Source organism: Albidovulum aestuarii, from assembly GCF_029961185.1.
Lineage (GTDB): Bacteria > Pseudomonadota > Alphaproteobacteria > Rhodobacterales > Rhodobacteraceae > Albidovulum > Albidovulum aestuarii.
In genome coordinates, this window is sequence record NZ_JASBQQ010000009.1 from 1 (window position 1) to 54,971 (window position 54,971).

The window sequence follows — 54,971 nt, forward strand, 5'->3', positions numbered from 1 at the left end:
GTCGGTCTGTTTCCGTTTCCCATAGAACACCTCCTGGTTCCTCAGTTGGTGCTCTCCACTTTTCTCGGGCAAGTCCAACTAGGCCAAGCGTAGCTGTGAAACTTAGCCTAGGTGTTCAGAGCGAAACCCAGCCGCATTTTTTATTCGTAGCGATTTTTGTGTCGTGGTGGTGGCAGGGGTCAGTTTTGTGTCCTGCACCAGAATTTTAGCAATGCTGACAAATCGAACCCATACCTCAGTTGGGTTCAGGCATCGCCTTGTTTCTCGGCATCGGCGCTCTGCTCGCCAGATTTGGCATCGGATCGGTCGTACAGGGTACCGCCCTGCCGCCCCGCCCAGAGCAAATCCAGTTTCCTTTTCGGGCGCTTCCCCCCTATAGAGAGCATGAGTAAAGACCGGGACGGGTGATGCCAGATCGCACGGAAAGCGAAAGCCGCAAGCTTCTTCGGCGTTTGCGCGACACCCTTGCCGAGGCCGGGGCCGGTCAGGAACGACTGGACCGCATCACCCATCTCATCGCCGATTCGATGCGGACCGAGGTCTGTTCGATCTATCTCTTTCGCGATGACGAGACGCTGGAACTCTGCGCAACAGAGGGTCTTAATCCCGAATCCGTCCACCAGACCCGGATGCGGCTGGGCGAGGGCCTTGTAGGCCGCGTCGCCAAGGCGTCGTCCCCGATCAACACCGCCAATGCACCTGCCGAAAAAGGCTTCCGCTACATGCCGGAAACCGGCGAGGAAATCTTTTCCTCCTTCCTCGGCGTGCCGATCCAGCGGCTGGGTGAAAAACTCGGCGTCCTCGTCGTCCAGTCGAAAGAGGCCCGCGCCTTTTCCGATGATGAGGTCTACGCTTTGGAGGTTGTGGCCATGGTCGTCGCCGAGATGACCGAGCTTGGCGCCTTCGTCGGCGAGGGCGAGGCGCTGGCGGCTTTGCACCAGCAACCGGTGATGTTCCGGGGCGGCACCGGGCAGGAGGGTGCGGCGGAGGGCCATGTCTGGCTGCACGAACCCCGCGTCGTCATCACCAACCTCGTGTCCGACGACCCGGCGGCGGAACTGGAGCGGCTGAAAGAGGCGGTCGACCGGCTGCGTATCTCGGTCGATGCGATGCTGACCATGACCGACGGGCAGGACAAGGAACAAAGCCAGGTTCTGGAAGCCTACCGGATGTTCGCCAATTCGCGCGGCTGGATGCGGCGGATGGAGGAAGACATCGCGGCGGGTCTTTCCGCCGAGGCGGCGGTGGAAAAGGAACAATCGGCCGCCCGCGCGCGGCTGGAAACGGTGCCCGACCCCTACCTGCGCGACCGGCTGCATGACCTCGACGACCTGTCGAACCGGCTCCTGCGCATCCTGACCGGACAAGGCGCCGATACGGGTGCCGAGATGCCCGAGGACCCGATCCTTGTCGCCCGGAATATCGGCCCGGCGGAACTCCTCGACTATGGCCGCCGCCTGAAGGGCATCGTGCTGGAGGAAGGGGCCGTCGGCTCGCATGCCGCCATCGTCGCCCGCGCGCTCGCCATTCCCCTTGTGATCCACGCCGAACGGATCATCACCGAGGCGCTGAACGGCGACCCGATCCTTGTCGACGGCGATCAGGGCGTCGTACACCTGCGCCCCGAGGAAACCGTCGCCGCCGCCTTTCGCGACAAGATCGCGATGCAGGCCAAGGCGCAGACGCGCTACGCCTCGCTTCGCGACAAGCCTGCGACCGCGAAATGCGGCACCACGATTTCGCTCCATATGAATGCGGGGCTCATGGCCGATCTGCCCTCGCTTGCGGGGTCGGGGGCCGAAGGCGTCGGTCTTTTCCGCACCGAATTGCAGTTCCTCATCCGCAATCATGTGCCCAAGCGCGCGGAGCTTGCGCAGATCTATTCCGGCGTCATGGATGCCGCCCACGGCAAGCGCGTCGTCTTCCGCACGCTCGATATCGGCTCGGACAAGGTGCTGCCCTATATGAAGCGGGTGGAGGAGCCGAACCCCGCGATGGGCTGGCGCGCGATCCGCGTGGCACTCGACAAGCCCGGCATCATGCGGATGCAGTTGCAGGCGCTGTTGCGCGCCGCGAACGGCCGGCCGATGTCGATCATGTTCCCCTTTGTCGCCGAGTACGAGGAGTTCCGCACCGCCCGCCAGATGCTGAAGGACGAGGTGGAGCGCGAGCGTCGGCTGGGACACAAGCTGCCCGGCGCACTGGAAATCGGCGCGATGCTGGAAACCCCGTCGCTCGCCTACGCGCCGAAAGAGTTTTTCGAGACGGCCGATTTCATCTCGGTCGGCGGCAATGACCTGAAACAGTTTTTCTTCGCCGCGGATCGCGAAAATGAAACCGTGCGGCGGCGCTATGACATGCTGAATGCAAGTTTCCTGCATTTCCTCTGCCATATCGTTGATCGCTGCGCCGAAACCCGCACCGAGCTGTCCTTCTGCGGCGAGGATGCGGGCCGCCCGATCGAGGCTCTGACCCTTGCCGCCATCGGTTTCCGCACGCTGTCCATGCGCCCCGCCTCCATCGGCCCGGTGAAGCACCTGATCCGTCGCGTGGACCTCAAGGAACTGCGCGCGGTGATCGAGGCGGAATGCGAGGCGGGCGTGACCAATGTCCGTTCGGGCGTGATCAACTGGCTTGCGAAACAAGATATCTGATACGCGTCCCGGACCGGCGGACGGACCCGGCCCGGGACGCGCTACCGGGTCCTGAACGGATCACGCCGCGCTGGGACCCGGTTCGGGCTTGTGCAGGCCGATCACTGCAACGACCGCCAGCCCGTTCAGCCAGTAAAACGCCGCGTCCAGCCCGGTGAAACCGAACAGGAACGGTGCGGCAAGGAAGGTCAGCCCGACCGCAAGGTCGACCGCCATATGCACCCGGTAGGGCAGCACCCGGATCAGTCCGGTCTGATGATCGGTGAAGATCGTCAGGATCAGCGCAGCGATGCCGGTCAAGATCGACAGCCAGAGTGCGGCGGGATTGCTCTCGCCGAGCCCCAGCACGACGGGCAGGATCATGAGCGCGGCCGCGACCGGATAGTCGAGCCAGGAATGAATGGTTTTGGTGACGAAGCCGAATGGCATGGGATGGTCCTTTCTGTTGCTGTCGGGCCGGCTGGCCGACGGATGCCAGAAATCTAGGTCTGGCGGGCCGGCGCCAGAATTCCCCGCCATCCGGGACGGTTTGCAGATCGTCCGAAATTTCACTGCTTGGCTGGTACAGAAAGGGCGATACCCGCCGCTCGGGAACCGCAATCACGCAGAGTCGCCTTGTATTTAATCAAACGATTGATTAAAATCAAAAACCGATCTAGCTTGGGAACCACATGACCAATCTGCCCAAAGCCCCCGAAGGCACTGCTGCGGACCTGATCGCCGCTGGACTGAAACTCTTCGGCCAAAAGGGTTTTGCCGCTACTTCAACCCGCGAGCTTGCGGCCGAGGCGCAGGCCAATATCGCCTCCATCGCCTATCATTTCGGCTCCAAGGACGGACTAAGACAGGCTTGCGGGGCAGAGGTCGCGCGGCGTATCGGCGCGGTGCTGAATGCCAGTGCCCTGCCCCAGCCCGACACACCTGAAACCGCCGAACTGCAGATGGAAATGATCCTGCGCGCCATGGCCCGTTTCGTCATCGCCTCGCGCGAGGCGGAACCGCTGATCCCCTTCATGCTGCGCGAGGTGGGCGAAGGCGGCCCCGTCCTCGACACGGTCTATGCCGCGATGATCGAACCGATGCACCGTCGCTTCTGCGCGCTTTGGGCCATCGCGACCGGTCAGGAGGCGGAAAGCGAGATCACCAAACTCACCGTCTTTTCGCTGATCGGCCAGGTGCTTTATTTCCGCATCGGCCGCCCCATCGTCGCGCGCCGCCTCGGCTGGAACGATCCGGGCGTGGCAGAGGCGTCCCAGATTGCCGATCTCCTTGCCGCAAACCTCAAATCCATACTTGAACGGGAGCGTCTGACATGAGCGCCGCCATCTGTGCCGTGCCGATCCTATCGGCCCTCTTCTCGGCCTGCTCGCCGCCCCCGCCTTTCGCTACCGGCTATGTGGAAGGCGAATATGTACTGATCGCGCCAGTCGCCACCGCCCAGATCGAAACCCTTTCCGTGGCGCGCGGCGACCGGGTGGAGGCGGGCGGCGTTCTGGTCGACATGGAACGCCGGGATGCCGAGATTGCACTTTCCGAAGCGACGGCGGCGCTTGCACAGGCCGAAAGCCAGCTCGCCAATCTGCGCGAAGGCCGCCGCCCGGAGGAAATCCGGGTGATCGAGGCCACGCTTGCCTCGGCCAGGGCGCAGGCTGATGAGGCCGACCGCGCCGCCGAACGGTTACAGAGCCTTGCAGAACGCGGGGCGACGACGGCAACGCAGGCCGAAGATGCTGCAACCGCCGCGATGGTTGCCCGTGCCAAGGTGGCCGAGGCAGAGGCGAACCTGACCGTCGCCCGCCTTCCCGCCCGCGCGCAGGAAATCGCCGCCGCCGAGGCCGGTGTCGAAGGCGCGCGGGCCGCGCGCGAACGCGCCGAATGGAATCTCGACAAACGCCGCCTGATCGCCCCCGCCCCCGGGCTGATCCACGATGTCATCCGCACACCGGGCGAACTGGCCGGGCCCTCTGCGCCGGTTCTGTCGCTTCTGCCCGATGGCGCGGTGAAACTCCGGCTCTACGTCCCCGAAACAGCCATTTCCGCCATTTCTCAGGGCACCGCCCTTTCCGTCCATTGCGATGGCTGCGGCGCGGGGCTGACCGCCACCGTCACCTATGTCGCCGACGCGCCGGAATACACGCCACCCGTCATTTATTCGCTCGAAAACCGGCAGAAGCTCGTCTACCTGATCGAAGCCCGGCCCGACAGCGAAGGTGGGCTGAAACCGGGCCAGATCGTCGATGTCGACCTGCCGGGGGATGCGGGATGAGTGCCGCGCCCGCCATCGAGGTCCGGGGCCTGACCAAACGTTATGGCGGTCGCGCGGTGGTGGACGACGTGACGCTGACCGTCCGCAAGGGCGAGATTGCCGGGTTTCTCGGCCCCAACGGTTCGGGCAAGACCACGACGATCCGGCTGATGTGCGGGCTCCTGACCCCCGATGCGGGCGAGGGCCGTGTCCTTGGCCACGACATCCGCCGCGCGGGCCGGGCGATCAAGCGTGAGGTCGGCTACATGACCCAGCGCTTTTCGTTCTACGAAGATCTGACGATCGAGGAGAACCTGAATTTCGTCGCCGGTCTCTATGGCCTTTCGCCCGCGCGAAAATACGTGGCCGACACGCTCGCCGATCTCGGCCTGACCGCGCGGCGGCATCAACTGGCCGGATCCCTGTCGGGCGGCTGGAAACAGCGCCTCGCGCTTGCCGCCTGCATCATGCATGCGCCGAAACTCCTGATGCTGGATGAACCCACCGCCGGGGTCGACCCCAAGGCGCGGCGGGAGTTCTGGGACGAGATCCACCGCCTTGCGGCGGACGGGCTGACCGTCCTTGTTTCCACCCACTATATGGACGAGGCCGAGCGCTGCCACCGGATCAACTACATTTCTTACGGCAAGCTCGTGGCAAAGGGCACCGTCGCCGAGGTGGTCCACAATGCCGGGCTGACGACCGTGGTTCTGGAGGGCGATGACCTGACCGGGGCCGCGCGGCGGCTGAAGGGCGCGGCAGGCGTGGATCAGATCGCCCCCTTCGGCGCGACGTTGCATGTCGTCGGCCGCGACGGAGCGGCGCTTTTGCAATCGGTGGAGCGGGTGGCGGCGGAGACGGGCACGCGGCTGCACCCGGCCGAGACCAGCCTTGAGGACGTCTTCATCCAACTCATGGGCGACGCAAAGGACAATATGGGATGAACCGCTTCTTCTCCATCCGCCGCCTCGCCGCGCTTCTCGCCAAGGAATTGATCCAGATGCGGCGCGACCGGATCACCTTCGCAATGATGCTGGGCATTCCGCTGATCCAGCTCATCCTCTTCGGCTTCGCGATCAATTCCGATCCCAAGGGCCTGCCCGCAGCCCTCGTAGCGCCCACGCAGGATCGCTACAGCCGCGCCATCGTCTCGGCTTTGGAACTGACCGGCTATTACCGCTTCACCCATCCCGCCGCCTCCGCGGCCGAGGCCGAACAGCTGATAACAAAGGGCGACGTCGCCTTCGTCGTCACCGTTCCTTCCGATTTCGGCCGCCGGGTCGAACGCGGCGATTATCCGCAGATCCTGATCGAAGCCGACGCGACCGACCCCGCTGTCGCCTCCGGCGCCATCTCCACCCTTGGCACGGTCGCGGCCGAGGCGCTGTTGCGCGAACGCGGAACCGAGGCCGAGGCGGCATCGGACGCCGCCCGCCAGCTTCAGGTGACGGTCCACAAGCGCTACAACCCCGAAGGCATCACCCAGTACAATATCGTGCCGGGCCTGCTGGGCGTCATCCTGCAGATGACCATGGTGATGATGACCTCCATGGCGCTGACGCGCGAGGTCGAACGCGGAACGATGGAGAACCTACTCTCCATGCCCGCGACACCCATCGAGATCATGCTGGGCAAGGTCCTGCCCTATCTCGGCGTCGGCGCGGTGCAGGTCGCGGTGGTTCTGATCGCCGCGAAACTGATCTTCGACGTGCCCTTCGTCGGCGCCCTGCCGCTCTTGCTCGCGGGCGTCTTCATCTTCGTCGCCTCGCTTGTGATCCTCGGCTACCTCATCTCGACCGCCTCGCGGACACAGATGCAGGCGATGCAGCTCACGTTCTTCTTCTTCCTGCCCTCGCTCCTTCTGTCGGGCTTCATGTTCCCCTATCGCGGCATGCCGCAATGGGCGCAGGTACTGGGTGAAATCTTCCCGCTGACGCATTTCCTGCGGCTGATCCGGGCGGTGATGCTGAAAGGTTCGGACCATGCGGGCGTCGCGCAGCCCATGGCGGCGTTGGTCGTTTTCGTAACGGTCTTTGCCACGCTCGCGCTCCTCCGGTTCCGCCGCACGCTGGACTGACGTGGTCTGATCCAGTTGAGCGCGCGTCGCGCGCAAGCCTTCTGGCACTTCGTGCGGTTTGCCTCCGGCGGAGGATCAGAGGCTGCCGCCGACGCCGACCTGAACCTGACCCGTGACCGTGACGCCGGTCTGGGCAGGCGGTGTGGGTTCGCCATCGGCCCCGCAGGCGGCAAGGGTGGCGGCGAGGATAAGGCTGAGGCTCAAACGGATCATCATGGGGTCACTGTCAGGCCGATACCGGCGATGGAGGTTGAAATCGACGGCGTCACCTTCACGCCGTCGGGCGTTGCACGGGCGCCGATATTGGCGCGCGGTTGCGTGCAGGCTGTGAGAAAGCCCAAAGCAACCATAACGCCGACCAGTACCCTCATGCCAGCCGCGACTTCCACTCGACGATGCGGGCACGGACCTGATCGGGGGCGGTGCCACCAAAGCTCTGGCGCGAGGCGACGGAGTTGTGGACGCCGAGGACAGAATAGACCTCGTCGGTGATCCCGGGATGGGCGGACTGCATCTCGGCAAGGCTCAGCTCGGGCAGGTCGCAGCCCTTCTTCTCGGCCATGGCGACAAGGCTGCCAGTGACGTGATGGGCGTCGCGGAACGGCAAGCCCAGCGCCCGCACCAGCCAGTCGGCAAGGTCGGTCGCGGTGGAAAAGCCCGACGACGCGGCGGCTTCCAGATTGGTGCGGTTGGCACTCATATCGCGCACCATGCCGTCCATCGCGGCGAGCGCCAGCATCAGATTGTCGGCGGCGTCGAAGACCTGTTCCTTGTCCTCCTGCATATCCTTGGAATAGGTCAGCGGCAGGCCCTTCATCACCATCATCAACCCGACATTCGCTCCCATGATCCGCCCGACCTTGGCACGGATCAGTTCGGCGGCGTCGGGGTTCTTCTTCTGCGGCATGATCGAGGAGCCGGTCGAGAAGCGGTCGGACAAGGCCACGAAGCGGAACTGGGCCGAGGACCAGATCACCAGTTCCTCGGCAAAGCGCGACAGGTGCATCGCGCAGATCGACGCGGCGGCGAGGAATTCCAGCGCGAAGTCGCGGTCGGAGACCGCGTCGAGCGAATTGGCCGCGGGCCGGTCAAAGCCCAAAGCCGCCGCTGTTGCGTGCCGGTCGATCGGGAAGGAGGTGCCGGCGAGCGCGGCGGCGCCGAGCGGGCATTCGTTCATCCGCTTCCGGGCATCAGTGAACCGGCCGATATCGCGCGAAAACATCTCGACATAGGCCAGCATGTGATGGCCCCAGGTCACCGGCTGGGCGGTCTGAAGATGGGTGAAGCCGGGCATGACCCAATCGGCCCCGGCCTCTGCCTGCCCGACAAGTGCCATACACAATGCCGACAGTTTGCCGACAGCCTCATCGCAGCGGTCCCGGACCCAGAGCCGGAAGTCGGTCGCGACCTGATCGTTGCGGCTCCGCGCGGTGTGAAGCCGCCCGGCCGGTTCGCCGATGATTTCTTTCAGCCGCGCCTCGACATTCATGTGGATGTCTTCAAGTGCGGTCGAAAAGGCGAAGTTTCCGGTCTCGATCTCTGACAAGACCGTGAGCAGGCCTTCCCGAATGGCTTCGGCATCTTTATCGCTTATGATGCCTTGTGCGGCCAGCATCGCCGCATGGGCACGGGACCCTGCGATGTCCTGGGCATAAAGCCGCTGGTCGAAGCTGATCGAGGCGTTGATCGCCTCCATGATCGCGTCGGGCCCATCGGCGAAACGCCCGCCCCACATCGCATTCTGGGTCTTGTCGGTCATGGTCACGCCCCCGGAGGCTTATATGCGTTTCATCTCTGCCGCCGTCCTCTACACGGCCCTTGCCCTTGGTGCAAATGCCGCCTTGGCGGGCACGGCAGAACTGGAAGCATTGCGCGACGGATCAATGAAAAAGCTGGCCTTCGTGGCCGAACCGACAGAGGTCCCGTCCACAACTTTCACCGACGTAACGGGCGCTGAGCATTCTCTGGCGGATTGGCAGGGCAAATACGTGCTGGTGAATTTCTGGGCGACCTGGTGCGCGCCCTGCCGCAAGGAACTGCCCGCACTCGACGCGCTGAACCGCGATTTCGGCGGCGAGAGGTTCGAGGTCGTGACCATCGCCACCGGCCGCAACCCGGTGCCCGCGATCGAGCGGCTGTTTGCGGAAGTGGGCGTCGAAAGCCTTCCGATCCTGCTCGACCCGAAGCTGACGCTGTCGCGCGAGATGGGGGTTCTGGGCCTGCCGGTCAGCGTGATCCTCGACCCCGAGGGGCGCGAGATCGCGCGGATGTCGGGGGACGCCGAATGGAACAGCGACAGCGCACGTGCAATCATCGGGGCGCTCGTTGCATCCGAATAGAATCGCCGCCGTAGTTCAGCCTAGGCGCGCCACCCGTTCATGCGCAGGACAGGTGACGAGGTGGTCGTTGACCATGCCGACGGCTTGCATGAACGCATAGGTGATGACCGGGCCGCAGAAGCGAAACCCCTGCTTCTTCAGGTCTTTCGATATCTGCTCGGACAGGGGCGTTCTGGCGGGCACATCGGCGAGTGTCCGGAAACGGTTCTGTTGCGGCCTGCCGTCCATATAGCGCCATAGGAACTGATCGAACCCCTCGGCCTCGGCGATTTTCAGATAAGCACGCGCATTGCCGATCGTCGCCTCGATCTTCGCACGCGACCGGATGATGCCGGGATCGCCGAGAAGCCGGGTCACATCCGCCTCGTCCCACCGGGCGATGACCTCGGGCCGGAACCCGTCAAAGGCCGCGCGGAAATTGTCACGCTTCTTCAGGATCGTGATCCAGCTCAGCCCGGCCTGAAACCCGTCGAGGATGAGCTTTTCCCAAAGCGCCCGCGCATCGTATTCGGGTACGCCCCATTCGTGATCGTGGTAATCGGTGTAGATCGGGTCATCACCGCACCAGCCGCAACGTTCTTCCATCGGCGCTTTTCCTCCCGGCAACACACAAGACCGCATCCGTTTACCGCTTCTTAGCGCGTTCGTTCCAATCTGTCCCGGGACCGAGAGGAGATTTCCGATGCAGGAGAGGGGCAGACCGAAACACGATCCAAGAGACCCCGCGCAGGAAAGCCCGCTCAACGCCGCAATCGGGCTGCGCGACCGCGAGACGATGGCGATGGTCCGCCGCGCGGTTGACAAACGCGACGTGATGCTGGCGTTTCAGCCGGTGATTCAGGCCTCGCATCCCGACCGGCCCGCCTTTTACGAAGGTCTGATCCGGCTTCTCGACGAAACCGGGCGGATCATCCCGGCCAAGGACTTCATCGAGACCATCGAAACGCAGGAGCTTGGCCGCATCATCGATTGCCTGGCGCTTGATATGGGGCTGAATTCTCTGAAACGCGATCCGACGCTCAGGCTTGCCATCAACATGTCTGCGCGCTCCATCGCCTATCCCCGCTGGATGCGGACGCTGCGGAACGGGATCAGGGGCGATGCGACCGTGGCGGAACGGCTGATCCTGGAGATCACCGAAAGCTCGGCCATGGTCATGCCCGATATCGTCTCGGTCTTCATGTCCGATCTTCAGGCTGAGGGGATCGCCTTCGCGCTCGACGATTTCGGGGCCGGTTTCACCTCGTTCCGGTATCTGAGGGAGTTCTATTTCGACATCCTGAAGATCGACGGCCAGTTCATCCGGGGGGTCGCCGACAACCCCGACAATCAGGTGCTGACACAGGCGCTTCTCTCCATCGCGCATCATTTCGACATGTTCGCCGTCGCCGAATCGGTCGAGACAGCGCGCGACGCCGCCTGGCTGAGCGCCATCGGCATGGATTGTCTTCAGGGCTACTATTACGACGCGCCCACAGTCGTTCCACCATGGAAGATGCCACAGGTCCAAAAGAGCGCTTGATATCTGCCCTGAAGCATGCCGGACGCGTTCTGGTCCGAAAAGGCGGGCGGGGTCCGTCCGCCTGACGCGGTCGCGAAATAATCTTTCAAAACGCCTTGACCTTCGGGAAACAATCATGATGCTGCAGAGCAGCGTCCGAAGTGCTATTCAGGCCTTCATCAGGATGAGAATCGCCCAGAATGAGGACCGAGGCATGACCAATGTAGTAATCGTCTCTGCCGCACGCACCGCTGTCGGCAGCTTCAACGGCGCTTTTGCCAATACGCCAGCCCATGATCTGGGCGCCGCCGTGCTGGAGGCCGTCGTCGCCCGCGCAGGCATCGACAAATCGGAAGTATCGGAGACGATCCTCGGTCAGGTCCTGACCGGCGGTCAGGGCCAGAACCCCGCCCGTCAGGCGCATATCAATGCCGGTCTGCCGATCGAAAGCTCGGCCTGGTCGATCAACCAGGTCTGCGGATCTGGCCTGCGCACCGTGGCGCTCGCCGCCCAGCATATCCAACTGGGTGACGCGGCCATCGTCGCCGCCGGCGGGCAGGAAAACATGTCTCTCTCCCCTCATGTCGCGCATCTGCGCGCGGGCCAGAAAATGGGCGACATGAAGTTCATCGACTCGATGATCAAGGACGGCCTCTGGGACGCCTTCAACGGCTACCACATGGGCACCACGGCCGAGAACGTCGCCGAGAAATGGCAGATCAGCCGCGAGATGCAGGACGAATTCGCGCTTGCCTCGCAAAACAAGGCCGAAGCAGCGCAAAAGGCAGGCAAGTTCGCCGATGAAATCGCGGCCTTCACCGTGAAGACCCGCAAGGGCGACATCATCGTCGATCAGGACGAATACATCCGTCACGGCGCCACGCTGGAGAGCATGCAGAAGCTGCGACCGGCCTTCTCCAAGGAGGGCAGCGTCACGGCGGGCAATGCGTCCGGCATCAACGACGGCGCCGCCGCCGTTCTGCTGATGTCGGCCGATGAGGCGGAAAAGCGCGGCCTGACCCCGCTTGCCCGTATCGCCTCTTACGCGACCGCCGGTCTTGACCCCTCGATCATGGGCGTCGGCCCGATCCATGCCAGCCGCAAGGCGCTGGAAAAGGCGGGCTGGAAGGCCAGCGACCTCGATCTGGTCGAGGCGAACGAGGCCTTCGCGGCACAGGCCTGCGCGGTGAACAAGGACATGGGCTGGGATCCGGCCAAGGTCAACGTCAACGGCGGCGCCATCGCAATCGGTCATCCGATCGGCGCTTCGGGCGCGCGTATCCTCAACACCCTTCTCTTCGAAATGAAACGTTCGGGTGCGAAGAAGGGCCTTGCCACGCTCTGCATCGGCGGCGGCATGGGCGTCGCCATGTGCCTGGAACGCCCCTGAGCCCAACTTTTTCTGCAAATGCGAAAAACGCGGGCGCAATAATGTTGCGCCCGCGAGTTCGTTTCGGTAACAGACTTTCAATCACGCTCGCACCATAGGAGGAATCATGTCGAGAGTAGCTCTGGTCACCGGCGGGTCACGCGGCATTGGCGCCGCGATCTCTACCGCCCTGAAGAACGCGGGCTATAAGGTTGCGGCCAACTATGCCGGCAACGACGAGGCCGCTTCCGCTTTTACCAAGGAAACCGGCATCCCGACCTACAAATGGAACGTGGCCGACTATGAGGCTTCGAAGGCGGGCATCGCGAAGGTCGAAGCCGATCTCGGCCCGATCGACGTCGTCGTCGCCAATGCCGGTATCACCCGCGACGCGCCATTCCACAAGATGAGCCCCGAGCAGTGGCAGCAGGTCATCGACACCAACCTGACCGGCGTTTTCAACACCGTCCACCCCGTCTGGCCTGGCATGCGTGAGCGCAAGTTCGGCCGTGTCATCGTCATTTCCTCGGTGAACGGTCAGAAGGGCCAGTTCGCGCAGGTCAACTATGCCGCCACCAAGGCTGGCGACATCGGCATCGTGCGCAGCCTCGCACAGGAAGGCGCCCGCGCCGGGATCACCGCGAATGCCGTCTGCCCCGGCTATATCGCCACCGAGATGGTGATGGCGGTGCCCGAGAAGGTACGTGAATCGATCATCGCGCAGATCCCCGCCGGCCGTTTGGGCGAACCTGAAGAAATCGCGCGCTGCGTGGCCTTCCTTGCCTCGGACGACGCGCAGTTCATCAACGGCTCGACCATCTCGGCCAACGGCGCGCAGTTCTTCAGCTGAGGAACGCGATCATTGAAAACAAGAAAGCCGACCTCTCGGGGTCGGCTTTCTTGCTGTCATGGACGTGAGAAACAGGATTTCACATCATCCGTGGCTCCCATCAAACTGAACATCAAGCCTCGACGTTACACCGCGTCCGACAATGTTCGACGCCGAACTCACGGGGGTCACGGCTTGGTCAGGTATTCTTGGATAGGTCGTAAGCGATCTAGTGCTGGCTAAGCCGCGCGATTTCTTCCTTGAGACGCAGTTTCTGCTTTTTCATGTCGGCGATGGCGAGGTCGTCGTAACCGGGATGGCGTTGCGCCTCTTCCACGGCTTCCGAAAGATGTTGGTGCTTTTTCTGAAGCTCCTGCAGGTGCGAACCAAGCGACATAGACGTCTCCTCTCCTGTGGACTCTGTCACAATCCCATCACAATCGGCGAGTCGTGTCACGCCCGAAGGGAAAAGAATTTGATGAAAAGGCCGGGTGGGCGGCGAAACTCTGCCGTCGGACGTCAGCGCGGCAACTCGAGCCCCGCACCATCCCGCAAAATCGCGCGTGCGGCCCCGGTCAGATCGTCACCGTCGCGCAGATGCTCTGCCCCTTCATGCAGGATGAAGGGTGGCAGCAGCCGGAACGCGCCACGCACGCCCTTGCGCGCCCGCAGGATGACCCGCCCGGCAGGCCGGCCGATGCGCGGCGCGACAGGCAGCACTGACATCTCTCCGACCCGGTCATCCAGCGCTCGTATCAGGTCGGGCAGGCGTTCGGCCGCCTGAATGACCGTCAGATGACCGCCGGGGCACAGGCGGCGGGTTGCTGCATCCATCCATGTGGCAAGCGGCGTCGCCTCACGCTGCGCACGCTCGCGTCCGGCATCGGCGGCGGGCGTCCCGTCCCGGGTCGCGAAATACGGAGGGTTCGCAATGACATGGTCGAAGCTGAGCGCGCGCAGACCAGGTGGCGGCGCGTCAAGATCGCCCTCAAACACAGTGACGTTCTGTCCGTTGGCTTCGGCATTGCGCCGCGCCAGCGCGGCATAGCCCGGCTGGAGTTCCAGACCGGTCAGTTTCAACGCGGCAACGCGCGCGCCGAGGCAAAGGCTCGCCACGCCCGCTCCGCAACCCAGTTCCAGAATGCTTTGCCCGGCACGCGCCGGAACCGCCGCTGCCAGAAGGACCGGGTCCATCGCGGCGCGATATCCCGCGACCGGCTGCCAGATCCGCAACCGCCCCCCCAGGAATCCGTCGCAAGTCAGCTCGTTTTCGGCGAACATCTCAGTCGCCCGCCTCGATCCCGTTTTCCTTCAGGATCGACTTGGCCAGAAACAGATCGCGATCTACAACCATCAACCGGCGCGGCAAAATGCCTATGGAACCTTCCAGCACGCTCATGTGGACGTCCATCTGAAAGCTCGTTATACCCTCATCGTCGAGAAGAGCGGTCACGAATGCGATCAGTGTCGGGTCATTGGTTCTGAGAAGCTCTTTCATATTCCAAGACTTAAACGACATGGCCTAGGCTTTGTCGAGAGAACAAGAGACAAGGATGAGTCTGGACCGGGCTGTGCAAAAACCGATCGACGCTCTCGCCGCCTATCTGGCTGGCGACATGGATGCCGTGAATACGTTGATCCGTCAGCGCATGGCATCGGAACATGCCCCCCGTATCCCCGAGGTAACCGCCCATCTGGTCGAGGCCGGCGGCAAGCGGTTGCGCCCGATGCTGACGCTCGCGGCGGCGCGGATGCTGGGTTATCAGGGCGACCACCATGTCCGGCTGGCCGCGACGGTGGAGTTCATCCATACCGCGACGCTTCTGCATGACGACGTGGTCGATGAAAGCGCACAACGGCGCGGGCGACCGACGGCGAATCTCCTGTGGGACAACAAGTCCTCGGTTCTGGTTGGCGACTACCTCTTTTCCCGGTCCTTCCAGCTGATGGTCGAAACCGGGTCGCTCCGCGTCCTCGACATCCTGTCGAACGCCTCGGCCACGATCGCCGAAGGCGAAGTGTTGCAGCTTTCCGCCGCACAGGACCTGCGCACCGACGAGGCCATCTACATGAAGGTGGTCCGCGGCAAGACGGCGGCGCTGTTCTCGGCCGCGACCGAGGTCGGCGGCGTCATCGCGGGCGCGCCCGAAGAACAGGTGAAAGCGTTCTTCACCTATGGCGACGCGCTTGGCATCGCCTTCCAGATCGTCGACGACCTTCTCGATTACGGCGGCACGAGCAGCGTCATCGGCAAGAATACCGGCGACGACTTTCGCGAACGCAAGCTGACCATGCCCGTGATCAAGGCCGTGGCGCAGGCCTCGGCCGAGGAACGCGACTTCTGGCGCAGGGTGATCGAAAAGGGCGACCAGCGCGAGGGCGATCTGGAACACGCCATGTCGCTGATGGCGCGCCACGGCACGATGGAGGCGACGCGGGAAGAGGCGTTGCGCTGGGCTGCCGAGGCCAAAGCCGCGCTTGATGCCTTACCCGCACACAACCTGCGCGACATGCTGCGCGACCTTGCGGACTACGTCGTCGCACGCGTCAGGTGATCGCGACAGTTTCGCGGATCCACCAGCCCGGATAGGTTTGGCGCAAGCGCCGGGCCGCGCCCAGTGCCGCATCCTGACTGTCATAAAGCCCGAAACAGGTGGCGCCGGAGCCTGACATCCGCGCTATCAGGCATCCATCCTCCGACAGCGCCCGAAGGACCTCGCCGATCACCGGCACCTTCGCAATGGCGGGGGCTTCCAGATCGTTGCGCTGACGCTTCAGCCACGTGACGAAACCGGCAATCGTGCCGAACCCGTCATTCACCTCTTCCAGCGGCGGATTATCCTTGCGGGACAGCGCCTTGAAAACTTCGGGCGTCGACACGGCTTCACGCGGATTGACCAGCACCATTGCCAGAGGCCCCGGCAGGCCGCGGAAGGGGTCAAGCTGTTCGCCGATGCCGCGCATCCGCTGTGGCGTGGGACCGTTCAGGCACACCGGCACATCGGCCCCCAAAGCGATGGCCGCGTCCATCGACGGCAGGGGCATGTCCCAAAGCCGCGCCAGCGCCTGCAGCGTCGCCGCGGCATCAGCCGAACCGCCGCCAATGCCCGACGCCACCGGCAGGTTCTTGGCCAGCATGATCGCCGCACCCCGATCGGACGAAAATACCCGTGCGGCCCGCAGCACCAGATTATCCTCTCCGGCACTCAGCCCCGCCGCTTCCGATCCCACAATATGAAGCCGGAGTGTCTCGTCCTGCGCCGCCCGGACTTCATCCCCGACACGCGCAAACACGACGAGACTGTCGAGCAGATGGTAGCCATCAGCCCGCTGCCCGGTAACATGCAGCGCAAGGTTCACCTTGGCCGGCGCAAAAACCCTAGTTTCCATTCTTGGTGACGGCGAGCGGTTCGGAACCTTCTTCCTGCAGGACAGCATCCAGCCCGATTTCCAGCTTGCGACGGATGCGCGCGGCCTCTTCCTCGGTATCGGGTTCGAACGACAGCGCGCGTTTCCACTGGAACTCGGCTTCGCGCTTGCGGTCGACGGCCCAATAGACATCGCCCAGATGGTCGTTGACGACCGGATCGACCGGCATCAGTTCGACCGCCTTTTCCATATGCCCAACCGCCTCGTCATAGCGGCCAAGGCGATAGAGCGCCCAGCCGAGACTGTCGACGATGGCACCGTCATCAGGGCGTGCGGCAACAGCGCGCTCGATCATCGACAACGCCTCGTCGTAGTTCTCCTTCCGCTCCAGATAGGAGTAGCCGAGGTAGTTCAGCACCGAAGGCTGGTCGGGATTCAATTCGAGCGCCTTGCGGAAATCGGCCTCCGCCTTGTCCCAGTTCTTCTGGCGCTCATTGGCGATGGCGCGGGTATAGTAGACGATCCACTGCCCGCGCTCCTCGCCTGTCAGGGCACCGATGGCCTTGTCATAGGCGTCGGCGGCCTCGCCATAGCGTTCCTGACGCCGATAGGTATCGCCCAGAGCCGACCAAATATCGGGCCGGTCGGCACGATCCTTGGCAAGCTGCTTCAGCACCTCGATCGCGGCATCGACGCGGTCACCGGCGATCAGCGCATCCGCCCGGCCAAGTTCGGCCGACAGGAAGGCCGGGTTTTCGCGCGGGATGCGGTCAAAGGCTTCGGTCGCGAGTTCATATTGCCCCTGCGCCTCAAGAATCTCGGCGCAGAGGAGGACCGCATCGGCATCATCGGGCGCAATGTATTCGGCCATGCGGGCATAGGCGAGCGTGATGTGGTCGGTCGATTCGACCTGAAGCGCAGAGGCCACGGTGTAAAACACCTCGGCCACGCCACCGGTCGCGCCGTCGACAAGCGCGAAGGGCAGTGTTTCGCCAGCGGCAAGCCGCGCCCTGAGATCGGCGATGGTCGCCTCGCCACCCTCGCCAAAGGTCGCGTCGATCAGTTCGATCGCATCGGCGTTGCGCTCCAGCTGGCTGAGGACCTGCGAATGGGCGATGACACCGCGCTTGGTAGCGCGCAACGGGCCGCCTTCCTCGCCGGAAAAGATGTGATCGGCGCCCTCGAAATCACCAACCGAAGCCAGGGCCAGTGCCTTGTGATAAAGCCCGAATATCCGTGTGCCCTGACCGTTGGCCACCTCGTCGAAAGCGACCGTCGCCTCTGACATCCGGCCCATTCCGACAAGCGCCCAGGCGCGGTAAAGACCATCGACCAGCGGGCCAGAGCTGCGACCCGCTTCGAGTGCGGCCACGGCCGCCTCGAACTCGCCCTTGCGGGCAAAGTCGGCCAGAACCACCAGATCCGCAAACTGGCTTTCGGCCCCAAGTTTGCCCATCGCCTCGACGCTCGGCAGCGCCTTTTCGACCGTGCCCCGGCCGATCTGGGCGACCACCGCGTTTTCCAGCAACGCCGGGTTGGTCGGATCGGAGACCAGCGCCCTGATGAAGAAGTCGGCAGCCGTCCGGTAATCCGATTCCCGGCTCGCAAGCCGCCCGGCCAGATAAGGCCCCGCCAACCCGTCACGCGCAAGAACGGGCGCCGTTGTGCCAAGGCCGAGACCGAGGGCAAGGATCAGGGAAAGCGGGCGCAGTTTGGTCACGAAAGGCTCCTGAGCGGGGGCATCGCCTGAACCTAGTGCGGCCAACCGCCCAAAGCAATGCGGGGCGCCGCTGCCGACGCCCCGCAGGATATTTTATGCCGGGATTGTTACATATTCGGATAGTTCGGCCCGTCACCGCCCTGCGGCGTCGTCCAGTTGATGTTCTGGCTCGGGTCCTTGATGTCGCAGGTCTTGCAGTGGACGCAGTTCTGGAAGTTGATCTGGAACCGCGGGCCGCCCTCGCCGTCCAGCACCTCATAGACGCCCGCCGGGCAGTAGCGCTGCGCCGGTTCGTCGAACTTCGGCAGGTTGACCGAGATCGGAACAGATTCGTCCTTCAGCCGCAGGTGGCAGGGCTGGCTTTCCTCATGGTTCGTCGCCGCGAAGGACACGTTGGTCAGCCGGTCGAACGACAGGACCCCATCGGGCTTCGGATAGTCGATCTTGGGGAATTTCGACGCTTCGCCGGTCGCGGCAGCATCGGTCTTGCCGTGCTTCAGCGTGCCGAAGAGCGAAAGACCGAAGAGGTTGTTGGTCCACATATCCAAGCCACCGAGAACCAGCGACGGAATCATCCCCCAGCGCGACCACATCGGCTTGACGTTGCGGACCTTCTTCAGGTCCTTGGCGATAGGGCCGGAACGCAGGTCGGTCTCATATGCCGCCAGCTCATCGCCCTGCCGGCCAGCCGCGATGGCCGCATGGGCAGCCTCCGCCGCAGCCTTACCCGAAAGCATCGCATTGTGATTGCCCTTGATGCGCGGCACGTTCACCAGACCGGCGGAGCACCCCAGAAGCGCAACGCCCGGCGCTACGACCTTCGGAATCGACTGCCAGCCGCCCTCGCTGATCGCGCGGGCGCCATAGGCCACGCGCTTACCGCCCTTCAGAAGCTCGGCCACCATCGGGTGATGCTTGAAACGCTGGAATTCCATGTAGGGATAGAGGTGCGGGTTCTGGTAGTTCAGGTGCACCACGAAGCCGACATAGACCTGATTGTTCTCCAGGTGGTAGATGAAGGACCCGCCACCCGCATTGCCGCCAAGCGGCCAGCCCATCGTATGGGTAACGGTGCCTTCCTTGTGCTTGGCCGGGTCAATCTCCCAGATTTCCTTCATGCCAAGGCCGAATTTCTGCGGGCAGTGACCTTTCGACAGGTCGTATTTCGCGATAATTTCCTTGGCAAGCGAACCGCGCACGCCTTCGCAGATGAAGACGTATTTGCCGTGCAACTCCATGCCCGGCTCATAGTTCGGGCCCGGGGTGCCGTCCGCGTTCAGGCCCATGACGCCCGCGACGACGCCCTTAACCTCACCGTTCTCGCCGTAGACGAGTTCAGAGGCTGCGAAGCCGGGGAAAATCTCCACGCCAAGGCCTTCGGCCTGTTCGGCCATCCAGCGGCAGACATTGGCCATGGAGACGATGTATTTGCCATGGTTGTTCATCAGGGGCGGCATCGGCCAGTTCGGGATGCGGACCTGACCCGCGGGACCGAGGATGTAGAAATTGTCCTGCTTGACCTCTGTCTTGATCGGCGCGCCCTTGTCTTTCCAGTCAGGGATCAGCGCGTCGAGACCGGCAGTGTCCAGAACCGCGCCCGACAGGATATGGGCGCCAACCTCGGACCCTTTTTCCAGAACGACGACATTCAGGTCGGCATCAAGCTGCTTCAGCCGGATCGCGGCCGAAAGGCCTGCGGGGCCCGCACCGACGATCACAACGTCATATTCCATCGATTCCCGTTCGATCTCGGCCATCGTCTCTCCCTTTCGCCGCACCTGCTCGCGCCCGCTTTCAACGCGCAAGATCGTTAGCCTACCGGGCGGCCGGACGCAATAATGACGCCACGCGCCATAACGGCGCGGCAGCCTGCCCTGTTTTCGGGGCGGACAATAGGTGGTGCCCGGCGGAAATGAGGCGTCAGAAGCGGCAAAAACTGGAACATTGCCGCCACGTGCGGCAGTAGGCTTCTATCGCGATGCAACCGGCATCCGGTTCCGCGCGACGCGCAGTCCTGGCCAGTCCAGTTCCGTAATCGTCACGCGACGCAGCGCATACCACAGCCCATACATGAACAGCATCGAGAAGTATCCGTCCACGGCGTAGTGGTAGCCCGTGTAGACCGAAAGGAAGAACGTGAGGGCAACGAAAACAAGGCCGGGCAGGACCAGCCAGCGGCTGCGTTCGGCCATGTAGAGCGCCGCCAGCGTCGCGACGCCGACATGAACGCTTGGGAAGGCTGAAATCCCGAGACCCAGCGCCATGTTCTGTTCGGCATAGGAAGACCAGAGCTTCTCCTGCACCATCCCGACCAGGCTGGACGATATGCCAGAACTCTCCAGCGCATCCCGCAGATGCCCGAACCTGTCGCCGCCGATGAGTGCGTCATAGTAGACCGGTCCGACCGAAGACGCAGCCAGAGCAAGCAAATTGCCAAGGACGAGCCAGCAGGCAATGTACAGTATTGTGAAACGCGCTGCCCGTTCCCAATGCGTTTCAGTCACCGCGACGATCACTGGAAACGCGACCGCCGGAATCGCCCAGACCCACAGGTAAACGGGCACAAGCTGGTCGACCGGCAATCCCGCCGTCCATTGATGCGCAAGCACCCAGGGATCGTATCCGCCATGTATCCAGCGATCAAAATCCGCAAGCAGACGATCGGCATAGAACGGTACAATCAGTGGAATCGAAGATTTCAGAAACGAGAATGCGACCTGCAACAGGATGCTACCGAACACGGCATAGAGGACTGAACCGAGGCTGGGCATCGCCCGGCGCCAGCCGATCACGAGCAAGGCGAGCAGCAAAAACGGAACCACTCTTAGCATGGCCGATGCAAGTTTTTGGCCGAACGCGGCAGTCGCGGCAAAGGCCTGAACTGCAAGATCCGCCCCGATCGGCCGGATCAGGGCCGTCACCCCGACCGCGAACAGCAAGTAACAGAGGACAAATCGGAAATAGAGCTTCAACGTCTCACCATGAAGGTTTATTCCGCAATCTTCGCAACCCGTCGCGCACCGAGGTAAGCGGCTATTGACTCCGCAGCCGCATACCGGGTTTACAAGCCTGTGTCGCGAATAAACGAGGCAATTTTGGGGCCATTGTTGGCGTACGGGCAGAAATGGAAAAGATACCGATGACCCGCGCGGGGCACACCGCGCTCGATCTCGAACTGAAAAACCTCAAATCGGTGGAACGTCCCGCCGTGATCAAGGCCATTGCCGAGGCACGCGAACATGGCGATCTGTCGGAAAACGCCGAATATCACGCCGCCCGCGAAAAACAGAGTTTTGTCGAAGGCCGCATCAAGGAAATCGAGGCGATGCTGTCGCGGGCCGACGTGATCGACACCGCGAGACTTTCCGGTGCGATCAAGTTCGGCGCGACCGTGACGCTTGTCGACGAGGATAGCGACGAGGAAAAGACCTATCAGATCGTCGGCGAGGCCGAGGCCGATATCGAACGCGGCCTTCTCAACATCAAGTCGCCACTCGCCCGGGCGCTTATCGGCAAGGACGAAGGCGACAGTGTCGAGGTGCGCACCCCCGGCGGCGACAAGAGTTACGAAGTTCTGACCATCCGATACGTCTGAATCCGGCGCGGAGGACAGCAGCATGACGGAAGAAAAACAGCCCGATACGGGCGGTAGCGCGATGGGCGTTGGCCTGTTCGTGCGTCCCGAAAGCGAAGACGGGATGTCATCGGGCGACATTATCGCGATTGTCGTGAGCTGTCTTTGGCTCGCCATGGCCGGTGCGTTCTGGTTTTTTGTCGGACGCGGGACGGGCACGGACGGACCGCTCGGATCGCTCATGGTCCTCGTCGCGATCGCGCTTCCGGTTGCACTGATCTGGGTCGCAGCGATCACGCTCAGGACCGCGCGCCAGATGCGTTCGGAATCGCGGAGGCTGCAGGCCGCAATCGACTCCATGCGCCACGCCTATATCAATCAGGCGCAGGCCAGCGTCGCCCGGCCTTCGATGGAAAAGCGACTGGACGAGATCGCCATGGCGACCCGTCAGACCGAATCTGCGGTCGTGACCTTCACCTCAAGCCGCGACGCCGGGATGAAACCGGCCACGCTCCTCCCCGCAGCCACACAAACCGCCCCTGAGGAGGAACAACCTGCGCTTGCCTTCGGTCCCGAGGCCGGGTTGACCGCCGCACCGGTCCCGTCCGCCGACTTCATCAAGGCCCTGAACTTCCCAGACAGCCCAACCGACAAGGACGGCTTTCGCGCCCTGCGTGCGGCACTCGAAGATCATGCCATGGCCAAGCTGATCCGCGCCGCTCAGGACACGCTGACGCTGCTCAGCCAGGACGGGATCTACATGGACGACCTGAAACCCGACCGCGCCCGTCCCGAACTGTGGCGCCGTTTCGCACAAGGCGAACGCGGCCGCCCCATTGCGGCACTGGGCGGCGTCCGCGACCGGTCGAGCCTTGCCCTGACTGCGGGACGGATGCGTCAGGACACGATCTTCCGCGACGCGGCGCATCACTTCCTGCGCCAGTTCGACAAGACCTTCGCCGGGTTCGAGAAAACCGCCACCGATCAGGAGATTGCAGCGCTTGCCGAAACCCGCACCGCGCGCGCCTTCATGCTGCTCGGCCGGGTCGCGGGAATTTTCGACTGAATAGAGGGTGCCCAATCAGGTTTCGGGCAACTGTCCCTTCTGAACCAGAAGCACGCCGGAATTGTTATCCGGATCGCCGTCTTCGTGCAGCTTCTCGGTTACGCCCGGAATCTCCGAAAACGCCCGGCGGATCCGGTTGGGGAAGAACGTGCGCGGCACGCCTTCGAAACCGGGCAGGCCACGCACGATATCGCTGACCGAATTGCCGCAGAATGCCTTGTTGACCGCGCCATAGCTCTCGGCCCGCCGCAGCGCCGCCTCGGCCACTTCCGGGCTGACATAGATCTTCTGTTCGATCACGTCATAGGTTTCGCGGGCATGGTAGTCGATGTAGAACTTCCGCATCTTCTCGGTCATGCCGTAATGCAGATCGTTCCGTTCGGGCGCCCAGGGGTGATGCCACGTGCCGGCCGGGTCGAATATCACCCGCTGGCTGGCATTGATCAGAAGACCGGAATGCGCGCCCTCGCCGCCCTTCTTGCGAACGACGGTATAGAGCGTGATTGAGGTCGGCTCTTCCCAGACGAACCGGGCACGCTGAACCGCCTCATCCGGCGCCCATACAGGCTCGGCGCCGCAGGCGGCTAACGCCAGCGGAAGGATGAGACAGAGTGCGAGATTGCGCAGTATCACAGTCCGAACCGGCCGATCAGGCGTTCGCAAGCGCGAGGAAGATCAGCACGCCGATGGAAATGGCCGCGCCCCATGTCGCGAAACGGATGAACCCGTCGAAGGTCTTTTCATGAACCTTGCTGTCCATGCTGCCATGCTTGTGTTCGGCCATCTTTGCGCTCCTGATCTGGCGTTTGGGACCGCATAGCCGATTCAGCGCCGTCTGTCACGACCCTGCGGCGCGTTCGCGCCGCGCCGGACCGGGGCATTTCGGCGATGCCTCTCACGGCGGGGATCGGGAGGTTCAAACTGTCCCTGAAAATTCCTTCGGGAACAATGGGCACGTCGGCAAATCCTGTTGATCTGCGGCGAGCCCTGCGAGGACATGGCCCGCCCGGTATGATCGAGAGATCGGCGTCCGCATCATCCGGAAGAACTAAAAAACCATCAAGTTGCCAATTCATGCTAGGATTCACCCTCGTCGTGAGGGCTTGCGCAATGCCGGCTCCGCGCATGGGGGGAGTGCATCACTATGACAAAAACACAAACAGGGTCATGCTTTTGTGGCGCGGTCGAAATCGAGGTCACGGGCGATCCCGAAGCCATGGGATACTGCCACTGCGAGTCGTGCCGTTCTTGGTCCGCCGGACCAGTCAACGCATTCACGCTTTTCAAGAACGAGAACGTAAAAGTAAAAAAGGGACAAGGCAGCGTCGGCCACTACAAGAAAACCGAGCGGAGCGATCGTCAGTACTGCACCGAATGCGGCGGACACCTGATGACCTATCATCCGCACTGGGGACTGATGGACGTATACGCGGCGACAATCCCCAGTCAGAAATTCACACCCGGTGTGCACGTCAACTACGCCGAAACTGTTTTGCCTATGAAAGATGGCCTGCCGAAGTTGAAGGACTTTCCTTCTGAAATGGGGGGCAGTGGCGAAAGCGTTTCAGAGTAAACGGCGGAGATCCAAATTTGCAGAGCTGGCCCGTCACGCAATCGGCGGGCCAGATCCATTTTGAAATCTTGTTTCCAAAACGATCTATGGCGTTGCCAGATATCCCTAAACTCGGCCGCGCCGGTCACTTCTTGCCCAGATCGGCGGCCAGACGAAACCCGATCCGGCGCGGTTCCTCGACCTCGGGGGCCTTTGGCAAGGCGCGCAGCATCACCGACAACTGGGTCACATGCTGGATCAGCTGGTTGCGCGACCCGTCCTCGTCGCTGCCGTAGAAGGTCACGATATCGGGGTCGAAATAGCCGATCCCCTCGATCCGCAGCACCCCGGCATCGCCGCCGGTAAAGCCCATCGCCACCTCGTGTTCGTTGTCAAGCTGGCTTTCGAAGTTCTGGATATAAAGGATCAGGCGCTCATAGGCCCATTGCGCCGGGCTTTTCGACTCGATCGGCTCGGCGGCGACGCCTTCAGGCAGCGGCTCCATCTCGGCGGTGCGGGGGGCATTCGGCCCGGTATGAACGACCCGCGCACACGGCAGTGCGCTGGCCTCATGCACCTCGGCCGAGGTCTGGATCATGTCAGTTACGTCTTCATTCGCCACAGCCAGGCTCCATCTTCGCGTTTCTCGCGCACCAGACGGCCCGCAATCAGAAGATGGTTCAAATGCGCGACAGCTTCAACCAGCGCGAGGCCATACTCTCCCTCGCCTATCGGTCTTTTGAAAAGCGGCGGGAAGCATTCGGCCGCGGTCCGGGGCTGAGCCAGATGCGCCTCAAGCCGTGCCAGCGCGCCGGTATGGTTCTCGATCATCTGGGTCAGCCGCAGGGGCAGACCCGTGAAGGGCAGCTTGTGGCCGGGTAACACCAGTTGTCCCGCCCGCGCATGGGGCCGGACGGCTTCGCAGCTTGCCATCCAGTCGGCGACCGGATCGGCCATCGGTTCGGTCGCATAGACGCCGAGATTGGCCGAGATCGAGGGCAGAAGCTGATCGCCGCCAAGGATCAGGTCGCCCCCCTCCTCCCATAGGGTCGCATGTTCCGGCGCATGACCATGGCCCACGCGCACCCGCCAGTCGCGCCCGCCAAGGCGCAGGGTCTGGCCGTCCTGAATGCGGGTATAGCCAAGCGGCAGGGGCGCCACGGTGTCGGCGAAGTTGAAGGGCCGCTCGGCGGCGCGTTTTGCGTAAAGATCCGCATCCATCCCGGCCGCGCGCCAGAAGGCAAGTGTTTCCTCCGCCGGGCGTTCCTGTTCATCCAGCGTCAGCATCCGCGCGAATAGCCAGGATGTGCGGGTGGTCAGCAATTCCGCCCCCCGCGCCTGAAACCAGCCCGCAAGCCCGATATGATCGGGGTGATAATGCGTCACGACCACCCGGGTGACGGGCTTGCCCTTCAGCGGCCCGGCCAGCGCCGCCTCCATCGCCGCGCGGGTGCGGCGCGTGTTCAGCCCGGTATCGACCAGCGTCCAGCCATCGCCCTCGTCCAGCGCGTAGACATTGACGTGATCAAGCGCCATCGGCAGCGGCAGGCGCAGCCAGAGGACGCCCTCGGCCACCTCGACCGCCGCGCCGGGTTCCGGCGGCGTGGGATAGGGATAGCGTATCCCCTCCCCGGCTGTGGCGGGGCCATCCATCAGAGGCCCAATGCTTCGGGCGAGAGGGCAAAGACCGTATCCGCCCCGTCCCGCGCCTCGGCCAGATCAGAGGCATGCTGCGGCAGGGTACGGCGGATGTAGTAGGCCGCAAGCGCCTGCCGACCCGCATCGGCCATCGCGGCACGCAGATGGAAATGCGCGCCCAGAACCCGGGCAAAGGCGCGCAGATAGGGGGCCCCGCCCGCCTGCCGGTCCTGCGGCGCCTGCGAAACCATCCATTCGGTCGCCTCGCGCAGGGTCTCGGCGGCGGCCCAGACCTCTTCGGCGAGGTCGGGCAAAGCCCCCCGCGCCGCCTCGGCCCCCGCCTCGATCTCTTCCAGAATCCGGTAGGCCGCCTCGCCGCCATCGGCCAGCTTGCGGCCGACAAGGTCCATCGCCTGAATGCCGTTCGTGCCCTCGTAGATCGCCGTCACCCGCACATCGCGGTAGAACTGCGCAACGCCGGTTTCCTCGATAAAGCCCATGCCGCCATGGACCTGCATCGCGGTTTCGCTGACACGCATTCCAGTCTCGGTGCCAAAGGCTTTGGCGATCGGCGTCAGGAAGGCCGCCCGCGCCACCCAGTCGGCGTCTTCGGTGGCCGACCCCATGTCGATCGCCTGCGCGCAGGCCAAGGCAATAGAACGGGCGGCGAACACATCGGCCCGCATTCCCACCAGCATCCGCCGCACATCGGCATGGCCGATGATCGCACCGAATTGCTGGCGCTCGGCGGCATATTCGGTTGCGGCCTGACAGGCCGCCTCTGCCACGCCGATGCCCTGCATTGCAACTCCAAGGCGGGCGTTGTTCATCATTGTGAACATTGCGGCCATGCCCTTGCCCGCTTCGCCGACCATCCAGCCCGTCGCGCCTTCATAGGCCATCACGCAAGTGGGTGAGCCGTGCAGGCCCATCTTGTGCTCAAGGCTGACGACCTTGATCGCATTCGCCTCCCCGGGATTGCCATCCGCATCGGGAATGAACTTGGGCGCCATGAACAGGCTGATCCCCTTCGTCCCCGCCGCCGCGCCCGGCAGGCGGGCCAGAACCAGATGACAAATATTGCCGGTCAGATCACTGTCACCCCAGGAGATGAAGATCTTCTGCCCGGTGATCGCATAGGTGCCGTCGCCGTTGGGCTCGGCCTTCGTCCTCAGCGCACCGACATCGCTCCCGGCCTGCGCTTCGGTCAGGTTCATCGTGCCCGCCCATTCACCGGAGATCAGTTTCGGCAGGTAAAGCGCCTTCAACTCGTCCGACGCATGATGGTCCAGCGCCTCGATCTGGCCCTGCGTCATCAGGGGTGAGAGTTGCAGCGACAGGCAGGCCCCCGACATCATGTCGTGGATCGCCATGTTAAGACATTGCGGCAGGCCCATACCGCCATACTCCGCAGGGGCGCAGACCGACACCCAGCCGCCATCGCGAATCGCGTCGAACGCCTCGGCAAACCCGGGCGAGGTGCGGACCACCCCGTTTTCCAGCCGCGCCGGTGTCAGGTCGCCATTGCGCTGAACCGGCGCCAGCACCGTATCGCAGAGCTTGGCCGCTTCGGTCAGGATCGCCTCAGCCAGATCGGGCGTCGCCTCGGAAAAGCGCGCCGTCCCGGAAACCGGCGCCAGCGGGACGACATGATCGAGGATGAATTGGATATCGCCCGCAGGTGCGCGATAGGGCATGAAGGTCTCCTCCGTGCGCACCTTGGCAAGCAGCACCCCGGCGCGTATGTCAATTTCGTCAGAGGCATAATTGCCGCTGCGTCAGATACCGCAACCCAAACGCTGCGTCACGCAGGAAGTCCGGAAGATAGAGTGACCGAAACCCTCGCCCCGACCGATGCGGGCCTCGCCCGCGCCGCGGCCCTTCTGGCCGAGGGAGAGCTTGTCGCCTTTCCGACCGAAACGGTCTACGGGCTCGGCGGCGATGCACGGTCCGATATGGCGGTCGCGCGGATCTTCGAGGCCAAGGGAAGGCCCCGTTTCAATCCGCTGATCGTGCATTTGCCCGATCTTGAGGCCGCGCGCAGCGTGGGGGTTTTCGATGATCTCGCCGAGCGCGTCGCCTCCGCCTTCTGGCCGGGGCCGCTGACGCTGGTCGTGCCGCTCCGCCCCTCTGCCCGGCTTTCTCCTCTTGTCACCGCAGATCTTCCCTCGGTCGCAATCCGGGTGCCGGAACATCCCGTCGCGCAGCGGCTGCTCAGAGCCTTTGGCGGCCCCGTCGCCGCGCCCTCGGCCAACCCGTCGGGCAAGGTCAGCCCGACCCGCGCCGATCATGTCCTGGCGGGGCTGAACGGCAGAATCGCCGCCGTGGTCGATGGCGGCGCCTGCGCGGTGGGCCTCGAATCGACGATTCTCGGTCTGGTAGGCGCACCCGCGATCCTGCGGCCCGGCGGCATTCCGGCCGAGGCTCTGGAGGCCTGCCTTGGCCGCCCGCTTGCCAGCGGCGGCGACAGCGCCAAACCCACGGCCCCCGGGCAACTCCTGTCGCACTACGCCCCTACCGCGCCGGTGCGGCTGAACGCCTCCCAGCCCGAACCCGGTGAGTTCTGGCTGGGATTCGGGCCGGAGGCGGAAGGGGCCGATCTCAACCTCTCGGAAACCGGCGATCTGGTCGAGGCGGCAGCCAATCTCTTTCACTTCCTGCGCCAGGCCGATGCAAGTGCGACGGGCCCCATCGCCGTGTCGCCAATTCCGGAAAAGGGGCTCGGGCGCGCGATCAATGACCGCCTCAGACGCGCCGCCGCCCCGCGCGGCTGACAGCCCTTGCGCGGCCCTCGATCTTCGGACAGGGATAGGGCCACCGCAACCAGCGCAATCGGAACATTCCATGCCGACATCCGGCTCCTCCAATCTCTGGCGCACCACCGCGGCCGAGGTGTTTGACGCCCCGCCGCTATCATCCGACATCACCGTCGATCTCGTCATTGTCGGCGGCGGGTTCACCGGCGCATCGGCGGCACTTGAAGCGGCACGAAGCGGAGCCAGCGTCGCGCTTCTGGAGGCCGGAACCATTGGCCATGGCGGGTCGGGCCGCAATGTCGGCCTGGTCAATGCCGGGCTCTGGCTACCGCCGAAAGACGTGCTCGGCATCCTCGGCGAAACAGACGGAAAACGCCTGATCAAGGCGCTGTCGAACGGCCCGGACATCGTCTTCGGCCTGATCGAACGCGAGGGGATCGACTGCGAACCGGTCCGGCAGGGCACGATGCATCTGGCCCATTCCGCCGCCGGGCTGAAGAACCTTAGGGCGCGGTTCGAACAGGGCGCGCTGGCCGAGCGCAGCTACGAACTTCTCGACGCGGCGGAAACCGCAAGCCGCACTGGAACGGACAGGTTCGCAGGCGCGCTTCTCGACCCCGGTGCCGGCACGATCCAACCCCTGGCTTATTGCCGGGGACTGGCGCGCGCTGCGAAAACGGCAGGCGCGTATCTGCATGAAAACAGCCCGGTCACGGCGATTGCGCATGACGGCAAGGACTGGCGCATCACTTCGGGGGCGCACCGGGTGCGGGCAAGGGCGCTCCTGATCGCGACGAACGCCTATCAGGCCCATTTCGGCGCGCCCTTCGCGCAGAAATTCATTCCCGTCCATTACAGCCAGTTCGCAACCGCGCCGATGCCCGACGCCATGCGTGCGCGTATCCTGCCAAACGGCGAAGGCTGCTGGGACACCGCGCTGATCATGTCCTCCTTCCGCACCGACCGCGCCGGGCGGCTCATTGTCGGCGGCATCGGCGATGCCGAGGGCATGGGCGCGCCCATCCATGCCGGATGGGCAAGACGCAAACTGCGCCAGATCTATCCCGACCTCGCCCATCTGCCGTTCGAACACCATTGGAGCGGCCGCATCGCCATGACCTCGGACCATGTGCCGAAAATCGTGGCACCCGGCCCCTCGGCGCTGGCCGTCTTCGGCTATTCCGGGCGCGGCATCTGCCCCGGCACGGTGTTCGGCAAGGCAGCCGCCCGGTCCCTGCTGGACGGCGATGACAGCATCCTGCCGCTGCCGGTCCTGTCGGGCCATGACGAAACTCTCACCGGCGCCAAGGCCGCCTGGTACGAGTTTGGTGCGACAGCGACCCACGCGCTGTTCCCGCGTCCCTGATCGGAACGGCTGCAGAACCAGTCGCAGTGGTGATCCCATCGACCAGGACGAAATCCGCCCTGAGCTATGGGGAACATTGCTCTTCGCCAGAGAATCGATTTCTTGCAAAGAAATCGAGCCGGAAACTTTGCAAGTTTCCGGTGCGACTGGTCAGAGGTCGCTGGCAACCCACTGATATCACGCCCGTCCTGCCGCCGATGACAAACTGATCGGATCGACCCCCAGCGTTTTCAGCGCGTCGCTCCACTTGCTGTCGTTCCGGTCGGAAAAGACCAGATCGGGTGCTGCATCGCAGGTAAGCCAGCCATTGCGCAGGATCTCGTCCTCAAGCTGCCCCGGCCCCCAGCCCGCATAGCCAAGCGCAAGCATTGAGGAACTCGGCCCATCTCCCGCGGCAATCGCCTGAAGGATGTCCAGCGTCGCCGTCATGCCGAAATGCTCGTCGACTTTCAGCGTGGCCCCCTCGCCACCGTAATCAGCCGAATGGAGGACAAAGCCGCGGGAATGCTCGACCGGCCCGCCGAAATGCACGCGAATCTCCTGTGACCGGTCGGTCCGCGCGATGCCAAGCTGCTCCTGCAGTTCGTCGAATGAAAGGTCGCTTGCCGGCTTGTTGACGATCAGCCCCATTGCGCCATCCTCGGAATGGGCGCAGAGAAAGACCACCGAATGCTCAAAGCGCGGATCGCCCATGCCCGGCATCGCGATCAAGAGTTTACCCGAGAGGTTCATATCCGTTCCTCCTTCCCCCAAGATCGCGCCTTGGCCGCGCGGATACAAGGGCACAGAGCGGCAAAACTCTTCGTGAGTTGCGCTCTTGTGACTTCCATTCGGCGGCGACCCGCTTACGTTCGAGCCATGAACATCAAAACGATCATAAGCGCCGCATTTGCGGGTAGCATGACCCTGCTGGCGGCCGGCCCCGCAATTTCGCAGGCGGTGCCCGACAATCTTCTGAATGCCGAACTGCGCAAGGGCTGGCGTATGTCCGACGGTGACCAGATGGCCGCCCTGCGGCTGACGCTGGCCCCGGGATGGAAGACCTACTGGCGCGCACCGGGCGAAGGCGGCATCCCGCCCAGCTTCAACTGGACCGGCTCGCGCAATATTGCAGGCGTCAGCTTTCACTGGCCGAAACCGCAGGTCTACGATGTGAACGGGGTGCGCGTGATCGGTTACCGCGACGAACTGGTGCTGCCGATCGAGTTCACCCCCGTCGACCCGACGCAGCCGGTATCGGTTTCAGCGGCGATTGACCTCGGGGTCTGCGATGAGATTTGCGTGCCGATGTCGATCACGGTTTCGGCCGAACTTGACAGCACCGCAAAGCCCGACCCGATGATCGAGGCGGCCCTGACCGCGCGCCCCGAAGACGCCGCCAAGGCCGGGCTGTCCGCCGCGCGGTGTTCCGCCGAACCGATCCGTGACGGATTGCGGATGACCGCGAACATGACGATCCCGCAGGTCGGACCCGACGAATTCGCGGTTGTCGAACTTGCGGATACCAGCGTCTGGATCTCACCCGCCGACACAAGGCGCAGCGGCGGGGACCTGACGGCGACCGCCGACATGGTCCCGCCAAACGCCCAACCCTTCGCGCTCGACCGGTCCTCGATCCGGATCACGATCTTCGGCGGCTCAGGACGGGTCGTCGATCTTCAGGGCTGCACCGGCTGACCGCGTCGCCGGAGGATCACCGCCCCGGCAATCCCTGAAAGAAGCGTGACCAGCGCGGCGCCCAGAACGAATTGCCCCAAAGCCGGGGCGAGCGGCCCTCCTGCGATCAGGGCGGGCAGCAGGATCATCCCGAAGACAAGCGCAAGCATCACGGCATCCGCCATCACCAGCGCCCTGAGCGGCCTGCCACGCACCGCGCGGCGCAAGGATACGGTCAGCCGCCCGATATCGCGCTGCGCCGCAAGCAGGGCCGGAACGACCAGAAGCACCAGCACCATGCCAAAGCCGAGCCCATAGCAGAGCGTCACCACCGTCGGACGCAGGAATTGCGCCTGCCGCGATGTCTCGTAAAGAAGCGGCGCCAGACCCAGAACCGTTGTCGCCGTGGTCAGCATCACCGGCCTCAGACGGTCGGCCACCGCATCGATGATCGCCGGTTCGCGCGCGCGGGTTTCGGAATAATCGTCGACCGTGCTTATCAGCACGATCGCATCGTTGATGATGATGCCCGACATACCGATCAACCCGACAACCGAAAACATCGACATCGGGATATCCCATGCCGCATGACCATGGATCGCGCCGATCAGCCCGAAGGGAATGACCGACATGACCACCATCGGCCGGGTCCAGCTTGAGAAGATCCACGCGAGAACCGCATAGATGCCGACCAGCGCGGCCGCGAGCCCGACCAGAGCGTCGCTGAGAAACGTGTCTTCCTGCTCGGCAAGCCCCGCGAGATGGTAGCCAACGCCGTATTCCTCGGCGAGGCGCGGCAGGATGTCGGCGTCCAGCGCCGCGACGATGGCGGCGGCGCGGTCGGGATCGTCCTCGGCGATATCGCCGGTGACGGAAATCACGCGCTGTCCGTTCTCGCGCCGGATCGTGGAAAAGCCGCCCTGCCGCTGGACAGTGACGATATCCGACAGCGCGACATAGCTTCCGGCCGCCGTCGGCAACATCATCCGCTCCAGGAAATCTGCGGTCAACTCGTCCTTCGGCAGTTCCACCATGATCTTCGTGGTGCGCATCCCGGTCGGGAAGGTGGCAGCCTCGATTCCGGTCAGCCGGTCGCGCAGTTCCTGCCCCAGCGCCTCGATGGTGAAGCCCAGCGCCTGCCCCTGCGGCGTCAGTTCGAGGATCAGCTCATCCTTGTCATAGGGCATGGTGTCGTCCAGCCCCGACACTTCGGGAAAGGGCGCCATCGCCCGCTTCAACGCCTCGGCGGCGGCCTTCAGCGTCGCCGCCCCGGCCCCGAAAAACTGCACATCCAGCGCCTCACCTGCCGGTCCGTGCCGCCAGCCCCGGAACGACAATTCCTCAAGGAAAGGATGCGACGGCGCGGCCTCCTGCAGGTCAGCGACGAAATCGAAAGCGGACCAGGGCCGAAGGTCGGGATCGACCAGTTCGATGGCAATGGAGCCCAAGAGATCGCGGTCCTTCGCCTCGGCGCTGGCCAGCGCCGGCCAGCCATTCGCGCCGATCTCCGAGATGACATAGGACAGCGGTTCCACGCCGTATTCCGTGCGGTACTTCGCGGCCACCTCCTCGGTCGCATCCTGAAGCTGATGCATCACCTCGACGCTGTCGGCGCGCCGGGCGCCGGCAAGCATCGTGAAATTGCCCGTGATCGTGGCACGTTCGGGCGAGTTGAAGAACCGCCACTGGACATCGCCCTTCAGGAACTGCCCGCCCTCATAGGCCAGAAGCGCCAGCGCGGCGGCCAGAACCGGATACCGGGCGACGATCACCCAATGCGTCAGCGGCCGGACCAGCCGGTCGCGCACCCAGCCCAGCCCCCGGTTCATCACCCGGCTTGGCGCATCATACCAGCGTCCGCGCCCGGCCTTGGACAGCGCATGGCCCATATGGTTCGGCAGGATCAGGAAACATTCCAGAAGCGAGGCCAGAAGAACGACGCAGACGGTAAAGGGAATGTCCTGAATGAGGTCGCCGAACCGACCGGTGATCGTCATCAACCCAAGGAACGCAATGATCGTGGTCACGGTCGACGAAAACACCGGCGCCGCCATGCGCCGGACGGCGTTCTCGGCAGCAGCGACCGGCGGCTCGTTCAATTGCCGGTACCGGAAATCGGCATGTTCGCCCACCACGATGGCGTCGTCGACCACGATCCCCAATGTCAGGATCAGCGCGAAAAGCGAGATCATGTTGATCGTCAGCCCGGCGAAATGCATCAGCGCGATGGCGCCCAGCATCGCCACCGGAATGCCCGCCGCCACCCAGAAGGCGGTCCGCGCGTTGAGGAAGAGAAAGAGCAGCGTCACCACCAGACCGAGCCCCAGAAGCCCGTTGTCGAGCAGGATGTTCAGCCGCGCCAGGATGTCCTCGGACCGGGTGCGGATCAGGTCGATGGTCACGCCTTCGGGCAGGGTCGGGCGGATTTCGTCGATCGCCGCCTCCACCTGACGCTGAAGCGCGATGGCATCGCCATCGGCAGACCGGTCGACGCGCAGCTTCACCGCCGGGTTTTTCCCGACGTAATAGGCGTGAACCTCCTGCCCGCCCACCGCGCGGATGCGGGCAACCTCGCCCAACGTCAGCGCGGACCCGTCGGCATTCGTCCTCAGAACAATCCCGGCCAGCGCGTCGGGGTCACGCTTTTCGCGCCCTGTCCGCAGCCGCGCCGATCCGTCGCCCACCTCGCCCGCCGGGTCAGCGGCCGCCTCGGCCCTGATCCGCGCGGCGATCTCCGACAAAGTGACGCGGTGCCGCATGAGGTCGATCATCGACACTTCGACGGTGATTTCCGGCTCGGCAATCCCGTCGATCCGCGCCCGGGTCACACCCTCGCGGAAAAGCCGGGCCAAAAGCTCGTCCGCCAGCCCTGCCAGTTGCTCGGGCGCCACGGGACCGGTGATGACGAGGTCAGTGACCCGGTCGCCCCAGATGACCCGGCGCACATCCGGTCGTTCCGAATCCGCGGGAAGGTTGCGGACCGCATCAACGGCCGCCTGAACCTCATCCACCGCCTGACCCATGTCCCAGCCCGGCTCGAATTCCAGTGTGAAATTGGCCCGGTCCTCCCGCGCCACGGCCTCAACTTTCTCGACGCCATCGACGCCGATCAGGCCGGGTTCCACCAGATCGACGATGCCGCGGTCGATATCCTCGGCCCCCGCACCGTCCCAGCGGATATTGACCGCGATTTCCGGCGTCACGACATCGGGAAAATACTGCGCCCGCATCCGGGGAATGGCGAAGAGCCCGGCCACGATGAACAGCGCTAGGACGAGATTCGCCGCCGTCGCATGCCGTGTGAAATAGGAGAGTATCCCTCCGGCGGCCGCCATCCGGTCGCGTCGGGTCGCCATCGGTCAGCCCCCCATCCGCGCTTCGATCCGCGCGACCATATCGGCCGGGACCCGGTCGTCCCTCAGCCGGGCAATGACGCTGGCCTTGGCCTCATCGCCCATCGCACCGCTTTCCTCGACAAAGGCGATCAACGCCGCGCGGCGTTCCGGCGTCAGATCTACCAGATCTTCCTCTCCCGCGCCGTCCCCAACCGCCGCCTGATCGCCGCGTATCGGCCGGACGCGGATGCCCGCACCAAGAAGCGTCGTGCGTTCGACCACGATCTCGCGCCCCGCCAATGCACCGACCCGCACGATGACCTCGTCGCCCTGACGGCGGAGGACCGCGACGGGCACCGCCTCCAGCCGCTCATCCGGGCCAAGCGCCAGAAGCGTGCCATCGGCCCCGACTGCCTGCGACGGCAAGAGCGCCACGCCATCCAGCGCCGGTTCGGCGATCCTGAGCGTCACGAAATCCCCCGGCCGGAATCCGCGTGCCTGACCGAGGCTCGCAAAGATCAGCCGCCCGCTCAGCCCCTCGCCCACCGCGGCATCAACGCGCGCCAGATGACCCTCGGCCACAAGCTCGTCACCAAACACGTCGAGCGCCGCCGTGACCGGCTGCGGCAAGAGCGCGCCATCACCATCGATCAGCCGCGCAAATTGCGCGTTCGACAGGCGGAAACTCACTTCCAGCGCCTCCGGGTCGATCAGATCGCCCAGCTTCTCGTTCATGGCGACAAGACCGCCCGCCACCGCCGTCACCCCCGACAGCACGCCGGAAAACCCGGCCCTGAGCTCGGTCTCAGCCAGCCGCCGCTCGGCATCGGCAAGGTTGAGCGTCACGCGTTCGCGCGCGGTCGCAGCCCGGTCCACCCGCGCCTCGGCCTCGGCCAGCGCCTGACGGCGCGACAGGGTCGCCTGAACCGCATTCGACATCGCCAGTTCCGCAGTCTCCAGATCGGCGGCGACCCCCAGACCGCGCCCGGCAATCCCGCGCTGCCGTTCCAGCGCCTGCGCCCGCAAAGCCTCCTGCGCCTCGGCCGCCGCCAGATCGTCGCGCGCCAGATCAAGCGCACGCGCGGCATCGCGTGCCTCGGCCTCGGCCTCACGTATGTCTGTCCGCGCCAGATCGAGTGCCGATTGCGCATCGGCCGGATCGATCCGGACCAGAACTTGGCCCGCCTCAACCGCGGTTCCGTCTGCGAATTCAGGCGCAAGCTCGACGATCCGCCCCTGGGCAGCCGCCCGCAGTTCCAGTTGGCGGCGGCTCCGCACCTCGCCAAAGGCCGTCATTTCGGGCGCGATGCGCACCGGCTGAAGCGTCACCACGCGGGCGGTGAACACACGCTCCTCGGCCGGGCGGGATGACCCGCCCTCCGCATTGCGGATATCGATCGCCGATTTCAGCGTGACCCCGGCCACCGCCAGAAGCGCGATCGTCACCGCCATAAGAAGCAGCCCCAGAAGGCTGCGTGTCAGAAATCGCATGCGTTACCGTTACATTGACCTGCCGCAAATCCTAGCCCTGCAAGGCCAAACCTCCAAGCATTAAGGATAAAACGCACCAAGGCGTTACTTCCGTCGCAGATGCTCGTCGAGGCGCGGCATGATCTCCACGAAGTTGCAGGGCCTGTGGCGGTAGTCGAGTTGCCATTTCAGGATCTCGTCCCAGGCATCCTTGCAGGCGCCGGGACTGCCGGGCAGCGCGAACAGATAGGTGCCCATGGCCACGCCGCCGGTCGCGCGGGACTGCACCGCGCTGGTACCGATCTTCTGCATGGAGACGATGGTGAAAACCGTGGCGAAGGCCTCGATCTCCTTTTCATAGACATCGCGATGCGCCTCGACCGTCACGTCGCGACCCGTCAGCCCCGTGCCCCCCGTGGAAATCACCACGTCGATCCCGGGATCGGCGCACCACGCGCGCAACTTCGCCGCAATCTCCGCCCGCTCGTCCCGCACGATATCGCGGGCGGCCAGCACATGGCCTGCATCCGTGATCCGCGCGACCAGCGTGTCGCCAGACCGGTCCTCTGCCATCGACCTTGTATCTGACACGGTCAGGACGGCGATGCGGACCGGGATGAAATCCTTGCTCTCGTCGATACGGCTCATGTTCGATTGTCCCATGCAAGTTTCGCGGCCATCAGGCCGAAGACAGAGGCCGAGGCCCAGCGCAAGACCCGCTCGATCCGGGCATTGCGGGCCAGAACGCGGCCCATGCCCCCCGCGCCCCAGCCGACCGCCCCGTTTATGATCAGCCCGCCAAACCCGATCACCGATCCGAAGATCAGGAACTGCGCCAGAACCGCTCCGCGCGCGGGGTCCACGAATTGCGGGATGAAGGCGAGGATGAAGAGGATGACCTTCGGGTTCGACACATTGACCAGAAAGCCGTCCCGGAAGGCGCGTGAGGGGCGCACCGAAGGGGTTTCAGCCCGCATCACGGGTGTCCTAAGGGTCCGCCAGGCGAGGTACAGAAGATAGGCCACACCAACCCAGCGGATCGCGTGAAAAAGCCCGGGCATGGAGGCGACAAGCGCGCCGAGCCCGATCCCCGCCAGCGTCACATTGACCATGGACCCAACCGTGATCCCCGCACTCGCCGCCACCGCCGCCCGCGGCCCGCCGCGCAGGCCTTGAGCAAAGCAGAACATCATGTCCGCCCCCGGCGTCAGGTTCAGCGCCAAAGCGGCGGGGATGAAAGCGGCGAGCGTAAGGGGATCGACGATCAAGACCGCCCCCCGAGCCGCGCCTTGATCTCCAGAAGATCGGCCCAGGCCTCGCGCTTCGCCGCCGGGTTGCGCAGCAAGTACGCCGGATGCGTCATCGGCATCGCAGGCCGCCCGAAGGCTTCGGTCCAGTTCCCGCGCAGCCGCAGGATGCCGCGTTTGCCAAGCGCGGCGGCGCAGGGCGTATTGCCCATCAGGACGAGGATATCGGGGTTCACGAACTCCACATGACGCTTCACGAAAGGCAGCATCATCGCGATCTCGGCCGGGTCCGGGTCGCGGTTCTGCGGCGGGCGCCAGGGCATGACATTGGTGATGTAAAGCGCCTCGCCGGCATGATGGGCCGTCCGCGCCAGACCGATCGCCGCGAACATCCGGTCCAGAAGCTGCCCGGCCCGGCCGACAAAGGGCCGCCCCTCAAGGTCCTCATCCCGCCCCGGCGCTTCGCCGAGAATCATCACGCGCGCTTCCGGGTTGCCATCGGCAAAGACGAAATTCCGTGCGCCCTTCCTGATCTCGCAATGCTCGTAAGCTGACTGGATCGCGGCGAGGCTTTCCAGACCGCTTGCCGAGGCTGCCGCCTGCCGGGCGACTTCGACCGGATCGGCCTCCGCGACTTCCGCTACAGGTTCGGCCACCGCCGCCAGTTTCGGCGTCTCAGCCGCCACCTCATAGCGGTTGACAGGCAGATCGCCGATGGGCTCGTCGGCCCCCAGCTCCATCTGCCATTCCAGCGCCGCCCGCGCGGCGTGGTACTCCATATCTCGGGCCAGCGACTCCATGGCGGCCAAGCTAGGCTCCCATGGGGTCGGTCGCAAGCGCCCGCATCCACTTGTCGCATCCCGGTGAGAATTTTCGCTTCAAGCGCTCAGCGGCTTGGATTGATCGCAGTCGCAAGGTCTTTATTGCAGCGTCGCTACGACGGTCGCGACCAACCTCGAAACGACCGGTCACTACATTATTGGTGCCGCCAATAGGTCCTGCTGCATTTCACGGAAAGCGCGTTGATTGCCGCAATTGTGCTCCGGCGTCCTGCCTCGACTTGCGCAGCGGCTGCGGCTTTCCCCAAGGACGTCTTGGCGAACATTTGGTATGTCTGAAAACGCCAGGCGTCTTCGACAACCTGCATCTCGTTTGGTGAACAGTTTCTTGCCAGTACTGGCCGGTAATCCCTTGTGATCGCAGCATGCATTTGCAGCATAACCGGCGTCAGTTCGACCTGAGGAACTTCGGGCCTGGCCTGAGGGCTATCGGGCGTAGGTGTACAGCCAATCATTACGGCCAAGCCCGCAATAACAAGCGTCTTGAAGTTCAGAATATTTGGAAGAATTGCACGACACACTGGGCTTCCTCCTGCGAGGACGGTAGTAGCCGCCCCCGTTTCGTTCATTGACCCAAGTCAAGTTGCCTGCAAATGGCGGCTTCGTCCCGCCGGAAGCCATATCCCGAACCGGACCCCCCATTCACCGTTGCCCCGCCCGCGTCCATTTGCCATAAGCAGCCGAAACGGGACCGGAGAGACCATGACATTCCGCGCGCGTCACCTTCTGGGGATCGAACATCTGGCCCCGGAAGAGATTCGCACCGTCCTCGACCTTGCCGAGACCTATGTCGAACTGAACCAGCGCACGGTGAAACATGCCAACGCGCTGGAAGGCATGACCCAGATCAACATGTTCTTCGAGGCCTCGACCCGGACACAGGCATCGTTCGAACTCGCAGGCAAGCGCTTGGGTGCCGACGTCATGAACATGGCGATGCAGCATTCCTCGGTGAAGAAGGGCGAGACGCTCATTGACACCGCGCTGACGCTGAACGCGATGCATCCCGACCTGCTGGTGGTGCGCCACCCGGCCTCCGGCGCGGTCGACCTCTTGGCCCAGAAGGTCAACTGTGCGGTGCTGAACGCGGGCGACGGGCGGCACGAACACCCGACACAGGCGCTTCTCGACGCGCTTACGATCCGCCGCGCCAAGGGCCGTGTGCAGCGCCTGACCGTGGCGATCTGCGGCGACATCGCCCATAGCCGCGTGGCGCGGTCGAACCTGATCCTGCTTGGCAAGATGGAAAACCGCATCCGCCTGATCGGCCCGCCGACACTGATGCCCTCGGGCGTCGCCGACCTCGGCTGCGAAGTCTATCAGGACATGCGCGAGGGGCTGAAGGACGCCGACGTGGTGATGATGCTGCGCCTGCAGAAGGAACGCATGGATGGTGGCTTCATCCCGTCCGAGCGGGAATATTACCACCGCTACGGGCTTGATGCCGAAAAGCTCGCACATGCGAAAGAGGACGCAATCGTCATGCATCCGGGGCCGATGAACCGGGGGGTGGAGATCGACGGAGAACTCGCCGACGACATCAACCGGTCCGTCATTCAGGATCAGGTCGAAATGGGCGTGGCCGTCCGCATGGCCTGCATGGACCTCTTGGCCCGGAACCTGAGGGCCGAGCGTGGGCGGCAGGCGGTGGGGGTGATGGTGTGAGCGGATTGGGAAGGCTGGAAAGGGTTGAGCTTAGGGACGAGTGGCCAAGTGAGGCACAACACTTCACGCCCTGGCTCGCGCAGGAGGATAACCTGCGCCTTCTCGGAGAAGCCTTGAGTATTGATCTTGAACTTGAAGCGCAAGAACGAAGTGTCGGCCCCTTTCGCGCCGATATATTGTGTAAAGATACTGCAAACGGGAATTGGGTTCTGGTCGAAAACCAACTCGAACGCACCGATCACACCCACCTCGGTCAACTGATAACATATGCTGCCGGACTACAGGCAGTGACGATCGTGTGGGTTGCGTCGAGGTTCGCAGAGGAACATCGCGCCGCATGTGATTGGCTAAACGAAGTGACTGACGAGAAAATCCGTGTGTTCGGACTGGAAGTTGAGCTTTGGCGTATCGGGGCTAGCCCCGCAGCACCGAAATTCAATGTCGTTTGCAAGCCAAACAACTGGAGCAAGTCCGTAGCATCGGCGAAGCGCGGCCTTGAGGGGGGGAGTGCAGGTTCGATTCTTGAAATGCAGCGCAATTACTGGACTGCGTTCGAGGAACTTTTGGCCAGCAGTTCAACGCCGATCAACCCAGTTTCACCTCCAGCGCAATCCTGGGTCGCGCACGGTATCGGTCGAACTGGCGTTGGGCTAAATCTGGCAATGAACACAAAAGAGAATTATGCGCGTGTAGAGATTTACTTCTCAGGGAGTCACGCCAAGTCGAACTATGCTCAAATCGAGCAGCGCAAGGCGGAAGTGGAGGCATCACTTGGCGAGCCACTTCACTGGCAACCGCTACCACAGAAGAAAGACTGCCGGATCTCACTTGCCCTCACAAACATCGACCTGACGGACGAGGATGATTGGCCACGCCAGCACCAGTGGCTGGTTGAAAAGATGACAAGCTTTTATCATGTCTTCCGTCCACTAGTCCTCAGTCTGAAGCGCGACATTGCTGCGCCAGTTGGCAATGATGAGTCCCGCACATGACCACACTCCTCACCAATGCCCGCCTGATCGACCCCGAGGCCGGAACCGATACGCTCGGCGCTCTCTTGATCGAGGATGGCGTCATCGCCCGCATCTTCGACACGCCCGACGGTGTGCCCGACAAAAGTCCGACACTTCGCCGACGGGATGCAGACGGCAGATGCCTCGCCCCCGGCATCGTCGATCTCGGCGTCAAGATCGGTGAACCGGGCGAGCGGCATAAGGAGAGCTTCCGCTCCGCTGGCCTCGCTGCGGCGGCGGGCGGCGTGACCACGATCATCGCCCGGCCCGACACGAACCCCGCCATCGACACTCCCGAAACGCTCGAATTCGTCACCCGCCGCGCGGCGGAGGCCTGCCCCGTCCGCATCCGCCACATGGCTGCGCTCACCAAGGGGCGCGAGGGGCGGGAGATGACCGAGATCGGCTTCCTCCTCGATGCCGGGGCCATCGCCTTCACCGACTGCGACCATGTGGTTACGAATACCAAGGTCCTGTCCCGCGCCCTGACCTACGCCAAGTCGCTTGGCGCTCTCGTGATGGGCCATCCGCAGGAACCGGGCCTGTCAGGTGGGGCCGCCACGACTTCCGGCAAGTTCGCATCCCTGCGGGGCCTGCCCGGCGTTTCTCCTATGGCCGAGCGCATCGGGTTCGACCGCGACATGGGAATGGTCGAGATGACCGGGGTGAAATACCACTTCGACCAGATCACCACCGCCCGCGCCCTGCCCCCCCTTGAACGCGCCAAAAACAACGGGTTCGACGTGACCGCTGGCACCTCGATCCACCACCTGACGCTCAACGAATTCGACGTCGGCGATTACCGCACCTTCTTCAAGGTGAAACCCCCCTTGCGGTCGGAAGACGACCGGCTCGCGGTTGTCGAAGCCGTCGCCTCCGGTCTCATCGACATCATCTCCTCCATGCACACGCCGCAGGATGAGGAAAGCAAACGCCTGCCCTTCGAGGATGCGGCCTCGGGTGCGGTCGCGCTGGAAACCTTCCTGCCCGCCGCGATGCGGCTCTATCACGCTGGCCACCTCTCCCTGCCCCAGCTTTTCCGGGCCATGGCGCTCAACCCCGCCAGACGGCTCGACCTGCCGCAGGGGCGTCTGGCCGAGGGCGCACCTGCCGATCTGGTCCTGTTCGACCCCGACGCGCCCTTCGTGCTCGACCGGTTCACCCTCAACTCCAAGTCCAAGAACACCCCGTTTGACGGGCAGCGGATGGAGGGTAAGGTGCTGGCGACCTGGGTCGCGGGCGTTCAGGTCTTCGGGGCGGAGTAGCGAAATGCCGGAACTGACAAGCGGGGCGATGGTCCTGATCGTGACGGGTGTTCTGGCCTATCTGCTGGGCTCAATCCCCTTTGGCGTTCTGGTCACACGGCTGATGGGGCTCGGCGATCTTAGAAAGATCGGCTCAGGCAATATTGGCGCCACGAACGTCTTACGCACCGGCAACAAGGCGGCAGCCTTTGCCACGCTGATCCTCGACGGCGGCAAGGGTGCCGTCGCCGTACTGATCGCGCGCGCCATGGCGGGCGAGGACGCCGCGCAGATCGCGGGCCTCGCGGCCTTTGTCGGACATATCTTCCCGGTCTGGCTGAAATTCAACGGCGGCAAGGGGGTCGCCACCTTTCTCGGCACGCTTCTGGCGCTGGCCTTCCCGGTCGGCCTTGCCGCCTGCGCGACATGGCTGGTCACCGCGCTTATCTTCCGGTTCTCCTCGCTCTCCGCACTCGTCGCCGCCCTCCTGTCGCTGCCCTGGGCATGGGCACTTGGCCATGGTGATCTGGTGACCCTGATCTTCATCCTCGCGACACTGGTTTTCGTGCGTCACAAGCCAAATATCGAACGCCTGAAAGCCGGGACAGAACCGAAAATCGGCGCGAAAAAGTGAGCGATCCGTTCCGCGGGGCGCTGGAACGAATCCCGGAAGGCTACAGCGAAGGCCGATATGACGGGCGGCGTTACCGCATCGAAAAGACCCTGCTGGCGGGCGGGCGCAGCGTGAAGCTGGTCGCATGGGAACTTGGCGGGCCGGACTATATCAGCCTGAACCTTTACCAGCTCGCCTCAGGCGACCTGTTGAAGCCCTGCGAGATGGAAGAGGCGAAGGTCCGCACCTTCGTCACCGGCCTTACACTGGACTAACATCTTTACAACCGACGCCCTGGAGAGGAGTCTGTGGCAAGACGAACCGGAGACTTGCCATGCAGATCATGACCGCCGTCCGCACCTGCTTTTCGAAATACGCGACCTTCGCGGGCCGCGCCCGACGCGCCGAATATTGGTGGTTCGTCGCCTTCAACATCATGGTCAATATTGGCCTCGGTATCATCGACGGGATTGCCTTTGGCCTGCAGCACGGGATGATGGGCGGCACGCCCGGCAGCCCGCTCTCGTCGCTCTACTCGCTCGCGGTCTTCCTGCCCTCGCTCGCCGCAGGCGTCCGGCGGCTGCACGATACCGGCAAATCGGGCTGGTGGGTGCTGATCTGGCTGATCCCGATCATCGGCTGGATCCTCCTGATCTGGTGGCTGGCCACGCCGGGCGACGAGGGGCCGAACGAGTACGGCCCCGACCCCCTTTCCGGGGAAGGCTACGGCCCGTCGTCAATCCCCCGCGTGCCGCGTCAGTAGCTGTACTCGGCATAGATACGGGACAGATCGCCGCCCCATTCGCCGTGATACTTCTCCAGAAGCTCATCGGCCGGCACCTTGCCGCTTTCGATGCTTTCCTGCAGCGCGTTGAGGAAATGCGTCTCATCGGGGATCATGCCGTTCGCACCGGGCCGCGCACGCGACTTGAGGCCCTGTTCCGCGATGGCCACGACCTCGCGGGCTAGGTCATGCATCTTCACCCCGCCCACCTCGGCCTGAAGCCCGTCGACCGAGGCCGCCACCCGCAGGGCCTCACGCGTCTCGGCGTCCCAACTCTTGGCAAGATCCCAGGCGGCGTCGAGCGCGGACTGATCGTACATCAGCCCGACCCAGAGCGCGGGAAGCGCGCAGAGCCTGCGCCACGGGCCACCATCGGCACCGCGCATCTCGATGAATTTCTTCAGCCGCGCCTCGGGGAAGATTGTCGTCAGGTGATCGGCCCAGTCGGAAAGCGTCGGCTTTTCTCCGGGCAGCGCGGGCAGATCGCCCTTCAGGAAGTCGCGGAAAGACTGGCCCAAGGCGTTGATATACTTGCCGTCGCGATAGACGAAATACATCGGCACATCGAGCGCGTAATCGACATAGCGCTGGAACCCCATGCCGTCTTCGAAAACGAAGGGCAGCGTCCCGGTGCGGGCGGGGTCAAGGTCGCGCCAGATGCGGCTGCGCCACGACTTGTGACCGTTGGGCTTGCCTTCGAAGAACGGTGAATTGGCAAAGAGGGCGGTCGCGACGGGTTGCAGCGCCAGCGCCACCCGCAGCTTCTGGACCATGTCGGCTTCGGATCCGAAATCGAGATTCACCTGCACAGTGCAGGTCCGGTACATCATCTGCGTCCCGTGCGTGCCGACCCGGCCCATGTAATCGGTCATCAGCCGATAGCGCCCTTTCGGCATCATCGGCATCTGCTCATGTGTCCATTGCGGCGCTGCGCCGAGGCCGATGAACCGCGCACCAATGTCGTCGGCAACACTCTGGACATCCCGCAGATGCGCGTTCACCTCGTCACAGGTCTGGTGGATCGTCTCCAGCGGCGCGCCCGACAGTTCGAACTGCCCGCCGGGTTCGAGGCTGATATTCGCCCCGTCCTTCACCAGCCCGATGATATTGCCCTGTTCCTCGATCGGGTCCCAGCCAAAGCGGTCGCGGATGCCCTCCAGCATCGCCTTGATCGAACGCGGTCCGTCATAGGGCAAGGGCTTCAGCGTGTCCTTGCAGTAGCCGAACTTCTCATGCTCCGTGCCGATGCGCCAATCGTCCGTCGGCTTGCAACCGGCTTCAAGGTATTCGGCAAGCTGTTCGAAGCGTTCGACCGGGCCTCCGCCGGATTGTGGAATGGACATGGGGGCCTCGATCTTGTGGCTGACAGGGACGCAATTACGTGAAGCGCCGCAATGCCCAAGTCAACCCCGCCCCGCGCGGATTGTCTGTGCGAAAACATGACATGTTGTGATCGTCTAGCGACGCGGCAGTGATGGGTCGGCACGTTTCCACAGCGGAAGCGTGCCGACACCGCGGTCGAGCGCGGCAGTCAGCGCGGCCATGTCTATGCCCGGAAGCGTCGCGAAAGCATCGTAGAGTCGCTCTGCCCCGGCGGCATCGACCGGAACCGTCAGCACTTCGCCGCCATGAGTGCGCATCCGCCAGTGCCGGGTGCCGCCGACCTCGGCCAGCCGCAGTTCGGCGATATCGGCCAGCGCGATGAAGCCGCCGAAATTCGGGCCGAAATAGCCCACCTGCCCCTCATCGACCTCGACCACACCCGGCGCGGCGACACCCCGCAGAAACCGCAGCCGCCGCCAGGCGATCACGCTCCAGCCGAGTGCAAGCGCCACGAGGATCAGGCCGATGCCCTGCAGGAGCCACCCCCCGAGCGAGGCCAGCCAGAGCCCGGCAAGCCCCAGCGCCACCGCCGCGATCACCTCGCGCCAGCGGCGCAGGCCCCGGACGATTTCGGGCCGGATGAGGCTCATCCCCGCTCTCCATCAAGGGGATGCCAGGGTTCTGCCGCCCCCTCCGCGTGCGGCTCCCGCCAGTCATAAGGCGCACGGATAGGCTCGAACGCCATATCTGTGAAATCGCGGATCAGTTCCAGTTCCGCGCCGCGCCGCCGGTAAAGCCGGCCGCCGAGCGTGTCGTAGAGCGACAGGGCCGGATCGGGCGGCAATTCGCGCAGGACGGCGCGTTCGGCCTTGGCCTTGCCGATCTTCGCCGGACGCCCGTCCACCATACGAAGCCCGGTCGGGCAGTCCTTGTCCGCTGTGCGCTGGTAGAGCCGCACGAGCCCCTCGTCGCACCCGATCACGTCGGTACCCCCGACGGCGACATAGTGCACATTGTCAAGAAACCGCCCGCCGCCGCCCCAGGTGCTTCCCTCCGGAAAAAGCGCCAGCGCGGTGAAGTAAGGCGGACGCGACAGCGCCGAATAGGCGCCCTCGGACTCGCCCGACCAGTCGCCGTTCAGCGCGAAATAGAGGAAATGCCGCCCGTCCGGCGACAGGTCGCAGCGTTCAGGATAGACCTTGTGCTTCAGCCACTGGCCATCCTCGAACCTGTCGGTGTCACGGTGCCAGAGGATCAGCCGGAACTGCTTCGACGGGCCCTGCCGGAGGATCACCGCGCGGTCGTTGTCGCGCGCGAAATAGAGATGCAGGCGCACCAACGGTTCCTGTGTCACCGCCAGTCCCCCAGATGGGCCTGCCAGAGCGTGAGGGCCGCCAGCGCCGCCGTCTCGGCACGCAGGATGCGGGGGCCGAGAGCGACGGGATGGACGAAGTCGAGCGCGCGAAGGCGGTCGCGCTCAACGTCTGAAAACCCGCCTTCTGGGCCGATCAGCACCGCCCATGGTCCGGGCGACGCACCAGCGAGGAGCGCCGCAGGCGACGACGAGCGGCCCGCCCCCGCCTCGTCGGCCCAGAGGATCTGCCGGGCCGGGTCCCAGCCGGAGAGAAGGCGGGGCAGCGGGGCCGTCTCCTCCACGTCGGGCAGGCTCAGCGCACCGCATTGTTCGGCGGCCTCGCGCACATGGGCCTCGGCCTTGTCACAGCGGAAGCGTTCGGAATTGGTGTAGTCGGTCAGGACCGGCATCAGGCGCGAAACCCCCAGTTCCACTGCCTTTTCCACGATGAAATCGGTCCGCGCCTTCTTCACCGGCGCGAACAACAGCCAAAGATCAGGCGGCGCGGATTGCGGCCGGGTTTCCTCCAGACAGGTCAAAGCCCCCTTGCGCTTTCCCGCCTCCGTCACCTCGGCAAGCCATTCGCCATCCCGGCCATTAAAGACCAGAACCTGCGTCCCCACGCCCTCGCGCATCACCCCGAACAGGTAATGCGCCTGCGCCTCGGCCAGTGGAACCGATTGCCCCTGCCCAAGAGGCTGGTCTACACAGAGTCTGATCTTCGCTTGTCCCATGAGGCCGAACTTATGAGTGCGCCCGACGAAACGCCAGAGCCCGCCGGACCCGTCGCCGATGCGGTGCGCGGCAACTGGGTCGATCGCTGGGCGCCAGAGCCCACGCGCCCCTATCTGCGCCTGTCGCGCGCCGACCGACCGATCGGGACTTGGCTCTTGCTCATCCCCTGCCTCTGGGGCGTGGCGCTGGCCGCCGCGATGGACGGCTGGCGGCAATGGGATATCTGGATCATCCTCGGCTGCGCGTTGGGCGCCTGGCTGATGCGCGGGGCGGGCTGCACCTGGAACGACATCACTGACCGCGACTTCGATGCGGCCGTCGCGCGCACACGGTCGCGGCCAATCCCCTCGGGGCAGGTCACGGTGAAACAGGCGCTGATCTGGATGCTCGCGCAGATGGGGGCCGCCGGTCTGATCCTCTTTTCCTACAGCTGGCTGACGATCCTGCTTGGCGTCTCCTCACTTGGCCTCGTCGCGATCTATCCCTATGCCAAGCGCTTCACCTGGTGGCCGCAGGTCTTCCTGGGTCTCGCCTTCAACTGGGGCGCCATCCTCGCCTTCGCGGCCCATTCGGGCACCGTCGCCCTTCCGGCCGTGCTGCTTTACGCGGCGGGCATCGCCTGGACCCTCTTCTACGACACGATCTATGCCCATCAGGACAAGGAAGACGATGTGCTGATCGGCGTCAAATCCACCGCCCGCCTCTTCGGCGCAGCGACGGGCAAATGGCTCGGCCTATTCCTGATCCTGACCGTCACACTGATGAGCACGGCGATCCTCGTGGCACTCTTGCCCACAGCGGGCCCCGTCAAGCTCGGCCTCGCCCTCATCGCCCCATGGGCTATGGGCTGGCACCTTTTGTGGCAGATGCGCCGGCTCGACATCGACGATCCGGAAGGCTGCCTTAAGCTCTTCCGCCGGAACCGGGATACCGGCCTCATCGCTGCGCTGTTTCTTGCCATCGGCGGCCTCGTCTAGATTGATCCCCGCGCCGCGCGGGCTTAAGGAAGGGCGTCCTCGTACCGGGAACTTTCGCCGCCCATGCGCCTGCAACTGCCAAAGACCCTCTCCCTGCCATCGCAGCTGCCCGTGCGCGCCATCGGCCCCGCAGCCTTCGGCCTGGCAGCGGTTCTCAGCATCGCTGCCGCGTCATGGACGGCGGGCGTTGTCGAACGCCGCTCGGCCGAAGGCGTTGAACAGGCGCTGGTGACCGCCGGGCACAACTGGACCGAAGTCGCAACCGACGGGCTGCAGGTTACCCTGTCGGGCACAGCGCCCACCGAAGCCGCGCGGTTCCGCGCGCTTTCGGTCGCGGGCACGATCGTCGATGCCGACCGTCTGGTCGATGCGATGGAAGTGGCCGCCGCCGACGCCCTCAAGGCCCCTGACTTCACCATCGAGATCCTGCGGAACGGCGATGGCATCTCGCTCATCGGACTGGTGCCGCAAGGGCCTGAACATGAACAGATCGTCGAAAGCCTGACCGAACTGGCGGGCGAAGGCGCCGTCACCGACATGCTCGAATCGGCCGACCACCCGGTCCCGTCCGGCTGGCAGGCCGCCGTCAGGTTCGGGATCGACGCGCTTGAGGACCTGCCGCGGTCGAAGATCTCGATTTCGGCAACCGAGGTCGCAGTCACAGCGATCAGCGACAGTGCGGCCGAAAAGGCGCGGCTCGAAAGCGACCTCAGGCGCAAGGCGCCGCGCGGGCTGCAGCTCACGCTCGATATCTCGGCCCCCCGGCCGGTGATCACGCCCTTCACGCTGCGCTTCCTGATCGACGGGGACGGTGCCCGCTTTGACGCCTGTTCGGCCGACAATGACCGCGCCCGCGAACGTATCCTCGCCGCCGCAACGGATGCCGGGGCCACGGGTAAAATCGCCTGCACGATCGGGCTTGGCGTCCCGACACCGGCCTGGGCCGAGGCGGTGACGATGGGGCTTGCCGCGATGAAAGAGATCGGGGCCGGTTCGATCACCTATTCCGATGCCGACATCTCGCTGATCGCCGCCGAAACCGTCGATCCGGCGGTCTTCGATAAGGTGGTCGGCGAACTGGAATCGAACCTGCCGGAAGTTTTCTCGCTTCATGCCGTTCTGACACCAAAGGCGGAGACAACGGAAGGCACCACAGGCCCGAAGGAATTCGTCGCGAAACTCGACGCTGAGGGGCGGCTGGAAATGCGCGGTCGGCTCGGCGACGATCTTTCACGCGAGGCCGTGGAAAGCTTCGCGCGGGCGCGATTCGGTACCGCTTCGGTTCATGCCGCGACCCGGCTCGATCCCGAAATGCCCGCCGGCTGGCCGCTACGTGTCCTGACCGCGATCGAAGCTCTCGGCGAACTCGAAAGCGGCGAGGTCACGGTGCAGCCCGGCATCATCCGTCTGAGCGGCGTTACCGGATCGACCACGGCCAGCGACACGGTCGCAAGGATTTTGTCCGACAAGCTCGGCGAGACCCAGCAATACGACCTCGACATCCGCTATGACGAGAAACTCGACCCCCTGTTGGGCCTTCCGACGGCAGAGGAATGCGTTGCTGACATCAACGGGTTCCTGACCGCCCACAAGATCAATTTCGAACCGGGCGCGGCCCAGATCACCCGCGACGCCGCCGACACGCTCGATAAGATCGCCGAGCGGATGAAGGACTGTGCCGATTTCGAAATGGAGATCGGCGGCCATACCGACAGCCAGGGCCGCGAAGAAATGAACCTCGACCTCAGCCAGAAACGGGCCGAGGCGGTGATCGCCGCGCTGATGTCACGCCGGGTCCTGACCGGCAACCTGACGGCGGTCGGTTACGGTGAAACTGTTCCGATCGCTGACAACGGAACTGACGCAGGCCGCGAGGCGAACCGGCGGATTGAGGTGCGCCTGATCGAGCCTGAGGCGACGGCCGAAACCGCGAACGGCGAAACGGACAACGCGGCAGCGGAAGAACCATCTGAAGTCGCGGTTCAGACTCCGGGTCCGGACACTGTGCGGCCCAAACCGCGCCCGTCGGAATAACGGCGCGCAACATGACCGGACATAGAGCAGAGGGAAAAGGGCAGGCATGAACAGAACCGAATTCATCTTCGCCACCGCGATCATCCTCTTCGTTGCCTTCGCGCTCGGCTGGTTCGCCTGCTGGCTCCTGCACCGGCTGACCCGCGTGACGCAGGCCGAAATGGGCGATCTGGAAAAAATGGCGCGCGAACTTCACGACGCCGAAGAAACCCGCGACAAGGCCATCGACTTTCTGGAAACGCGCGAGGCGGAACTGTCGAACCTGCTGCACCAAAGCCAGGCCGAACTGCGCGCGGCGATGGACGGATTGCGCGACGCCCGGCACGAGGCCGAGGAACTGCGCGCCTATATTGAACGGATGAATGCGGGTTGACGGTCGGGTGGTAACCGGCTCGGCCACCGCTTTGCAAACCGCCCGCAGCTCAACCGACCGATCAGAAATTCAATTGACCAGCCCACCAGCTTTTTGGAGTTGGTGATTTGCCGCAATCAGCTTCGACAGCATGTTGGTGTGAAAACACGCCTGGATAGATTGATTGATCTCTTCGTTTGAAGTCACCAGTTTTCTCAATTCATCGCCGGCAATTGCCCAATAAAGCGTTCGACGTTTGATGATCGCTGTTCCTGTTGCCGGATCCCCCGAAAGGACAGTCAGTTCGCCGATGAAATCGCCATTTGCACAGCGGCCGACAACATTGCCGTTCACGAAAATCTCCACCTCACCATCGGCAATGTACACGAGATGCTTGGCCGGTTCTCCCGCCCTTGTTAATTCGGCGCCTTCGTCCGCTTCCACCCAGAAACCGTGACGGAGAATCCTACGCTTCAGGGTATTGCTCAAACCCGGAAACACCTTGTGAACAAAAGAAGCTTCAACAGCGTTGAATCTTTCGAGTCTGTTTTGGGCATAGGTGACCGACAATTGAACAATATTCACCAGCACCAAAAGACTCTCCCAAAAAACACCGACCGGGTCTTTCAGCCATATCAGGTCGTACGCGATCGCGACTAATGCAGATGCGATGACCAGTACGCGCAATATCCACATGACCCGCATCATCATGGATAGGACCAGTAAGAGATATGACAGATGACCGACCAGACCGCCCGTCGAAAAGGCTGACTCCAACGTTAGTTCCATTAAAGACACCTTTATCCGCATGATCACGGGTCGGACGAGCGCACCGCAATCCTATCGCCGAAAAAGAAGCTCGAAGGATCTGTCAGATCAAAGCGCAAAGTCGTTCCAAGAAAAGACAGTAGCAGACAGTGGCGGTTCGCCAAGCTCAAAGAACCGCCGAAGTGCGGATCTGAAATAGCAGTGATCTGCTCTGCTGGTACTCGGGTTCGAGATTGGCAGAACGCACTTCGACAATATCCTGTGCCCGCCGTTTGAACTGTCGTGCGATATGTCTTCAGGACAATCGAAGCGAAACGTTTTCTGGATCAGCGCAATCGCCGAAGGAAAGACATCGGCGTTGGGACCGAAGCGAAGAAATCGGGACTACCGCCCATCAGTAATCGCCCCGGACCCTGAGGATCAGTCATAAACCCGCTGGTCGTCGATGACCTTGCCGTCATTGGGCAGGCTGCCGGGCGGCACGATCTCCACCCGTCCCTTCATCTTCAGGACCGAGGCGACCGAGCCTTCATAGCGCGCAGGCTCCCCGCCCGGCGCTTCGATACGCACGGTCATCACGTCCATCTCGCCTTCGCGGGTGGCGATCACTCTTGCGCGGGCGACCTCGGCATGGCGGGCGACAAGGTCGGCGACCTGTTCGGGGCGCACGAACATACCCTTGATCTTGGTCGTCTGGTCGGCGCGACCCATCCAGCCCTTGATGCGTTTGTTGGTACGCCCGCAGGGGGACGGCCCCGACATGACCGCCGAAAGGTCCCCGGTCGCGAAGCGGATCAGCGGATAATCGGGGTTGAGCGTTGTGACCACGACCTCACCCACCTCGCCCTCTGGCACCGGGTCACCGGTGCCGGGGCGGACGATTTCGACGATGACGCCCTCATCGACGATCATCCCCTCCATCGCGGGGCTTTCGTAGGCGATATTGCCAAGATCAGCGGTGGCATAACATTGCAGGCAGGCGATACCGCGGTCGGCATATTCCGCGCGAAGCGACGGGAAGAGCGCCCCGCCCCCTACAGCGGCCTTTGTGATCTTCAGCGCCTCGCCCATCTCTTCGGCCCGGTCGAGGATGACCTTCAGGTAGTCCGGCGTTCCGGCAAAGGCGGTCGTGCCGATATCGGCGGCGGCACGAACCTGAAGGTCGGTCTGGCCGGTCCCGGCTGGCAGGACTTTCGCTCCAACCGCCCGGGCGCCGTTTTCAAAGATCATGCCGGCGGGTGTCAGGTGATAGCCAAAGCAGTTCTGGACGATATCCTCGGCGCCGATCCCGCAGGCATGAAGGAAGCGCCCCATCCGCCACCAGTCATGGCTGACGCCGCCCGGTTCATAGATCGGCCCCGGTGACTGGAAGATATGGGCGATGTTCGATGTCAGAATGCCGCCGAAGGGTGGGTTGTCCTTCTGCCACGCGACCAGGTCGGACTTGCGCAGCACCGGCAGAGTGGCCAGACCAGCCAGATCGGCTAGGGCTGTACCGTCGATCCGGCAGGCGCCCGGAACCGCCGCCACGCGCGCAAGCTGCCCCTTCAGCGCCCGAAGCTGGGCACCGGCGCGCTCATCGGCAGAGCGGGTTTCAAGGGCGTCGAAAAAATTCATCGTCTGATCCCTCATCACGCCAGCCACCGCTTGCGGCGGCGATAGGAGCGGACATCGCGGAAGGATTTGCGGCCCTCGTCCGACATGCCGAGGTAAAACTCCTTCACGTCCGGGTTTTCCCGCAGTTCCTTCGCGGGGCCATCCATCACCACGCGGCCGCTTTCAAGGATGTAGCCATAATGGGCGTAGCGAAGGGCCACGTTGGTGTTCTGCTCGGCCAGAAGGAAGGTCACGCCTTCCTTTTCATTCACCGCCTTCACGATCTCGAAGATCTGTTCGACAAGCTGGGGCGCGAGGCCCATCGACGGCTCATCGAGAAGGATCGTCTCGGGCTTCGACATCAGCGCGCGGCCGATCGCGCACATCTGCTGCTCGCCGCCCGACGTATAGCCCGCCTGCGACTTCCGGCGTTCCTTCAGGCGCGGAAAATAGGCGTAGACCATGTCGAGATCGGCCGCGACCTGCCCCTTGTCGGTGCGGGTATAGGCCCCGGTCAGAAGGTTCTCCTCGACCGTCAGATGCTCGAAACAGTGCCGTCCCTCCATCACCTGAATGACACCCTTCTTCACCAAGGCCGAGGGGTCGAGGTTTTGCACCTTCTCGCCGCGATAGTGGATAGAGCCCTTGGTCACCTCGCCGCGTTCCGAATGCAGCAGGTTGGATATGGCCTTCAGCGTCGTGGTCTTGCCCGCGCCATTGCCGCCCAATAATGCGGTGATGCCGCCCTTGGGGACATTGAGGCTCACGCCCTTCAGGACGAGGATCACGTGATTGTAGATCACCTCGATATTGTTGACCTCGAGAAGCGTCTCGGTCTTACCGGCGTCGAGCATCGGGTATCCCCCGGGCTAGAATTGATCCAAAGGACCCCGGCCCTGAACGGGCCGGGGAAGTCGTGCATTGGCGCTTAGTTGCAGCGCTCGGCGATGTTGTTTTCCGCAGCGAAGGCGGCAGAGTCTTCCATCACCAGAGGCGTCAGCACCTCATCATCCGGCGCGATGAAACCGGTGATCAGGTTCCATTTCTTGGCCGTGGCATCCCATTGCTGGATCATCGCGGCACCCGGGCCGCCATGGTCTTCGCAGGAGACCGCGAAGGGCTGGCCGAAATTCGGCAGGCCAAGCTCGGCCATCCGCGCCTCGGTGACTTCGAGCGCCTCGAACCCGTCGCGCATCTGGGCGGCATTGATCGCCGAGGTGCCCGCCAGTTCCTGCGCCTTGCGCGCGGCCTCCGCGATCATCGCGGCGGCATACATGCCGCGCGAATAGAGCACCGAACCTACCTGATCGCCCGCGCCTGCGGACTTGCCCGCGTCGTAGACATACTGTTTCAGGTCGGCATAGACCGGGTAGTCCATACCCGTGCCGTGCATGGCCAAGGACTTGTATCCATTGGCGCCGTCACCGGCCGGCAGCACGTCGTTTTCCGACCCCGACCACCAGACGCCAATGAAGTTCTCCATCGGGAAGCGGATGTTGGCGGCTTCCTGAATGGCGACGGCGTTCATCACGCCCCAGCCCCACATCAGCACGTAATCCGGCTTGTCACGGCGGATCTGCAGCCACTGCGACTTCTGCTCCTGCCCCGGATGGTCCACGGGCACTTCCATCAGTTCATAGCCGTGCTTGGCCGACAGTTCCTGAAGCGTGCGGATCGGCTCCTTGCCGTAGGCGGAATTGTGGTAGACCAGCGCGATCTTCTTGCCCTCAAGGCTGCCGCCGTTCTCGTCCAGCAGGTACTTGATGGCCACCGACGCGCCGTCCCAGTAGTTGGCCGGGAAGTTGAAGACGTTGGAGAAGATCTTGCCGTTCGCGGCCGAGGTGCGGCCATAACCCGGCGTGTAAAGCGGGATGCCGTCCTGGGTCACCTTCGGGATCAGCTGATAGGTGA

General features: G+C 63.9%; 56 protein-coding genes (1 of these 56 running past the window's edge). 25 read left to right on the forward strand and 31 right to left on the reverse strand.

Translation table 11 applies throughout. The annotated features are described in order from the left end of the window. The first annotated feature begins 407 nt into the window (after positions 1-407). Positions 408-2,654 carry a phosphoenolpyruvate--protein phosphotransferase gene (gene ptsP / locus QKW60_RS17270; protein WP_282370501.1) on the forward strand — a complete coding sequence of 749 codons (2,247 nt, stop codon included), beginning with the start codon at positions 408-410 and terminating at the stop codon, positions 2,652-2,654. Between the two features lie 60 nt (positions 2,655-2,714). Here ptsP and QKW60_RS17275 read toward each other — a convergent pair whose 3' ends face one another. Further along, positions 2,715-3,083 carry an SPW repeat domain-containing protein gene (locus QKW60_RS17275; RefSeq protein WP_282370502.1) on the reverse strand — a complete coding sequence of 123 codons (369 nt, stop codon included), beginning with the start codon at positions 3,081-3,083 and terminating at the stop codon, positions 2,715-2,717. Between the two features lie 242 nt (positions 3,084-3,325). Here QKW60_RS17275 and QKW60_RS17280 point away from each other — a divergent pair, with 242 nt between their 5' ends. The 4 genes from QKW60_RS17280 to QKW60_RS17295 are packed head-to-tail and all read left to right on the forward strand — an operon-like array spanning position 3,326 to position 6,976. Continuing rightward, positions 3,326-3,970, forward strand: coding sequence for a CerR family C-terminal domain-containing protein (locus QKW60_RS17280; RefSeq protein WP_282370504.1), 645 nt, complete (start codon positions 3,326-3,328; stop codon positions 3,968-3,970). After that, positions 3,967-4,920, forward strand: a complete 954-nt coding sequence (locus tag QKW60_RS17285; RefSeq protein WP_282370506.1) for an HlyD family secretion protein — start codon at positions 3,967-3,969, stop codon at positions 4,918-4,920. The genes QKW60_RS17280 and QKW60_RS17285 overlap by 4 nt, the downstream gene beginning before the upstream one ends. Beyond that, positions 4,917-5,843, forward strand: coding sequence for an ABC transporter ATP-binding protein (locus QKW60_RS17290; protein WP_282370507.1), 927 nt, complete (start codon positions 4,917-4,919; stop codon positions 5,841-5,843). The genes QKW60_RS17285 and QKW60_RS17290 overlap by 4 nt, the downstream gene beginning before the upstream one ends. Continuing rightward, positions 5,840-6,976, forward strand: coding sequence for an ABC transporter permease (locus QKW60_RS17295; RefSeq protein WP_282370508.1), 1,137 nt, complete (start codon positions 5,840-5,842; stop codon positions 6,974-6,976). Before QKW60_RS17290 ends, QKW60_RS17295 begins: the two co-directional genes overlap by 4 nt. Before the next feature lie 75 nt (positions 6,977-7,051). On the opposite strand, the gene QKW60_RS17300 is transcribed toward QKW60_RS17295, so the two are convergent. The 3 genes from QKW60_RS17300 to argH are packed head-to-tail and all read right to left on the reverse strand — an operon-like array spanning position 7,052 to position 8,735. Beyond that, a complete protein-coding gene (locus QKW60_RS17300; RefSeq protein WP_282370509.1) occupies positions 7,052-7,189 on the reverse strand; it encodes an argininosuccinate lyase in 138 nt (45 codons plus the stop codon). After that, positions 7,189-7,347, reverse strand: coding sequence for a hypothetical protein (locus tag QKW60_RS17305; RefSeq protein ID WP_282370510.1), 159 nt, complete (start codon positions 7,345-7,347; stop codon positions 7,189-7,191). The genes QKW60_RS17300 and QKW60_RS17305 overlap by 1 nt, the downstream gene beginning before the upstream one ends. Then, the gene (argH, locus tag QKW60_RS17310; RefSeq protein WP_282370512.1) at positions 7,344-8,735 is read right to left on the reverse strand and encodes an argininosuccinate lyase; all 1,392 of its coding nucleotides are present in this window, start codon (positions 8,733-8,735) and stop codon (positions 7,344-7,346) included. Before argH ends, QKW60_RS17305 begins: the two co-directional genes overlap by 4 nt. Before the next feature lie 22 nt (positions 8,736-8,757). Here argH and QKW60_RS17315 point away from each other — a divergent pair, with 22 nt between their 5' ends. Then, positions 8,758-9,315, forward strand: a complete 558-nt coding sequence (locus tag QKW60_RS17315; RefSeq protein WP_282370514.1) for a TlpA family protein disulfide reductase — start codon at positions 8,758-8,760, stop codon at positions 9,313-9,315. Positions 9,316-9,330: 15 nt separating this feature from the next. Here QKW60_RS17315 and QKW60_RS17320 read toward each other — a convergent pair whose 3' ends face one another. Then, the gene (locus QKW60_RS17320; RefSeq protein WP_282370515.1) at positions 9,331-9,900 is read right to left on the reverse strand and encodes a DNA-3-methyladenine glycosylase I; all 570 of its coding nucleotides are present in this window, start codon (positions 9,898-9,900) and stop codon (positions 9,331-9,333) included. Between the two features lie 97 nt (positions 9,901-9,997). Between QKW60_RS17320 and QKW60_RS17325 the strand changes: the two genes are divergently transcribed. The 3 genes from QKW60_RS17325 to phbB all read left to right on the forward strand — a co-directional run bounded on the left by QKW60_RS17325 (position 9,998) and on the right by phbB (position 13,035). Further along, positions 9,998-10,837: an EAL domain-containing protein gene (locus tag QKW60_RS17325; protein ID WP_282370517.1), complete on the forward strand. Its 840-nt coding sequence runs from the start codon at positions 9,998-10,000 to the stop codon at positions 10,835-10,837. 193 nt (positions 10,838-11,030) lie between these two features. After that, entirely contained in the window at positions 11,031-12,206 is a 1,176-nt protein-coding gene (locus QKW60_RS17330; RefSeq protein WP_263741347.1) for an acetyl-CoA C-acetyltransferase, read from the forward strand. A 106-nt stretch (positions 12,207-12,312) separates the two neighbouring features. Next, a complete protein-coding gene (gene phbB / locus QKW60_RS17335) occupies positions 12,313-13,035 on the forward strand; it encodes an acetoacetyl-CoA reductase (protein WP_282370522.1) in 723 nt (240 codons plus the stop codon). Positions 13,036-13,243: 208 nt separating this feature from the next. Here phbB and QKW60_RS17340 read toward each other — a convergent pair whose 3' ends face one another. The 3 genes from QKW60_RS17340 to QKW60_RS17350 form a co-directional block, all read right to left on the reverse strand. After that, the gene (locus QKW60_RS17340) at positions 13,244-13,411 is read right to left on the reverse strand and encodes a YdcH family protein (RefSeq protein ID WP_282370525.1); all 168 of its coding nucleotides are present in this window, start codon (positions 13,409-13,411) and stop codon (positions 13,244-13,246) included. A 122-nt stretch (positions 13,412-13,533) separates the two neighbouring features. Further along, a complete protein-coding gene (locus QKW60_RS17345; RefSeq protein ID WP_282370527.1) occupies positions 13,534-14,295 on the reverse strand; it encodes a tRNA1(Val) (adenine(37)-N6)-methyltransferase in 762 nt (253 codons plus the stop codon). Position 14,296: 1 nt separating this feature from the next. Then, on the reverse strand, positions 14,297-14,512 hold the full coding sequence (locus QKW60_RS17350; protein WP_282370831.1) for a putative signal transducing protein: 216 nt from the start codon (positions 14,510-14,512) through the stop codon (positions 14,297-14,299). Positions 14,513-14,567: 55 nt separating this feature from the next. Between QKW60_RS17350 and QKW60_RS17355 the strand changes: the two genes are divergently transcribed. Further along, positions 14,568-15,569, forward strand: coding sequence for a polyprenyl synthetase family protein (locus tag QKW60_RS17355; RefSeq protein ID WP_282370529.1), 1,002 nt, complete (start codon positions 14,568-14,570; stop codon positions 15,567-15,569). Here the strand turns inward: QKW60_RS17355 and QKW60_RS17360 are convergent. The 4 genes from QKW60_RS17360 to QKW60_RS17375 all read right to left on the reverse strand — a co-directional run bounded on the left by QKW60_RS17360 (position 15,562) and on the right by QKW60_RS17375 (position 21,075). Further along, positions 15,562-16,404 (reverse strand): 4-(cytidine 5'-diphospho)-2-C-methyl-D-erythritol kinase, encoded by an 843-nt coding sequence (locus QKW60_RS17360; RefSeq protein ID WP_282370531.1) that lies wholly within the window; start codon positions 16,402-16,404, stop codon positions 15,562-15,564. The two genes, QKW60_RS17355 and QKW60_RS17360, sit on opposite strands and share 8 nt — an antisense overlap. Further along, entirely contained in the window at positions 16,394-18,103 is a 1,710-nt protein-coding gene (locus QKW60_RS17365) for a tetratricopeptide repeat protein (RefSeq protein ID WP_282370533.1), read from the reverse strand. The genes QKW60_RS17360 and QKW60_RS17365 overlap by 11 nt, the downstream gene beginning before the upstream one ends. A gap of 107 nt (positions 18,104-18,210) precedes the next feature. Beyond that, entirely contained in the window at positions 18,211-19,860 is a 1,650-nt protein-coding gene (locus QKW60_RS17370) for an electron transfer flavoprotein-ubiquinone oxidoreductase (RefSeq protein ID WP_282370537.1), read from the reverse strand. A 213-nt stretch (positions 19,861-20,073) separates the two neighbouring features. Then, the gene (locus QKW60_RS17375) at positions 20,074-21,075 is read right to left on the reverse strand and encodes a phosphatase PAP2 family protein (protein WP_282370539.1); all 1,002 of its coding nucleotides are present in this window, start codon (positions 21,073-21,075) and stop codon (positions 20,074-20,076) included. Positions 21,076-21,227: 152 nt separating this feature from the next. Between QKW60_RS17375 and greA the strand changes: the two genes are divergently transcribed. Next, positions 21,228-21,698, forward strand: a complete 471-nt coding sequence (gene greA / locus QKW60_RS17380; RefSeq protein WP_282370541.1) for a transcription elongation factor GreA — start codon at positions 21,228-21,230, stop codon at positions 21,696-21,698. A gap of 22 nt (positions 21,699-21,720) precedes the next feature. Next, the gene (locus QKW60_RS17385; protein WP_282370542.1) at positions 21,721-22,743 is read left to right on the forward strand and encodes a hypothetical protein; all 1,023 of its coding nucleotides are present in this window, start codon (positions 21,721-21,723) and stop codon (positions 22,741-22,743) included. Positions 22,744-22,758: 15 nt separating this feature from the next. Here the strand turns inward: QKW60_RS17385 and QKW60_RS17390 are convergent, their stop codons facing one another. Further along, positions 22,759-23,370, reverse strand: a complete 612-nt coding sequence (locus QKW60_RS17390) for a hypothetical protein (RefSeq protein ID WP_282370832.1) — start codon at positions 23,368-23,370, stop codon at positions 22,759-22,761. Positions 23,371-23,392: 22 nt separating this feature from the next. Further along, entirely contained in the window at positions 23,393-23,527 is a 135-nt protein-coding gene (locus tag QKW60_RS17395; protein ID WP_282370544.1) for an aa3-type cytochrome c oxidase subunit IV, read from the reverse strand. A 360-nt stretch (positions 23,528-23,887) separates the two neighbouring features. On the opposite strand from QKW60_RS17395, the gene QKW60_RS17400 reads away from it, so the two are divergent. Next, on the forward strand, positions 23,888-24,316 hold the full coding sequence (locus QKW60_RS17400) for a GFA family protein (protein ID WP_282370546.1): 429 nt from the start codon (positions 23,888-23,890) through the stop codon (positions 24,314-24,316). A 124-nt stretch (positions 24,317-24,440) separates the two neighbouring features. Here the strand turns inward: QKW60_RS17400 and QKW60_RS17405 are convergent, their stop codons facing one another. The 3 genes from QKW60_RS17405 to QKW60_RS17415 are packed head-to-tail and all read right to left on the reverse strand — an operon-like array spanning position 24,441 to position 27,630. Then, on the reverse strand, positions 24,441-24,893 hold the full coding sequence (locus QKW60_RS17405; RefSeq protein ID WP_282370834.1) for a DUF6173 family protein: 453 nt from the start codon (positions 24,891-24,893) through the stop codon (positions 24,441-24,443). Positions 24,894-24,898: 5 nt separating this feature from the next. After that, a complete protein-coding gene (locus tag QKW60_RS17410; protein WP_282370547.1) occupies positions 24,899-25,948 on the reverse strand; it encodes an MBL fold metallo-hydrolase in 1,050 nt (349 codons plus the stop codon). After that, on the reverse strand, positions 25,948-27,630 hold the full coding sequence (locus tag QKW60_RS17415; protein WP_282370548.1) for an acyl-CoA dehydrogenase family protein: 1,683 nt from the start codon (positions 27,628-27,630) through the stop codon (positions 25,948-25,950). Before QKW60_RS17415 ends, QKW60_RS17410 begins: the two co-directional genes overlap by 1 nt. Positions 27,631-27,762: 132 nt before the next feature. Here QKW60_RS17415 and QKW60_RS17420 point away from each other — a divergent pair, with 132 nt between their 5' ends. Together QKW60_RS17420 and QKW60_RS17425 are read left to right on the forward strand one after the other, a co-directional pair. Further along, positions 27,763-28,707: an L-threonylcarbamoyladenylate synthase gene (locus QKW60_RS17420; protein WP_282370550.1), complete on the forward strand. Its 945-nt coding sequence runs from the start codon at positions 27,763-27,765 to the stop codon at positions 28,705-28,707. A gap of 70 nt (positions 28,708-28,777) precedes the next feature. Continuing rightward, entirely contained in the window at positions 28,778-30,055 is a 1,278-nt protein-coding gene (locus tag QKW60_RS17425; RefSeq protein ID WP_282370552.1) for an NAD(P)/FAD-dependent oxidoreductase, read from the forward strand. Between the two features lie 177 nt (positions 30,056-30,232). On the opposite strand, the gene QKW60_RS17430 is transcribed toward QKW60_RS17425, so the two are convergent. Next, positions 30,233-30,787, reverse strand: a complete 555-nt coding sequence (locus QKW60_RS17430; protein WP_282370553.1) for a YqgE/AlgH family protein — start codon at positions 30,785-30,787, stop codon at positions 30,233-30,235. A 126-nt stretch (positions 30,788-30,913) separates the two neighbouring features. Here QKW60_RS17430 and QKW60_RS17435 point away from each other — a divergent pair, with 126 nt between their 5' ends. Then, positions 30,914-31,732, forward strand: coding sequence for a protein-disulfide reductase DsbD domain-containing protein (locus QKW60_RS17435; RefSeq protein ID WP_282370554.1), 819 nt, complete (start codon positions 30,914-30,916; stop codon positions 31,730-31,732). On the opposite strand, the gene QKW60_RS17440 is transcribed toward QKW60_RS17435, so the two are convergent. The 5 genes from QKW60_RS17440 to QKW60_RS17460 all read right to left on the reverse strand — a co-directional run bounded on the left by QKW60_RS17440 (position 31,714) and on the right by QKW60_RS17460 (position 38,563). Beyond that, a complete protein-coding gene (locus tag QKW60_RS17440; protein WP_282370555.1) occupies positions 31,714-35,067 on the reverse strand; it encodes an efflux RND transporter permease subunit in 3,354 nt (1,117 codons plus the stop codon). The two genes, QKW60_RS17435 and QKW60_RS17440, sit on opposite strands and share 19 nt — an antisense overlap. A gap of 3 nt (positions 35,068-35,070) precedes the next feature. Next, entirely contained in the window at positions 35,071-36,537 is a 1,467-nt protein-coding gene (locus tag QKW60_RS17445) for an efflux RND transporter periplasmic adaptor subunit (protein ID WP_282370556.1), read from the reverse strand. A gap of 84 nt (positions 36,538-36,621) precedes the next feature. After that, positions 36,622-37,164, reverse strand: coding sequence for a molybdenum cofactor biosynthesis protein B (gene moaB, locus QKW60_RS17450; RefSeq protein ID WP_282370558.1), 543 nt, complete (start codon positions 37,162-37,164; stop codon positions 36,622-36,624). Continuing rightward, positions 37,161-37,781, reverse strand: coding sequence for a LysE family translocator (locus QKW60_RS17455; RefSeq protein WP_282370835.1), 621 nt, complete (start codon positions 37,779-37,781; stop codon positions 37,161-37,163). Before QKW60_RS17455 ends, moaB begins: the two co-directional genes overlap by 4 nt. After that, the gene (locus QKW60_RS17460) at positions 37,781-38,563 is read right to left on the reverse strand and encodes a uracil-DNA glycosylase (RefSeq protein WP_282370837.1); all 783 of its coding nucleotides are present in this window, start codon (positions 38,561-38,563) and stop codon (positions 37,781-37,783) included. Before QKW60_RS17460 ends, QKW60_RS17455 begins: the two co-directional genes overlap by 1 nt. A gap of 741 nt (positions 38,564-39,304) precedes the next feature. Here QKW60_RS17460 and QKW60_RS17465 point away from each other — a divergent pair. From QKW60_RS17465 to QKW60_RS17490, 6 genes are all read left to right on the forward strand, one after another. Next, positions 39,305-40,267, forward strand: coding sequence for an aspartate carbamoyltransferase catalytic subunit (locus QKW60_RS17465; protein ID WP_282370560.1), 963 nt, complete (start codon positions 39,305-39,307; stop codon positions 40,265-40,267). Between the two features lie 113 nt (positions 40,268-40,380). Next, entirely contained in the window at positions 40,381-41,259 is an 879-nt protein-coding gene (locus QKW60_RS17470; RefSeq protein WP_282370561.1) for a DUF4268 domain-containing protein, read from the forward strand. Then, entirely contained in the window at positions 41,256-42,545 is a 1,290-nt protein-coding gene (pyrC, locus tag QKW60_RS17475; RefSeq protein ID WP_282370562.1) for a dihydroorotase, read from the forward strand. The genes QKW60_RS17470 and pyrC overlap by 4 nt, the downstream gene beginning before the upstream one ends. A 4-nt stretch (positions 42,546-42,549) precedes the next feature. Continuing rightward, a complete protein-coding gene (plsY, locus tag QKW60_RS17480) occupies positions 42,550-43,158 on the forward strand; it encodes a glycerol-3-phosphate 1-O-acyltransferase PlsY (RefSeq protein WP_282370563.1) in 609 nt (202 codons plus the stop codon). Beyond that, complete coding sequence (locus QKW60_RS17485; protein ID WP_282370564.1) at positions 43,155-43,412, forward strand: hypothetical protein; 258 nt, start codon at positions 43,155-43,157, stop codon at positions 43,410-43,412. The genes plsY and QKW60_RS17485 overlap by 4 nt, the downstream gene beginning before the upstream one ends. A 59-nt stretch (positions 43,413-43,471) precedes the next feature. Next, a complete protein-coding gene (locus QKW60_RS17490) occupies positions 43,472-43,900 on the forward strand; it encodes a DUF805 domain-containing protein (RefSeq protein WP_282370565.1) in 429 nt (142 codons plus the stop codon). Here QKW60_RS17490 and QKW60_RS17495 read toward each other — a convergent pair. From QKW60_RS17495 to QKW60_RS17510, 4 genes are all read right to left on the reverse strand, one after another. Beyond that, positions 43,894-45,264: a glutamate--cysteine ligase gene (locus QKW60_RS17495; RefSeq protein WP_282370566.1), complete on the reverse strand. Its 1,371-nt coding sequence runs from the start codon at positions 45,262-45,264 to the stop codon at positions 43,894-43,896. The genes QKW60_RS17490 and QKW60_RS17495 overlap by 7 nt on opposite strands. A gap of 114 nt (positions 45,265-45,378) precedes the next feature. Then, positions 45,379-45,894 (reverse strand): hypothetical protein, encoded by a 516-nt coding sequence (locus QKW60_RS17500; RefSeq protein WP_282370567.1) that lies wholly within the window; start codon positions 45,892-45,894, stop codon positions 45,379-45,381. Beyond that, the gene (locus QKW60_RS17505) at positions 45,891-46,598 is read right to left on the reverse strand and encodes a hypothetical protein (protein WP_282370568.1); all 708 of its coding nucleotides are present in this window, start codon (positions 46,596-46,598) and stop codon (positions 45,891-45,893) included. Before QKW60_RS17505 ends, QKW60_RS17500 begins: the two co-directional genes overlap by 4 nt. Next, positions 46,595-47,332, reverse strand: coding sequence for a 16S rRNA (uracil(1498)-N(3))-methyltransferase (locus QKW60_RS17510; protein WP_282370569.1), 738 nt, complete (start codon positions 47,330-47,332; stop codon positions 46,595-46,597). The genes QKW60_RS17505 and QKW60_RS17510 overlap by 4 nt, the downstream gene beginning before the upstream one ends. Positions 47,333-47,344: 12 nt before the next feature. Between QKW60_RS17510 and ubiA the strand changes: the two genes are divergently transcribed. The 3 genes from ubiA to QKW60_RS17525 all read left to right on the forward strand — a co-directional run bounded on the left by ubiA (position 47,345) and on the right by QKW60_RS17525 (position 50,717). After that, positions 47,345-48,310: a 4-hydroxybenzoate octaprenyltransferase gene (ubiA, locus tag QKW60_RS17515; protein WP_282370570.1), complete on the forward strand. Its 966-nt coding sequence runs from the start codon at positions 47,345-47,347 to the stop codon at positions 48,308-48,310. 63 nt (positions 48,311-48,373) lie between these two features. Continuing rightward, entirely contained in the window at positions 48,374-50,344 is a 1,971-nt protein-coding gene (locus QKW60_RS17520; protein WP_282370572.1) for an OmpA family protein, read from the forward strand. A 46-nt stretch (positions 50,345-50,390) separates the two neighbouring features. Beyond that, a complete protein-coding gene (locus tag QKW60_RS17525; RefSeq protein WP_282370574.1) occupies positions 50,391-50,717 on the forward strand; it encodes a hypothetical protein in 327 nt (108 codons plus the stop codon). Between the two features lie 69 nt (positions 50,718-50,786). Here QKW60_RS17525 and QKW60_RS17530 read toward each other — a convergent pair whose 3' ends face one another. The 4 genes from QKW60_RS17530 to QKW60_RS17545 all read right to left on the reverse strand — a co-directional run. Beyond that, the gene (locus QKW60_RS17530) at positions 50,787-51,485 is read right to left on the reverse strand and encodes a cyclic nucleotide-binding domain-containing protein (RefSeq protein ID WP_282370576.1); all 699 of its coding nucleotides are present in this window, start codon (positions 51,483-51,485) and stop codon (positions 50,787-50,789) included. A 399-nt stretch (positions 51,486-51,884) separates the two neighbouring features. Further along, positions 51,885-53,081, reverse strand: coding sequence for a phenylacetate--CoA ligase family protein (locus QKW60_RS17535; protein ID WP_282370578.1), 1,197 nt, complete (start codon positions 53,079-53,081; stop codon positions 51,885-51,887). Between the two features lie 14 nt (positions 53,082-53,095). After that, on the reverse strand, positions 53,096-53,914 hold the full coding sequence (locus QKW60_RS17540) for an ABC transporter ATP-binding protein (RefSeq protein ID WP_282370580.1): 819 nt from the start codon (positions 53,912-53,914) through the stop codon (positions 53,096-53,098). 74 nt (positions 53,915-53,988) lie between these two features. Beyond that, a protein-coding gene (locus tag QKW60_RS17545; RefSeq protein WP_282370582.1) for an ABC transporter substrate-binding protein crosses the window boundary here: on the reverse strand, positions 53,989-54,971 show its 3' portion. The gene runs 304 nt beyond the window's last position; the window shows 983 of its 1,287 coding nt (coding positions 305-1,287); the start codon falls outside the window, past its right edge — the gene reads right to left on this strand; its stop codon occupies positions 53,989-53,991.

Excerpts from the sequence above, each read along its gene's own strand:
- QKW60_RS17410 (WP_282370547.1), bottom strand. The coding sequence starts at position 25,948 with ATGGATGGCCCCGCCACAGCCGGGGAGGGGATACGCTATCCCTATCCC.
- QKW60_RS17535 (WP_282370578.1), bottom strand. The coding sequence starts at position 53,081 with ATGAATTTTTTCGACGCCCTTGAAACCCGCTCTGCCGATGAGCGCGCC.
- ptsP (WP_282370501.1), top strand. The coding sequence starts at position 408 with ATGCCAGATCGCACGGAAAGCGAAAGCCGCAAGCTTCTTCGGCGTTTG.
- QKW60_RS17520 (WP_282370572.1), top strand. The coding sequence starts at position 48,374 with ATGCGCCTGCAACTGCCAAAGACCCTCTCCCTGCCATCGCAGCTGCCC.
- QKW60_RS17445 (WP_282370556.1), bottom strand. The coding sequence starts at position 36,537 with ATGCGATTTCTGACACGCAGCCTTCTGGGGCTGCTTCTTATGGCGGTG.
- QKW60_RS17315 (WP_282370514.1), top strand. The coding sequence starts at position 8,758 with ATGCGTTTCATCTCTGCCGCCGTCCTCTACACGGCCCTTGCCCTTGGT.
- phbB (WP_282370522.1), top strand. The coding sequence starts at position 12,313 with ATGTCGAGAGTAGCTCTGGTCACCGGCGGGTCACGCGGCATTGGCGCC.
- QKW60_RS17530 (WP_282370576.1), bottom strand. The coding sequence starts at position 51,485 with ATGGAACTAACGTTGGAGTCAGCCTTTTCGACGGGCGGTCTGGTCGGT.
- QKW60_RS17305 (WP_282370510.1), bottom strand. The coding sequence starts at position 7,347 with ATGAGGGTACTGGTCGGCGTTATGGTTGCTTTGGGCTTTCTCACAGCC.
- QKW60_RS17385 (WP_282370542.1), top strand. The coding sequence starts at position 21,721 with ATGACGGAAGAAAAACAGCCCGATACGGGCGGTAGCGCGATGGGCGTT.
- QKW60_RS17440 (WP_282370555.1), bottom strand. The coding sequence starts at position 35,067 with ATGGCGACCCGACGCGACCGGATGGCGGCCGCCGGAGGGATACTCTCC.
- QKW60_RS17435 (WP_282370554.1), top strand. The coding sequence starts at position 30,914 with ATGAACATCAAAACGATCATAAGCGCCGCATTTGCGGGTAGCATGACC.
- QKW60_RS17415 (WP_282370548.1), bottom strand. The coding sequence starts at position 27,630 with ATGCCCTATCGCGCACCTGCGGGCGATATCCAATTCATCCTCGATCAT.
- QKW60_RS17430 (WP_282370553.1), bottom strand. The coding sequence starts at position 30,787 with ATGAACCTCTCGGGTAAACTCTTGATCGCGATGCCGGGCATGGGCGAT.
- QKW60_RS17395 (WP_282370544.1), bottom strand. The coding sequence starts at position 23,527 with ATGGCCGAACACAAGCATGGCAGCATGGACAGCAAGGTTCATGAAAAG.
- QKW60_RS17325 (WP_282370517.1), top strand. The coding sequence starts at position 9,998 with ATGCAGGAGAGGGGCAGACCGAAACACGATCCAAGAGACCCCGCGCAG.
- QKW60_RS17290 (WP_282370507.1), top strand. The coding sequence starts at position 4,917 with ATGAGTGCCGCGCCCGCCATCGAGGTCCGGGGCCTGACCAAACGTTAT.
- greA (WP_282370541.1), top strand. The coding sequence starts at position 21,228 with ATGGAAAAGATACCGATGACCCGCGCGGGGCACACCGCGCTCGATCTC.
- QKW60_RS17330 (WP_263741347.1), top strand. The coding sequence starts at position 11,031 with ATGACCAATGTAGTAATCGTCTCTGCCGCACGCACCGCTGTCGGCAGC.
- QKW60_RS17500 (WP_282370567.1), bottom strand. The coding sequence starts at position 45,894 with ATGAGCCTCATCCGGCCCGAAATCGTCCGGGGCCTGCGCCGCTGGCGC.
- moaB (WP_282370558.1), bottom strand. The coding sequence starts at position 37,164 with ATGAGCCGTATCGACGAGAGCAAGGATTTCATCCCGGTCCGCATCGCC.
- QKW60_RS17425 (WP_282370552.1), top strand. The coding sequence starts at position 28,778 with ATGCCGACATCCGGCTCCTCCAATCTCTGGCGCACCACCGCGGCCGAG.
- QKW60_RS17295 (WP_282370508.1), top strand. The coding sequence starts at position 5,840 with ATGAACCGCTTCTTCTCCATCCGCCGCCTCGCCGCGCTTCTCGCCAAG.
- QKW60_RS17350 (WP_282370831.1), bottom strand. The coding sequence starts at position 14,512 with ATGAAAGAGCTTCTCAGAACCAATGACCCGACACTGATCGCATTCGTG.
- QKW60_RS17280 (WP_282370504.1), top strand. The coding sequence starts at position 3,326 with ATGACCAATCTGCCCAAAGCCCCCGAAGGCACTGCTGCGGACCTGATC.
- QKW60_RS17525 (WP_282370574.1), top strand. The coding sequence starts at position 50,391 with ATGAACAGAACCGAATTCATCTTCGCCACCGCGATCATCCTCTTCGTT.
- QKW60_RS17370 (WP_282370537.1), bottom strand. The coding sequence starts at position 19,860 with ATGGCCGAGATCGAACGGGAATCGATGGAATATGACGTTGTGATCGTC.
- QKW60_RS17285 (WP_282370506.1), top strand. The coding sequence starts at position 3,967 with ATGAGCGCCGCCATCTGTGCCGTGCCGATCCTATCGGCCCTCTTCTCG.
- QKW60_RS17540 (WP_282370580.1), bottom strand. The coding sequence starts at position 53,914 with ATGCTCGACGCCGGTAAGACCGAGACGCTTCTCGAGGTCAACAATATC.
- QKW60_RS17345 (WP_282370527.1), bottom strand. The coding sequence starts at position 14,295 with ATGTTCGCCGAAAACGAGCTGACTTGCGACGGATTCCTGGGGGGGCGG.
- QKW60_RS17465 (WP_282370560.1), top strand. The coding sequence starts at position 39,305 with ATGACATTCCGCGCGCGTCACCTTCTGGGGATCGAACATCTGGCCCCG.
- pyrC (WP_282370562.1), top strand. The coding sequence starts at position 41,256 with ATGACCACACTCCTCACCAATGCCCGCCTGATCGACCCCGAGGCCGGA.
- QKW60_RS17510 (WP_282370569.1), bottom strand. The coding sequence starts at position 47,332 with ATGGGACAAGCGAAGATCAGACTCTGTGTAGACCAGCCTCTTGGGCAG.
- QKW60_RS17495 (WP_282370566.1), bottom strand. The coding sequence starts at position 45,264 with ATGTCCATTCCACAATCCGGCGGAGGCCCGGTCGAACGCTTCGAACAG.
- QKW60_RS17490 (WP_282370565.1), top strand. The coding sequence starts at position 43,472 with ATGCAGATCATGACCGCCGTCCGCACCTGCTTTTCGAAATACGCGACC.
- QKW60_RS17355 (WP_282370529.1), top strand. The coding sequence starts at position 14,568 with ATGAGTCTGGACCGGGCTGTGCAAAAACCGATCGACGCTCTCGCCGCC.
- QKW60_RS17405 (WP_282370834.1), bottom strand. The coding sequence starts at position 24,893 with ATGATCCAGACCTCGGCCGAGGTGCATGAGGCCAGCGCACTGCCGTGT.
- QKW60_RS17460 (WP_282370837.1), bottom strand. The coding sequence starts at position 38,563 with ATGGAGTCGCTGGCCCGAGATATGGAGTACCACGCCGCGCGGGCGGCG.
- QKW60_RS17300 (WP_282370509.1), bottom strand. The coding sequence starts at position 7,189 with ATGATCCGTTTGAGCCTCAGCCTTATCCTCGCCGCCACCCTTGCCGCC.
- QKW60_RS17320 (WP_282370515.1), bottom strand. The coding sequence starts at position 9,900 with ATGGAAGAACGTTGCGGCTGGTGCGGTGATGACCCGATCTACACCGAT.
- QKW60_RS17360 (WP_282370531.1), bottom strand. The coding sequence starts at position 16,404 with ATGGAAACTAGGGTTTTTGCGCCGGCCAAGGTGAACCTTGCGCTGCAT.
- QKW60_RS17340 (WP_282370525.1), bottom strand. The coding sequence starts at position 13,411 with ATGTCGCTTGGTTCGCACCTGCAGGAGCTTCAGAAAAAGCACCAACAT.
- QKW60_RS17400 (WP_282370546.1), top strand. The coding sequence starts at position 23,888 with ATGACAAAAACACAAACAGGGTCATGCTTTTGTGGCGCGGTCGAAATC.
- QKW60_RS17275 (WP_282370502.1), bottom strand. The coding sequence starts at position 3,083 with ATGCCATTCGGCTTCGTCACCAAAACCATTCATTCCTGGCTCGACTAT.
- ubiA (WP_282370570.1), top strand. The coding sequence starts at position 47,345 with ATGAGTGCGCCCGACGAAACGCCAGAGCCCGCCGGACCCGTCGCCGAT.
- argH (WP_282370512.1), bottom strand. The coding sequence starts at position 8,735 with ATGACCGACAAGACCCAGAATGCGATGTGGGGCGGGCGTTTCGCCGAT.
- plsY (WP_282370563.1), top strand. The coding sequence starts at position 42,550 with ATGCCGGAACTGACAAGCGGGGCGATGGTCCTGATCGTGACGGGTGTT.